The 57,671-nt window shown below is 50.1% G+C and carries 52 protein-coding genes and 2 tRNA genes (2 of these 54 cut by a window edge); 23 read left to right on the forward strand and 31 right to left on the reverse strand.

Annotated features, from left to right (window positions below):
* The 3 genes from M0L20_RS13250 to M0L20_RS13260 form a co-directional block, all read left to right on the forward strand.
* Positions 1–1,185, forward strand: the 3' portion of a protein-coding gene (locus tag M0L20_RS13250) for an alpha-L-fucosidase (RefSeq protein ID WP_248477412.1). The gene continues 192 nt to the left of window position 1, outside the view; the window shows 1,185 of its 1,377 coding nt (coding positions 193–1,377); the start codon falls outside the window, past its left edge; the stop codon is at positions 1,183–1,185.
* A gap of 92 nt (positions 1,186–1,277) precedes the next feature.
* A complete protein-coding gene (locus M0L20_RS13255; RefSeq protein WP_248477414.1) occupies positions 1,278–2,282 on the forward strand; it encodes an NAD(P)H-dependent glycerol-3-phosphate dehydrogenase in 1,005 nt (334 codons plus the stop codon).
* A 21-nt stretch (positions 2,283–2,303) separates the two neighbouring features.
* Complete coding sequence (locus M0L20_RS13260; RefSeq protein WP_232561453.1) at positions 2,304–2,792, forward strand: MOSC domain-containing protein; 489 nt, start codon at positions 2,304–2,306, stop codon at positions 2,790–2,792.
* A 12-nt stretch (positions 2,793–2,804) separates the two neighbouring features.
* Here the strand turns inward: M0L20_RS13260 and M0L20_RS13265 are convergent, their stop codons facing one another.
* From M0L20_RS13265 to msrA, 4 genes are all read right to left on the reverse strand, one after another.
* Positions 2,805–3,581 (reverse strand): hypothetical protein, encoded by a 777-nt coding sequence (locus M0L20_RS13265; RefSeq protein WP_248477417.1) that lies wholly within the window; start codon positions 3,579–3,581, stop codon positions 2,805–2,807.
* Between the two features lie 107 nt (positions 3,582–3,688).
* Entirely contained in the window at positions 3,689–4,351 is a 663-nt protein-coding gene (locus tag M0L20_RS13270; protein WP_232561455.1) for an HAD family hydrolase, read from the reverse strand.
* Positions 4,352–4,427: 76 nt separating this feature from the next.
* Entirely contained in the window at positions 4,428–5,636 is a 1,209-nt protein-coding gene (locus M0L20_RS13275) for an MFS transporter (RefSeq protein WP_248477419.1), read from the reverse strand.
* Between the two features lie 88 nt (positions 5,637–5,724).
* Positions 5,725–6,384 (reverse strand): peptide-methionine (S)-S-oxide reductase MsrA, encoded by a 660-nt coding sequence (gene msrA, locus M0L20_RS13280; protein ID WP_232561457.1) that lies wholly within the window; start codon positions 6,382–6,384, stop codon positions 5,725–5,727.
* A 99-nt stretch (positions 6,385–6,483) separates the two neighbouring features.
* Between msrA and M0L20_RS13285 the strand changes: the two genes are divergently transcribed.
* From M0L20_RS13285 to M0L20_RS13295, 3 genes are all read left to right on the forward strand, one after another.
* Positions 6,484–7,332 (forward strand): helix-turn-helix domain-containing protein, encoded by an 849-nt coding sequence (locus M0L20_RS13285; RefSeq protein ID WP_248477421.1) that lies wholly within the window; start codon positions 6,484–6,486, stop codon positions 7,330–7,332.
* A 52-nt stretch (positions 7,333–7,384) separates the two neighbouring features.
* Positions 7,385–8,536 carry an FG-GAP repeat domain-containing protein gene (locus M0L20_RS13290; RefSeq protein WP_248477423.1) on the forward strand — a complete coding sequence of 384 codons (1,152 nt, stop codon included), beginning with the start codon at positions 7,385–7,387 and terminating at the stop codon, positions 8,534–8,536.
* A gap of 81 nt (positions 8,537–8,617) precedes the next feature.
* On the forward strand, positions 8,618–9,022 hold the full coding sequence (locus tag M0L20_RS13295) for a hypothetical protein (protein ID WP_232561460.1): 405 nt from the start codon (positions 8,618–8,620) through the stop codon (positions 9,020–9,022).
* A 67-nt stretch (positions 9,023–9,089) separates the two neighbouring features.
* On the opposite strand, the gene M0L20_RS13300 is transcribed toward M0L20_RS13295, so the two are convergent.
* The 7 genes from M0L20_RS13300 to M0L20_RS13330 form a co-directional block, all read right to left on the reverse strand.
* On the reverse strand, positions 9,090–10,604 hold the full coding sequence (locus tag M0L20_RS13300; protein WP_248477426.1) for a Gfo/Idh/MocA family protein: 1,515 nt from the start codon (positions 10,602–10,604) through the stop codon (positions 9,090–9,092).
* Positions 10,605–10,835: 231 nt separating this feature from the next.
* Positions 10,836–11,234, reverse strand: coding sequence for a DUF2267 domain-containing protein (locus M0L20_RS13305; RefSeq protein WP_248477427.1), 399 nt, complete (start codon positions 11,232–11,234; stop codon positions 10,836–10,838).
* A gap of 94 nt (positions 11,235–11,328) precedes the next feature.
* Positions 11,329–12,741, reverse strand: coding sequence for a GH1 family beta-glucosidase (locus M0L20_RS13310; RefSeq protein WP_248477428.1), 1,413 nt, complete (start codon positions 12,739–12,741; stop codon positions 11,329–11,331).
* 143 nt (positions 12,742–12,884) lie between these two features.
* Positions 12,885–13,277, reverse strand: a complete 393-nt coding sequence (locus M0L20_RS13315; RefSeq protein WP_232561464.1) for a hypothetical protein — start codon at positions 13,275–13,277, stop codon at positions 12,885–12,887.
* Positions 13,278–13,411: 134 nt separating this feature from the next.
* Positions 13,412–14,422 (reverse strand): bile acid:sodium symporter family protein, encoded by a 1,011-nt coding sequence (locus M0L20_RS13320; protein WP_248477429.1) that lies wholly within the window; start codon positions 14,420–14,422, stop codon positions 13,412–13,414.
* Between the two features lie 142 nt (positions 14,423–14,564).
* Positions 14,565–16,268 (reverse strand): sialate O-acetylesterase, encoded by a 1,704-nt coding sequence (locus M0L20_RS13325; RefSeq protein ID WP_248477430.1) that lies wholly within the window; start codon positions 16,266–16,268, stop codon positions 14,565–14,567.
* A gap of 336 nt (positions 16,269–16,604) precedes the next feature.
* A complete protein-coding gene (locus M0L20_RS13330; RefSeq protein ID WP_232561467.1) occupies positions 16,605–17,831 on the reverse strand; it encodes an ABC transporter permease in 1,227 nt (408 codons plus the stop codon).
* Between the two features lie 367 nt (positions 17,832–18,198).
* Between M0L20_RS13330 and M0L20_RS13335 the strand changes: the two genes are divergently transcribed.
* From M0L20_RS13335 to M0L20_RS13350, 4 genes are all read left to right on the forward strand, one after another.
* Positions 18,199–19,383 (forward strand): exo-beta-N-acetylmuramidase NamZ family protein, encoded by a 1,185-nt coding sequence (locus M0L20_RS13335; protein ID WP_248477431.1) that lies wholly within the window; start codon positions 18,199–18,201, stop codon positions 19,381–19,383.
* Between the two features lie 225 nt (positions 19,384–19,608).
* Positions 19,609–21,141, forward strand: a complete 1,533-nt coding sequence (gene guaA, locus M0L20_RS13340; RefSeq protein ID WP_232561469.1) for a glutamine-hydrolyzing GMP synthase — start codon at positions 19,609–19,611, stop codon at positions 21,139–21,141.
* Between the two features lie 446 nt (positions 21,142–21,587).
* Positions 21,588–22,757: a PepSY-associated TM helix domain-containing protein gene (locus tag M0L20_RS13345; RefSeq protein WP_248477432.1), complete on the forward strand. Its 1,170-nt coding sequence runs from the start codon at positions 21,588–21,590 to the stop codon at positions 22,755–22,757.
* 86 nt (positions 22,758–22,843) lie between these two features.
* Positions 22,844–23,377 (forward strand): DUF2911 domain-containing protein, encoded by a 534-nt coding sequence (locus tag M0L20_RS13350; RefSeq protein ID WP_232561471.1) that lies wholly within the window; start codon positions 22,844–22,846, stop codon positions 23,375–23,377.
* Between the two features lie 78 nt (positions 23,378–23,455).
* On the opposite strand, the gene M0L20_RS13355 is transcribed toward M0L20_RS13350, so the two are convergent.
* The 7 genes from M0L20_RS13355 to M0L20_RS13385 form a co-directional block, all read right to left on the reverse strand.
* On the reverse strand, positions 23,456–25,069 hold the full coding sequence (locus M0L20_RS13355) for an FAD-binding protein (RefSeq protein ID WP_248477433.1): 1,614 nt from the start codon (positions 25,067–25,069) through the stop codon (positions 23,456–23,458).
* A gap of 22 nt (positions 25,070–25,091) precedes the next feature.
* Positions 25,092–25,457 carry a hypothetical protein gene (locus M0L20_RS13360; RefSeq protein WP_248477435.1) on the reverse strand — a complete coding sequence of 122 codons (366 nt, stop codon included), beginning with the start codon at positions 25,455–25,457 and terminating at the stop codon, positions 25,092–25,094.
* A 155-nt stretch (positions 25,458–25,612) separates the two neighbouring features.
* Positions 25,613–25,963, reverse strand: coding sequence for a YtxH domain-containing protein (locus M0L20_RS13365; protein WP_232561474.1), 351 nt, complete (start codon positions 25,961–25,963; stop codon positions 25,613–25,615).
* A 271-nt stretch (positions 25,964–26,234) separates the two neighbouring features.
* A complete protein-coding gene (gene glmM / locus M0L20_RS13370; protein ID WP_248477437.1) occupies positions 26,235–27,629 on the reverse strand; it encodes a phosphoglucosamine mutase in 1,395 nt (464 codons plus the stop codon).
* A 110-nt stretch (positions 27,630–27,739) separates the two neighbouring features.
* The gene (locus M0L20_RS13375; RefSeq protein WP_248477440.1) at positions 27,740–28,570 is read right to left on the reverse strand and encodes a transglutaminase family protein; all 831 of its coding nucleotides are present in this window, start codon (positions 28,568–28,570) and stop codon (positions 27,740–27,742) included.
* A gap of 68 nt (positions 28,571–28,638) precedes the next feature.
* The gene (locus M0L20_RS13380; RefSeq protein WP_232561477.1) at positions 28,639–29,379 is read right to left on the reverse strand and encodes a proteasome-type protease; all 741 of its coding nucleotides are present in this window, start codon (positions 29,377–29,379) and stop codon (positions 28,639–28,641) included.
* Between the two features lie 95 nt (positions 29,380–29,474).
* Positions 29,475–32,078 carry a sialate O-acetylesterase gene (locus M0L20_RS13385; RefSeq protein ID WP_248477442.1) on the reverse strand — a complete coding sequence of 868 codons (2,604 nt, stop codon included), beginning with the start codon at positions 32,076–32,078 and terminating at the stop codon, positions 29,475–29,477.
* Between the two features lie 419 nt (positions 32,079–32,497).
* Between M0L20_RS13385 and M0L20_RS13390 the strand changes: the two genes are divergently transcribed.
* Both M0L20_RS13390 and M0L20_RS13395 read left to right on the forward strand, forming a co-directional pair.
* On the forward strand, positions 32,498–32,992 hold the full coding sequence (locus M0L20_RS13390; protein WP_232561479.1) for a hypothetical protein: 495 nt from the start codon (positions 32,498–32,500) through the stop codon (positions 32,990–32,992).
* Positions 32,993–33,230: 238 nt separating this feature from the next.
* A complete protein-coding gene (locus tag M0L20_RS13395; protein WP_248477443.1) occupies positions 33,231–35,795 on the forward strand; it encodes a T9SS type A sorting domain-containing protein in 2,565 nt (854 codons plus the stop codon).
* 60 nt (positions 35,796–35,855) lie between these two features.
* On the opposite strand, the gene M0L20_RS13400 is transcribed toward M0L20_RS13395, so the two are convergent.
* Positions 35,856–38,291, reverse strand: coding sequence for a prolyl oligopeptidase family serine peptidase (locus M0L20_RS13400; protein ID WP_435531830.1), 2,436 nt, complete (start codon positions 38,289–38,291; stop codon positions 35,856–35,858).
* 220 nt (positions 38,292–38,511) lie between these two features.
* Here M0L20_RS13400 and M0L20_RS13405 point away from each other — a divergent pair, with 220 nt between their 5' ends.
* The 3 genes from M0L20_RS13405 to M0L20_RS13415 all read left to right on the forward strand — a co-directional run bounded on the left by M0L20_RS13405 (position 38,512) and on the right by M0L20_RS13415 (position 40,454).
* Positions 38,512–38,799: a YciI family protein gene (locus tag M0L20_RS13405; RefSeq protein WP_248477444.1), complete on the forward strand. Its 288-nt coding sequence runs from the start codon at positions 38,512–38,514 to the stop codon at positions 38,797–38,799.
* An 84-nt stretch (positions 38,800–38,883) separates the two neighbouring features.
* Positions 38,884–39,573 (forward strand): hexitol phosphatase HxpB, encoded by a 690-nt coding sequence (hxpB, locus tag M0L20_RS13410; protein ID WP_262923906.1) that lies wholly within the window; start codon positions 38,884–38,886, stop codon positions 39,571–39,573.
* Between the two features lie 83 nt (positions 39,574–39,656).
* On the forward strand, positions 39,657–40,454 hold the full coding sequence (locus M0L20_RS13415; protein ID WP_232561482.1) for a PhzF family phenazine biosynthesis protein: 798 nt from the start codon (positions 39,657–39,659) through the stop codon (positions 40,452–40,454).
* Positions 40,455–40,502: 48 nt separating this feature from the next.
* Here the strand turns inward: M0L20_RS13415 and M0L20_RS13420 are convergent, their stop codons facing one another.
* Both M0L20_RS13420 and M0L20_RS13425 read right to left on the reverse strand, forming a co-directional pair.
* On the reverse strand, positions 40,503–41,039 hold the full coding sequence (locus M0L20_RS13420) for an N-acetylmuramoyl-L-alanine amidase family protein (RefSeq protein WP_262923940.1): 537 nt from the start codon (positions 41,037–41,039) through the stop codon (positions 40,503–40,505).
* Positions 41,036–41,740, reverse strand: coding sequence for an AMIN domain-containing protein (locus M0L20_RS13425; RefSeq protein ID WP_248477445.1), 705 nt, complete (start codon positions 41,738–41,740; stop codon positions 41,036–41,038). The genes M0L20_RS13420 and M0L20_RS13425 overlap by 4 nt, the downstream gene beginning before the upstream one ends.
* A gap of 278 nt (positions 41,741–42,018) precedes the next feature.
* On the opposite strand from M0L20_RS13425, the gene M0L20_RS13430 reads away from it, so the two are divergent.
* From M0L20_RS13430 to M0L20_RS13440, 3 genes are all read left to right on the forward strand, one after another.
* Positions 42,019–42,471: a GNAT family N-acetyltransferase gene (locus tag M0L20_RS13430; protein ID WP_248477446.1), complete on the forward strand. Its 453-nt coding sequence runs from the start codon at positions 42,019–42,021 to the stop codon at positions 42,469–42,471.
* 118 nt (positions 42,472–42,589) lie between these two features.
* The gene (hemW, locus tag M0L20_RS13435; RefSeq protein WP_248477447.1) at positions 42,590–43,726 is read left to right on the forward strand and encodes a radical SAM family heme chaperone HemW; all 1,137 of its coding nucleotides are present in this window, start codon (positions 42,590–42,592) and stop codon (positions 43,724–43,726) included.
* Positions 43,727–43,794: 68 nt separating this feature from the next.
* The gene (locus M0L20_RS13440; RefSeq protein WP_248477449.1) at positions 43,795–44,748 is read left to right on the forward strand and encodes a DUF2279 domain-containing protein; all 954 of its coding nucleotides are present in this window, start codon (positions 43,795–43,797) and stop codon (positions 44,746–44,748) included.
* 86 nt (positions 44,749–44,834) lie between these two features.
* Here M0L20_RS13440 and M0L20_RS13445 read toward each other — a convergent pair whose 3' ends face one another.
* Both M0L20_RS13445 and M0L20_RS13450 read right to left on the reverse strand, forming a co-directional pair.
* Positions 44,835–45,428 carry a hypothetical protein gene (locus M0L20_RS13445; protein ID WP_248477450.1) on the reverse strand — a complete coding sequence of 198 codons (594 nt, stop codon included), beginning with the start codon at positions 45,426–45,428 and terminating at the stop codon, positions 44,835–44,837.
* Between the two features lie 189 nt (positions 45,429–45,617).
* The gene (locus M0L20_RS13450) at positions 45,618–46,652 is read right to left on the reverse strand and encodes a S1C family serine protease (RefSeq protein WP_248477451.1); all 1,035 of its coding nucleotides are present in this window, start codon (positions 46,650–46,652) and stop codon (positions 45,618–45,620) included.
* 451 nt (positions 46,653–47,103) lie between these two features.
* On the opposite strand from M0L20_RS13450, the gene M0L20_RS13455 reads away from it, so the two are divergent.
* Entirely contained in the window at positions 47,104–47,511 is a 408-nt protein-coding gene (locus M0L20_RS13455; RefSeq protein WP_232561489.1) for a DUF4332 domain-containing protein, read from the forward strand.
* Positions 47,512–47,609: 98 nt separating this feature from the next.
* Here the strand turns inward: M0L20_RS13455 and cdaA are convergent, their stop codons facing one another.
* From cdaA to M0L20_RS13490, 7 genes are all read right to left on the reverse strand, one after another.
* Positions 47,610–48,428, reverse strand: a complete 819-nt coding sequence (gene cdaA, locus M0L20_RS13460; protein WP_232561490.1) for a diadenylate cyclase CdaA — start codon at positions 48,426–48,428, stop codon at positions 47,610–47,612.
* A 146-nt stretch (positions 48,429–48,574) separates the two neighbouring features.
* Positions 48,575–49,603 carry a ribonuclease Z gene (locus tag M0L20_RS13465; protein WP_248477452.1) on the reverse strand — a complete coding sequence of 343 codons (1,029 nt, stop codon included), beginning with the start codon at positions 49,601–49,603 and terminating at the stop codon, positions 48,575–48,577.
* On the reverse strand, positions 49,560–49,976 hold the full coding sequence (locus tag M0L20_RS13470; RefSeq protein ID WP_248477453.1) for an STAS domain-containing protein: 417 nt from the start codon (positions 49,974–49,976) through the stop codon (positions 49,560–49,562). Before M0L20_RS13470 ends, M0L20_RS13465 begins: the two co-directional genes overlap by 44 nt.
* Positions 49,977–50,115: 139 nt before the next feature.
* Positions 50,116–51,057, reverse strand: coding sequence for a phosphoribosylaminoimidazolesuccinocarboxamide synthase (locus M0L20_RS13475; protein ID WP_248477454.1), 942 nt, complete (start codon positions 51,055–51,057; stop codon positions 50,116–50,118).
* Between the two features lie 65 nt (positions 51,058–51,122).
* Complete coding sequence (locus M0L20_RS13480) at positions 51,123–52,298, reverse strand: acetyl-CoA C-acyltransferase (RefSeq protein ID WP_248477455.1); 1,176 nt, start codon at positions 52,296–52,298, stop codon at positions 51,123–51,125.
* A 63-nt stretch (positions 52,299–52,361) separates the two neighbouring features.
* Complete coding sequence (locus tag M0L20_RS13485) at positions 52,362–53,057, reverse strand: tetratricopeptide repeat protein (RefSeq protein WP_248477456.1); 696 nt, start codon at positions 53,055–53,057, stop codon at positions 52,362–52,364.
* 51 nt (positions 53,058–53,108) lie between these two features.
* On the reverse strand, positions 53,109–54,071 hold the full coding sequence (locus M0L20_RS13490) for a vWA domain-containing protein (RefSeq protein WP_248477458.1): 963 nt from the start codon (positions 54,069–54,071) through the stop codon (positions 53,109–53,111).
* Between the two features lie 168 nt (positions 54,072–54,239).
* Here M0L20_RS13490 and M0L20_RS13495 point away from each other — a divergent pair.
* From M0L20_RS13495 to M0L20_RS13510, 4 genes are all read left to right on the forward strand, one after another.
* Positions 54,240–54,326, forward strand: a tRNA-Ser gene (locus tag M0L20_RS13495).
* A gap of 61 nt (positions 54,327–54,387) precedes the next feature.
* Positions 54,388–54,461, forward strand: a tRNA-Pro gene (locus M0L20_RS13500).
* A gap of 97 nt (positions 54,462–54,558) precedes the next feature.
* Positions 54,559–55,725: a tyrosine-type recombinase/integrase gene (locus tag M0L20_RS13505; RefSeq protein WP_248477460.1), complete on the forward strand. Its 1,167-nt coding sequence runs from the start codon at positions 54,559–54,561 to the stop codon at positions 55,723–55,725.
* Between the two features lie 23 nt (positions 55,726–55,748).
* Entirely contained in the window at positions 55,749–56,633 is an 885-nt protein-coding gene (locus M0L20_RS13510; RefSeq protein ID WP_248477463.1) for a hypothetical protein, read from the forward strand.
* A 166-nt stretch (positions 56,634–56,799) separates the two neighbouring features.
* Here the strand turns inward: M0L20_RS13510 and M0L20_RS13515 are convergent, their stop codons facing one another.
* Positions 56,800–57,671, reverse strand: the 3' portion of a protein-coding gene (locus M0L20_RS13515; protein ID WP_248477464.1) for a hypothetical protein. It continues 550 nt past the right edge of the window; the window shows 872 of its 1,422 coding nt (coding positions 551–1,422); its start codon lies off the right edge, out of view; the stop codon is at positions 56,800–56,802.

The raw sequence follows: 57,671 nt of genomic DNA on the forward strand, positions 1-57,671 counted from the left end.
GTGGGTGTCTACGACCGATACGCCGAATGGTACTGGCAGAAGGTCACAGACCCCAAGCAAAAAACGCATCCTCTCTTTACCAAATTTCAGGATCGGGTGTACGGTAAGGATTTCAAGTATCAGGACTTTGCCGAAGACTTCAAATGCGAGCTGTTCAATCCTGATGAGTGGGCTGATATTATGAAGCAGTCTGGAGCGAAATACGTCGTGTTGACCAGTAAGCACCACGAAGGATTTACGCTCTGGCCTAGCGCCCAGTCGTGGAACTGGAACGCGGTTGATGTTGGCCCACACCGCGATCTGGCGGGCGATCTGACCAAAGCCGTGAAGGACAAAGGCATGCGAATGGGTTTTTACTACTCGCTATACGAATGGTTCAACCCGTTGTATAAAAGTGATGTGAACGCGTACGTGGATAACCACATGATTCCGCAGATGAAGGATCTGGTAACGCGCTATAAACCTGACGTTGTCTGGACCGACGGTGAGTGGGACTATCCAAGCGAAACCTGGAAAAGCACTGAGTTTCTGGCCTGGCTCTATAACGAGTCGCCCGTAAAGAAGGATGTTGTCGTCAATGATCGGTGGGGCAAAGAAACCCGCTCCAAGCACGGTGGCATCTACACAACGGAATATGATCTGGTGCATAACGACAATTCGCTGGATACCAAATTTACGCATCCCTGGGAAGAGTGCCGGGGTATTGGTTCGTCGTTTGGCTACAACCGGGTCGAAAATCTGGAAGACTATTCGTCGTCGAAGCAACTGATTGACATTCTGGTTGATAAAGTGGCGCGGGGCGGCAATTTGCTTCTCAACATTGGACCTACCGCCGATGGGCTGATTCCGGTCATTATGCAACAGCGGCTGCACGACATCGGCGACTGGTTAGCGGTCAACGGCGAAGCGATTTACAACACCCGCGCCTGGGATAAAGCGCCGAAAGTATCGAAAGATACCAGGGTCTTCTACACGAAAAAAGGCAATGACCTTTACGCTATCTGTACCGAATGGCCTTCGCAGCCGGTTGCTGTTACGGGCGCTAAGAAGCTAACGCGCGTGTCGTTGTTAGGATTCAAAGGAACGGTGACAACGAAGGGAAATGCTATTGTGCCGCCGACCGTTACGCCCGCAACGATGCCCTGCCAACACGCTTGGGTGTTTAAGCTGGAAGGCGCGTTGTAAGAGGTTTTATAGCGCTATACGTATCGAAGAAAGCGGATGCAGGCCAAACGGGTAAATTTGGCCTGCATCCGCTTTCTTCCTTTATTTACTCCATGAAAGTAGTACAACCCGTTCGGCTAACGATGATAGGGGGGGGCAGTTGGGCGACTGCGCTCGTCAAAATTCTTTCCGAGAATAACGTCAACATCAAGTGGTGGCTTCGCAAAACAGCGGATGCGGAATACATTAAAAAGTTTGGTCACAACCCAAGCTACCTGAGCGATGTCCAGATCAATACCCGGAAGGTAAAAGTCTGCACAAAAATTCGGGATGCCATACGCGATAGCCAATACATTGTACTAGCGGTTCCGGCGGCTTTCGTTGGGGATGCCCTGCGAGGAATAAAGCCCGAACATTTTGCTGGCAAATGCGTGATTTCGGCCATCAAAGGCATGGTGCCCGGTGCCAATCAACTAGTTACCGATTGGGTGAGCAACCAGTATAACGTTCCTCAGGAACGGATTTCGGTGATTGCGGGACCCTGCCATGCCGAAGAAGTGGCCCTCGAAAAACAGTCGTACCTGACGATTGCGTCGGCTGATCCGGTTTGTGCAGAAAACGTATCAAACCTGCTTCGTTGCCGGTTTGTGCAAACAACGCCCGTCGATGACATTTACGGCATTGAATACAGCGCCGTGATGAAAAACATCATCGCGCTGGCTTGTGGCATTACCCACGGCTTGGGGTATGGCGATAACTTTCAGGCGGTACTGGTTTCTAACGCCATGCAGGAAATCCGGCGCTTTGTTGACGCCATTCATGCCAAACACCGGGACCTGAGCGGGTCGGCTTACCTGGGCGACTTACTCGTCACGGCTTATTCACCGTTCAGTCGTAACCGAACGTTTGGCAACCTGATTGGTCGCGGGTATACGATACAATCAGCGCAGGCCGAGATGAACATGATCGCCGAAGGGTATTACGCCGTAAAAAGTATTCACGAAGTCAACCAGCGCTTCAACGTTCAAATGCCCATTGTCGAAGCGGTTTATAACATTCTCTACGAAAAAGCGGCTCCGACCACGGAAATGAATTCGCTCAAAGAATTGTTGAAATAAGGTAGATTGAAGCCTGCCTTTATGGAGAATATAAAAGATTTATTTAACGTCTTTCCTCGCGCTGGTCGGGTTGAGTGGATTGGTATTCGGCCTGAACGACGGAGTCCGGTATCGGTAGTGGAATCCGTTGACGCGTCGGAAAAGAAAGGGCTTCTTGGTGATCACTACAGCGGGCAAAGTGGCAATCGACACGTTACGCTGATTCAGGCGGAGCATTTACCCGCCGTGGCTGCCTTGACGGGGAGGGATGAGCTTGATCCGGGGCTCGTTCGGCGTAATCTTGTCGTATCGGGGTTAAATCTGCTGGCGCTCAAAGATCAGCGTATTCAGATTGGCGACACCTTGCTGCAAATAACGGGGCAGTGTCATCCGTGCTCGAAGATGGAAACCACGCTGGGACCGGGCGGCTACAATGCCATGCGGGGCCACGGTGGTATGACGGCCAAGATACTCAAAGGCGGTACCATCCGAGTTGGCGATGCCGTGGTAGTCGCTACATCAGCGCAATAGCCGCTGCCGGGATTATCGTTGTTTCGGCGTATTGGTCGGGTCGGGAGAAATACGGCTAGGTCGGTTGAAGCCGTCGCGGTACCGGTTGCGCAGTTGCTGAATGGTGTTGATCAGGTCGTAGTCCGATGCTTTGAGCAAAAACTCATCGTCCAGATCACAGAAGTCGAGGAAGCGATCCACCGCGTCGGCTTTCAGATCCGTTGACTGTTCGACCAAAAGCCGGAACCGTTCGATAGCCAGTGCATGTCGGCGGTCCTGTTGCATGATGTAATACGCTTTCCGGTCTGATTTGGGCCGCTTGGCAAACATTTCGTAAAGCAACGTGACACCAGCCCCGTCGGCTAATCGGTCGAATGCCTGATCGCCGGTTACTTTTTTCGACGCAACGGGTTCGTCCAGCACCTGTTGAATTTCCCGTTTTACTTCTTCGTAGCGTTTCCCCGTAACGGTCACCTCTGCCAGATCTACCACGCGGTAAGGCAAAGGTGGTAAGGCGTTGGCCAAAATAGTTGGATTATCGGAGCCGTCGTAGCGAATACCCGTGCGGTTATAGAGCTGGCTGGTCAGAATAAGCGAATCGCCGGGGGAAACCGTCAGGAAAAACCGACCCGTTGTGTTTGTTCGGGCCCGTTGGCGCGTCCGTTGATTGATAACCGTAACCTTATCGACTGCCTTCTTTGATGTCTGGTCAAGTACTGTTCCAACCACATATTTACCCTGAGCCAATGCGACATCTGAATTGGCCATTGTAATCAACAGAAGCAGTAGTACGACTAGAAAATGACGCATAGGGCTTATAAAACGACCTGTGCCACTGCTTCGCGCAATGGCACAGGTTTTACACAGTCAGTACGTAAAGTTACGTTTTTTTGGTTTAGCAATGACGGGTCAACACGTTAAAAAACGTTAACCAGTTGCTGAACCCGGTCGAGTGTCATTTCCGTAAAATCACGGATAACATCATCGACAAAAGGCCGTAGTTCATCGGGTGTCTGCGTCGTAGCAACGCCAACCACCGACGCACCCGACGCTTTGCCCGCCTGAATACCCGTCATCGAATCTTCGAATACGACGCTATCCGCTGGTTCTACGCCAAGTAGCTCCATCGCTTTCTGGTAGATTTCCGGATCAGGTTTCGGATGGCGAACCATACTTTCGTTCAACAACGTGTCGAAATAAGGTCGTAGGGCCAGCGCATCAACGATAAAATCCAGATTTTCTACCGGGGCTGATGTGGCCACAGCCGTGCGAATACCAGCCGCTTTCAACGCTTTCAAAAACTCGATCAGGCCAGGAACAGGCGTAATCGATGCCTGGTAAAGCTCCCGAAAGAGCGCTTCTTTCTCGTGGGCCAGCCGTATGGATTCTTCTGCACTAAGCGTCTGGCCCGCAAACAGGTGCGCTACAATATCGTTGTTGTGCTTTCCTGAAACGTACTGGACAAAGTCCTCGTCACTCAAGGTTTTGCCATAGCGCTGATAATACTCACGCCAGGCCAGACGGTGATGTGGGTTAGTATCCACAATAACGCCATCCATGTCAAAAATTACTGCTTTCATAGTGTATGGTTAAGCAAAACCGTCGGGACATAAACCCAGAGGTACATCCAGTGCTTCGGGTTGCTATGTAAGACGATTAAAACAAATTGACAATGCGGGAAAGGCCCGCCGAAATAAGGAGCATAACGGCGACAAAACCCAGGCCGTAATATAAGCCAAATCCTTCTGCAACGAAGCCGATGGTAGGCGGACCGGCTAAAAAGCCAATAAAGCTAAACGTTGCAAACGTGGCCAAACCGGCAGCGGGTGGGATTCCCGGTACGCGCATCGAAGCGGCATACAAGATTGGAGCACCGAGCGAACAACCGGCCCCCAAAATGGCAAAACCAAGTAAAGCCGTTGATGGGAAAGGCAACGCAATCGCGACAAACAAGCCCACAGCGGCTAGTACTCCGCCGATCTGCAACCAGCGTTTAGGGCCAATTTTAGGGATGATCGCATCACCCAAAAACCGAAAACTCGTCATCATTAGTGAAAAACAGCCGAAGCCTAGCGCGGCAATCTGACTGGTAGCACCGAGTGTTTCGCGCAGATAAACCGCACTCCAGTCGAAAGCCGCTCCTTCACCCATAGCAAGGGCCAGACCGATCAGGATCATCAACAGCAAATCCAGATTTGGCTTAACGAACGATGAGCCCGCTTTCTCGCCGGTTTCCGTGCGGCTGCTCGACGGAATTTGAGCCAGCAAAGGCTGTAGACCGAATGTTAATAACAAGATCAGGGCCGACATGACCATAACGTGTATCGACGGCGAAATATGCATAGCAATAATCGCTCCGGCAATACCAGAACTAAGCAGACCACCCAGACTCCACATCCCGTGGCACGACGACATGATAACAATGCTCTGCGACCGTTCGAGGTTCGTAGCACTGGTATTCATCGCCACGTTGATCAGCGCTGCATTAAGACCCATCAGAAACAGCCCAATGGCCAGTAGCGTCGGATTGGGTGCGTGAACAGGAATCAGGACGGATAAAGCCAAACCAATGGCCGACCAGAAGCAAGCCTTTGCTTCGCCCAGTTTAGAAATAACCCATCCCGACAACGGATTCATAATGAGCAGACCCAGTGGCATCGCAAACAGCATCAGTCCTAGTTCGGCCTCGGACAGATTCAGTTTTTGCTTGACGTAGGGAATATGAGCCACCCAGCTACCAAACAGGGCGCTATCGGAAGCGAAAACTAACCCGACGGCTAGTGCGTGCCGATTCAGAAAAAACGTCCGCAGATTGCGGACGAACGGATTTCGATGTTGTTTGTCGACCGAAACGATTGTATTCATAATGCAAAAATAGCCAACGCCTGTTGGCTATTTTGTTGATCTATTACCCGCAACTGATAGTCCATTGACTAGTTCAGCTCCGAATAACTTAATTCATTGTTAACCCGGTATTATTTTTAAGATGGCCGACCATCGCCTTACGCAGCTTTTCAACCTTGGGTAACGAAACGCGCTGAATGTAGGGCTGATCGGGGTGAAGCGCAAAATAATTCTGGTGATAGTTTTCGGCGGGGTAGAAAACCTTGAAGGGTTCAACCTCCGTCACCACTTTTCCGCTGTAATGTTTGGATTCGTTAACCCGCTTGATAGCCGCGTCGATCTCTGTTTTTTCGGCGGGAGTGCGGTAAAAAACCATCGAACGATAATCGCGTCCTACGTCAGGGCCTTGCCGATTTAATGTCGTTGGATCGTGTCCCGCAAAGAAAGCATCCAGTAATTGCGGATAGGTGATTACTTTAGGATCGTAATAAACCTGTACAGACTCGGCATGGCCCGTCTGGTCGGTGCCGACTTGTTCGTAGGTCGGATTTTTAACCGTACCGCCTGCGTAGCCTGAAACAACGTCATGAACACCTTTAAGCTGATTCATGCCTTCTTCCAACGCCCAGAAGCAGCCGCCGGCAAACGTGGCAACGGCTTCACCCGCTTTAGGAGCAGGCAGCTTGGCGGGTGCGTAATCTTTGGACTGGCCTTGCGCGCAACCTGCCAGGAGGAGTATATTCAGCGCCAATAAATGAATTCGTTTCATGCTGTTTACTGTTAGCACTCTGTTGTTTTATAAACGTTTAAAACGCTCGTGCGGTTTCTTTTGACCACCTCTTAACCAACAATTTTCGGCGAAAGAGCCATGAAGTTACAGTTCGAAAAAATAGAACCCGAAACCGGCAGTTCGTTCCGGGTGGTACATCATACTGAACCCGAAACGTGCCGGGTGTACTGGCATTATCATCCCGAATATGAGATTGTCTTTATCCCATTCGGCGATGGACAACGACGCGTCGGCACAAATCTGTCGCGCTACGAAGGAGGGGAGTTGGTTTTTATTGGCCCCAATCTACCTCACCTGAATTTCAGCTCGGGGAAAAAAGGGCAATTCGAGGAAATTGTCGTGCAGTTGCGCGACGACTTTCTTGGAGAAGCATTCCTGCAAAAGCCGGAACTGGCGAGTGTTCAGCGGTTGTTCGAGCGGGCCCATCGAGGATTGACATTTGGTGAGGATACCAAAAAAAGGGTTGGGCCGTGGCTGGCTCAATTGCCCGATCTGTTGCCTTTTGAGCGGTTGTTGATGCTGCTTCGAGTATTGCAGCAGTTAGCGGATGCGCCGGACGTGAAACCACTCCATGCCGATGGCGTCCAGTTTGACCTCAACCCCAAAGAGCAGGAGCGGATCAACCGGGTGTGTCGGTACGTTGAACAGCACTATGCGCGTGCCGTGGATGTTCGGGAAGTAGCTGATCTGGCCAGCCTGACCGTGCCTGCCTTTTGCCGTTATTTCAAGCGCATGACCAATCTGACGTTTACCGATTTTTTGAACGAATACCGGGTCAATCAGGCTCAGCGGATGCTGCAATCGTCGCGGACCGTCGCCGACGTAGGGTTTGCCGTTGGCTTCAATAACCTTTCTCATTTTAACAAAACGTTCCGGGCGGTTACGGGACAGACGCCGAGCGCTTACCGAAAAGCGTTGGCCGGATAAGCAGCCGAATCAGGCCGTTATTGCATTCGAAAGAACGCTCAACTCATTATCTATGCAACGAATCATCAGTGGCTTGCTTTTCCTTTCTGTCGTCGGTGCTTTTGTTGCGCCGGAACCTACGCCACAGTTCAAACGCTATTTTGTTGCCGCCGAAAGCTACGAATCCGTTGGGGTGTTCGACGTTGACAAAAACGACACGCTCGACCTCGTTTCGGGCGATTTCTGGTACGAAGGCCCTTCGTTTCGTCGTCGGCATCTGATTGGCAACGAAGCGCGCAAAGAAGAATACTACGACGATTTTTCAACCATTCCGCTCGACGTTAACGGTGATGGAAACCTGGATTTTGTAACGGGCGGCTGGTGGGGCGGCATACTGCGCTGGGTCGAAAACCCCGGTCCGGCTAAAAACAAAAAAAATGAACCCTGGTCCATTCACGAAATTGGTCCGGTTGGCAATGTTGAAACGACGCGCGCCTGGGACATTGACGGTGACGGCGTTGTCGAGATCGTTCCGAACAATCCGGGGCATCCGTTGAAATACATCAAACTAACGAGTCCGGGGGTATTTAAGACGATTACGGTAGCACCGACGCAGGGTCACGGCCTCGGATTCGGCGACGTGAACGGCGACGGTCGGGGCGATTTCATCGTGAGCGACGGCTGGCTGGAAGCCCCAACGAATAGAGAGGCTGGCAACTGGTCGTTACACAAAGAGTTTTCATTCGGTTCGGCCAGCGTACCGATTGTCGTTGCGGACGTGAACGGTGATCGGCTAAACGACCTTATCGTCGGTCAGGCACACGGCTATGGCCTGCACTGGTATGAACAAACCCGTGATAAAAATGGAAAACGAGCCTGGACCAAACACCTGATCGATGACAAAAACTCGCAGTACCATTGTCTGGAATGGATTGACATAACGGGTTATGGCCGACCCGACCTGGTTACGGGCAAGCGTTTCCGGGCGCACAACGACAACGACCCCGGCACAGAAGATCCCGTTGGTCTATATTATTTTACGTGGAATGCTACCCAAAAGCGCTTTGAAAAACACGACATAGCGTACGGACCGGCGGGGGTTGGCAAAGGAACGGGCATTTATTTCGCCGTCGTCGATTTGCACAAAAAAGGCCGTAAAGACATCGTCGTGGCCGGTAAGGACGGATTAGTAGTATTTTTTAATGAGGGAGCACAAAAAAAATAATCACACTTAGTCGATCAATCTAGGAGTTTTATGTATTTTTATCATTCGTAACAGTTACAGGAACCTAGAAATCACTTTTTTATGCAGCGTGCTCAGTTAAAAGAATTCTACGGCTATGGCTTGATTTTGCTGGTGTTAGCAGCCGTTCAGATCTACTCCATTTATGTCGCTAACACGACGGATGTATCGCTTACCTGGAAGCACTACCTTGGTTTTGGCGCAACGGTTCTGGCGGGTATCTTGTGGGCATTTCGTAAGCCTCAATATCTTTTTTACGCCTTGGGCCTGACGTTTGTTTTGGGCTATGAAAATCTGCTGGGCTTCACGCCAACGCTCGATTTTACATCAACGAACTATTATTTCAACAACACAGCTCTGCCTGTATCGTATCAGGACTTCTCTATGTACATGCTGCTGATCTGGGCTTACGTAGCGAACAACCGCCTTCGTACAATGGCTCAATCGCTGTTTGTCAGAAGCAATTAGGTTGTCACTAACAAAAAGATGGGGGCCTGCTACCAGTAGCAGGCCCCCATCTTTTTTATGCTTGATACTAAGCGTTTAACGACCAACCGTTACGGTATTCGCGCTTAACAAACTGGTTCGCTTCGTCGAAGTTCGTGATCTTCATGTTTTTGCCATCCCAGGTTAGCTGTTTGCGACCGGGGTAGTTGAAGCCTTTTCCGTCCGACTTCTGCGTGCGTAGCATGTAGCTGCGGATAGCCAGGTTACCCATCAGAACGGATTCGGTCAGCGGACCGGCAAAATCGAACGACGAGGTAAGCGCTTTGTGCTCCTTACTGCCAAAGCCAGCCTTACATGCTTCAGTCCAGTAGACCTGGTGGCCGTTTTCGGGAAGCGCAACGCCGTTTGGTCCGCTTTTCGGTTTCGGTGCGGCTTCCTGCTTCTGACCATTTTTCGAGTAGAAGACCGGATCGTCGCCGTACATACCGCAGGCAATCATTCCTTTGTCGCCGATCATGAATACACCGTTTTCACCGTTCTCGGGGAAAGGCTCACCGGCGGGCATCATTTCGGGACGGAACGGACGGATACCACCATCAGACCAGGTCATCGTTACCGCCGACTTGTTTTTTGATGATGACGGAAATTTCAATTCTACCCGTGACGACGGTGGGCAACCTTCAGGGTTGTATTCGGGCGTCCAGTCTTTCAGGAACACTGCGCCAACGCTGGTTTCTACCTCGGTCGGATAGCCCAGACCAAGAACACGGAATGGAACATCCATAATGTGGCAACCGATGTCACCCAGCGCGCCGGCACCGAAGTTCCACCAACCACGCCATTTGAAGGGGTGATACGCCGAGGTGTAGCCAACTTTCTGAGCTGGTCCGAGCCAGAGGTCCCAATCCAGATCGACGGGTGTTTCGGACGCGGGTTGCGGTACGGGAATGCCTTGTGGCCAAACCGGGCGGTTTGTCCAGAGATGCACCGTATGCACCGTACCGAGCAGCCCTTTGTCGAACCATTCGACCATTTGTTTTTGCTGTGGGTTCGATGAACCCTGGTTACCCATCTGCGTCACCACTTTGTACTTACGCGCGGCTTCGGTAAGCATCCGTGCTTCGTAAATATTGTGGGTCATTGGTTTCTGAACGTACACGTGTTTGCCACGCTGCATAGCCGCCATAGCGACAACCGCGTGGGTATGGTCGGCCGTCGAAACCGTTACTGCGTCGATATTTTTGCCTTCCTTATCGAGCATTTCGCGGAAATCCTTGTAGCGTTTAGCGTTCGGAAACTTCCCGAAGATTTCTTTAACGCGTGGAAGGCCCCAATCCACGTCGCATAGCGCAGACACGTTGTTGGCTCCGTTATTGAACGAGTTGTTTACATCACCAAACCCCTTGCCGCCGATACCTACCCCGGCAATATTGAGCTTATCGCTGGGAGCAATAAACCCTTTCCCGCCTAATACGTGGCGAGGAACGATCAAGAAGCTAGTTGCAGCCAATGCACCAGCCTGAATGAATTGACGCCGTGACGTTACTCCCTTGTTGGGCGTCGGCGAATTCGAGCTGGGCGTTGAGTTATCTGGTTGATTCATAAAACGAGTGTTGAACTTATCCACTCTAGAAAAGCAGTAAGACTCGCTTATTTACCCCTTCCCTGCACGCTTTTTTGCTATAAGTTTAGGTTAGCATGAATAAACTCTAGTATGTCCAGTATCTTATTAGATATATTCTACTTGTAACTCCTTAGGCTAGTCAAAATAAAAACACGGACGAACGGGGTTTGTACCGTTTCGTCCGTGTTTTTAGTGCTCTATTCTATAAAATTATGCCGCTTGAGCCGAGTCAAACAAGGGAGCGTAATCATCGGAAAGGGTGCCTTTCAACTTATGTAGTTCGCCTTCCGTGACCATCCGTCCGAAAAGTTGCATAAACTGCTGGGTGTAACGCTGACCCGTTTCTTCATCGGTATCAAGCTTATCAGCTACCCGCTGGTAAAACTCCGTTAGTTTGAATCGCTGTCCCTGATCGCGCTCTTCGGGACTCACCTCCCGAATAATGTCCAGCAGAGGACCGGGAAGCTGGGCGCCCAAGTTATCAGCTGCATTACCGGCCAGGTGTTCGGTAAGCGTGTGTAAAAATGCTCGTGTGATGTCGAGAACCTCGGTTTCGGTTTCTACGCCCAGCGTTTGCTTGGCTTCATGAATGAATTCTGGATATTGCATAACGTTGCTAGTTGTTTGACCGTTAACTGTTAGATAAAGGATGGGGTTTGAAAAGAATGGAAACAAACCAACCTGACAACTAGAAATAGTAGGATTAGCTTTGGTTTACGTCGGCCAGCCGGTGTTGGTTCGTCAATAACTGCTGAAACCACCGTCCCGACGCTTTTACAGTGCGCTGTTGCGTGCGGAAATCAACGTAGACCAGCCCAAAACGAGGCCGATAGCCTTCGGCCCACTCAAAATTGTCCAGAAATGTCCAGGCGAAGTAGCCCGTGACAGGTAGCCCGTCGCGCTTGGCGCGTAGGATCTGGTATAAGTAGTTCTGATGGTACTCCAGCCGCGCGGTGTCGTTTACAGCGCCATTCTGCACCGTGTCGTAAAAGGCCGCTCCGCTTTCGGTAATGTGAATTTTTCGAACGCCCTCGTACTGACTGAATTGCTGAATAATGCGGTACATGCTTTCGGGGTAAACTTCCCAACCCATTTCGGTAATGGTTGAAACATTACGTCGGAGGGGCGACACCTGACTGGCCCACAGGTAAGGCATGAAGTACGAATGTTCGACCACCGCCCGGAAATAATGCTGCAAACCGACAAAATCGAAGTCGAAGGCAAGCCGTTCCATGTCGCCGGGTTTCGCTACTTTTTTGGCAATACCCGCCAGAAAGGGTAACTCTTTGGTTGGATAGCCTAGCCCAAGCGCGGGTTCAATAAAGAGTCGATTCATAAGCGCATCGACGCGAGCAGCCGCAGCTCCATCGCGGGTTGACGCCGTAAACGGATCAATCGGGGAGCACGAAAACGTTGTGCCTACCTGAGCGTCAGGGACGTTTTGCCGGACAATGCGACCACCTTCGGCCTGGGCCAGCGCGGTATGGTGAATGACCGGCAACAGATTCCGGAAACTCCGCCGACCAGGTGCGTGCTGACCCGTGAAATAACCAAGTACCGAGAAGGCCAGTGGCTCGTTGAGGATTATCCAATGCTTAACCTTGTGGCCGAATGCTTTTGTACAGATATCCGCAAATTCGGCGAACCAATCGACGATGTTTCGATTGGGCCAGCCGCCTTTGTTCTCCAACGCCTGGGGTAAGTCCCAGTGGTAAAGTGTAATCCACGGTGTCATGCCCAAGGCCAGGCAGTGATCGATCAGTCGGTTATAAAAGGCGAGTCCTGCTTCGTTCAGGCGACCGCCCAGTTTGGGGCCAACACCATCGGGAAGAATGCGCGACCAGGACAAGGAGAACCGGAACGCATCGAAGCCTAGTTCTTTGTGCAGACGCAAGTCGGATTCGTAGCGGTCGTAGAATTCGCAGGCTACGTCGGCGGTTTCGCCTGTTTTTATTTTTCCTTTTTGCCGGCTAAACGTGTCCCAGACGCTGGGCGTGCGGCCGTCGCGATCAACGGCTCCTTCGATCTGGTAGGCGGCTGTGGCGGTTCCCCAAACAAAGTCGGGGCCGAAGGTATGGCGATCAAAATCCGAATACTCGGTCAGTAGGGCAGTCACGTTGCTACGTAAAACAGTGAACAGGCGGCAGAGGCAGTGGACCGTCTGGAATACTCAAAAGTACGGGTCTGGCCGGAAAAGCAATTCGCCAGTCAGGTACATAACCAACCTGACTGGCGAATGTTGTTTTATCAATTTATGACCTAGCCTCTACGACCGAAGGGTGCGTTGCGTGGACCGGGCTGTTGTTGAGCGAATAATCGATCACGCTGAGCGGAGCTAAGCACGGCCAGCATATCCTGACGTTTGCGAAGCTGAAGCTGGCGGTATCCATCAGGCGTCAGTCGGGAAGTGGCGAACATGCGGTCGTAATTATCTTCGATTTTATGCAGTTGCTTTTCCTGACGGCGGGATAAGCCCACGATTGCATCGATCCGATCAATTTTCAGGTCGTCCTGGCGCTGATCTCTGTCGTAGCGGGAGCCACCATATTGCGGACCACGATTATCGAAAGGCTGCGTATACACGCGTTGAGCCAACGTGATACCGGTTGAAAGAGCGAAGAAAGTAAGGGCGGCTGCGATTGTCTTTTTCATGGTCAGTAAGTGTTTATTTGTGCGTTACTGATTCTTAGAAGCTAATCGGTCCCCAGCGTTTAATCAGGGAGTAGGGCATACTGGCCGAATGCCGGTTTGATGTTGCTGAATCGCCTAAACCGGCTTCCGAACGGCTATACTGTTTTTGATTTTTCCTGCTTGCGATGGGCCATTGCCTGGGCGATGATACTGGCGACGATCAGTTGCAAAGCGTGATACATCATGATTGGCAACAGGGCTACACCCGCCACATTGCCCGGAAACAGCACATTGGCCATGACGCTACCCTGAACAAGCGATTTTTTTGATCCGCAAAACAAAGCGGTGATACGGTCTTCGCGGCTAAAGTTCAATAGTTTCCCGACCAACGTGATGAATCCAAAGACCAGAAAAAACAGGCCGAGCAGGAGAGCGGCTAACCAGAGTAGATCGAGTGCCGAATAATTAGCGAACAGATTAAGCGTAAACGATTCGCAGAAGGCGGTGTATACAATCAGGAGAATCGTAAACTGATCGAAATAACGCAGGGCTGTTTTGTGTTGCTCGGCAAACCAGCCCAACCGACGATTGAGCAACAAGCCGAGAATAACCGGCACCATAACCTGTAAGGTCAACTTCCCGATGACACTACCCAGATCATACTGACCATTGGTGCTGGTCAGTAAAAAGCTCATCCACAAGGGTGTTATGAATACACCAATCAGACTGGAAATGCTGGCGTTGAAAATAGCCGCCGGTATGTTGCCCCCCGCGATAGAGACCATCACCACCGACGATGAAACGGTAGACGGAAGCGCGGCTACGTAAAAGATTCCTAACCAAAGCAGCTCCGTATCGGGTGTCATCAGCAAGGACCGAGCGCCAAGGACAATAGCCGGAAAAATAATGAATGTAGTCAGGTGAATAACCAGATGGAGTCGGTAATTGCGAAGTCCAGCCCGTAGCTGGTCGAAATTCAGGCGTAGCCCGTAAAAGAAAAAGATGAGCGATACACCATAATTGGCCAAGGCTGACAAAGAAAGCGGTCCTTCCAGATTACCCGGTTCCGGCCAGATTTTGGCCAGACCAATCATAGCCAGTAAAGCAAGTATAAACCAGTCGAGCCCAACGCGGGCCAGTAACGTTCCCAGTGAAGTTTTAGCCATAGATAGTAGTAACTGGCCAAGGACAGGTTTCGTTTTAGTCGGTTATGTTTCTGGTCGTTTGGTAGAATGACTTATTACCGGATGCTGATAAACAGCGTTCCACGCCGGGCACAACTCGTATCCGGCGTGGAACGGCTACAAATCAATTCGTTCCAATTCGCAACAGGCTGCCGTTTTCGTAGATCAATTTGGAGCCATCGGCATAGCGTAGCTGGCTGGTGTGTGCCTGAAACCCACTTGGTATAGTGACCGTATGCTTCAACTCGGTAGTGTCATTCAACGACGGTATCCAGCCGCACGACCACACCTGTACGTCGTTCCAATTGCCGTTGCGCGTGGTACTTAACACGTTGGGCGGTAGGTTCGACGGTAGACCGTTACCTGAGCCGTTAATCGTTATGGGTTCGCTGACTTCACCCGTTATGGCGGGCGACGTTGACTTTACGCGAAAACGGTAGCGACCATTGGCCCAGCCGGGCAGATTGACGGGTAGAGGATTGGCTGTCCCCGTCGCCAGCGTTGCCAGATAACAGCCTGTTTCGCTTAAGATGTCAACCTGGTATTGGTTGTCTGCTCGCAAGGGTACGCGTGAAAAATAAGGTACCTGAACCTGCTGGCCGGGACTTGTCGTAAACGGAAATACGTAGCCCGTTGTGAGCAAAATGGTGCGGTTCGGCAGTGAGGGCTGCGTGTTCTCAAAATAGGTGGGGGGAAGCGACTGACTCCACACATCGACCAGCGACGGGCAATCATCGGAATCGAAGTGGAGGTGAAAATAATCGCCTTTGCGGTAAACGGGGTAAATCATGCCGTCGGTAGCAGGACCTGTCCAGTTATTCGGCTGGCTTGCCAGCGTATTCTGCGCTGCGATAATATTCGGATCGGTTTCGTGGTTGGTGTATTCGCTGCCGAGCGTAGCCGGAATGTAACTAACCCGCGAGACAACCCAGCTTAACTTGCCGAACCCCATCTGCGCCCGCGATTTGTCGATAACCGTACCAATGTTATTGACATAATCATTGTACGACTGGTAGTAATTATCGCCTTCACCCTGATGCCACAAAACCGCTCTTGCTCCGGTCCGTTTCAGGTAATGCAGAATGGTAGCACCCAAAAGCCGGTAAGGCATATTGTTTGACAAACTTCCCCAGCTTTCTTCGCCGTTGGCCGTGCGGACCCAATGTTTAGAATTCGTGGCAGGGTAAGAAGCGCCGTAAAACATAACCGGTACGTTGTGTTGAGCAACCAGTCGGTCGCCTAGTGCACCCCAGAGATACAGGTAAGCGCCCGGAAACATACCCGTATTGTTGAGGCCAGTCGATAGATCGGCGTGGCTGACCGCAAAAGGCAACGCATTTTCGGAGAACTGCCCGGCCTGACCAGTCCAGTAATTGATGATCGAAACCCGATCGTCATTGGCCTGTCCGCTGTAGCAATTGACACCCCAGGAATTTGACTGGCCAGCCGTGACAAATACCTCGCCAACCCCAACCCGATCCATGTTGGTAGACGCTAGTTCGGTATCGCCCGTATAGGCTTTTACCTCCAGGTTGTACCATCCGCCTGTCACGCCGGTAAACGTACCCTGAAATACGCCATTGCTGGGCGCATTGTCGAGTACAACCCAGCCGGTAGGGTTACCGCCCTGACGAATCGTTAACTGCGCCCGAATTTGTGTGGCATTGGTTGGGCATTGACCCGTCACGGGCACATTGGCCCGGTTGTCATTATCACGTTGAAGAACGAGTCGGCTCGTTGGAAACGTGATTTCCAGTTGTGCATACAGGTTGGGTAAGAAAAGGAAAAAACAAAGACATGTTTTTAGTGGATAGCGAAAAAAGTACATGATTAATGGATAGTGTGGTTACCTAATAGCGAACATAATAAATATAATCAATGCAAAGCAGAATGCATCTTTCTATTCATAGGATCTCTTTACTTGCTGTGACCCAAAAAATGCGAAAACTGTTGCTTAATACGGATCAATTAGTTGCAAAAAACAGGAATGACGGGTGCTATTGAAAGATGAATTGAGCCTATACTGGCTGATTGAGAGAACGTTAGTGGATGCTGTGGAGATCCGTGATGGGCATAACGAAACAGTCTCTCTGCTTCACCGTCTTAACGTAACGGTGGAGCAGAGAGACTGTACGAGAAGTCCTGACAAACTTGTTGTCGATGGCTATTTTTTGAAAGCCAGTGCCTTTACCGGTCTGATGCGGCTGATAATAAACGTCGGCATCCAGAGTACAACGGCAATCAACAGAAGCGTTGCTGCATTCAGGGCTAGAATAGTTGACCAGTCCCAGACAATCGGGACGTAATTCATGAAGTAATTTTTCGGATCGAGCGGGATTAGTTTAAATCGGTCTTGAATAAAGCAAAGACCAAGGCCGACGGCATTGCCAATGAGTAAGCCCCAGCCGACCATATTTAGACCGACGAATAAAAACATTCGTCGGATAATTGAATCGGGACTACCTAGGGCTTTCAGAAGACCAATCATGGGCGTTCGTTCCATCATCAGTACCAGTAATACCGACACCATATTGAAGGACGCCACAAAGGTGATCAGGGCTAGCAGAATGACCATGTTGCGGTCGAGAAGCACCATCCAGTCGAAGAGCGGTCGGTACTGATCGGTTACGCGCGTGAGCCGCATGTCGGGCGTCATTACGTCGAAAATCGTGTTGGCCGTGGCATCCAGCCGGTTAAAATCGTTGACGAAGATCTCGTAACTACCGACCGAGTCGGGACCCCATTTGTTCAGGCGTTGAATAAGCCGGATGTCCCCCAGAGCAATGGTCTTGTCTACCTCTTCCAGCCCCGTTTCATAAATGCCGACCACCGTCATTTTGCGGGCGCGTGGCGGATTGCCCAAAAAATACAGCGGAATGCTTTCGCCCACGTTGACTTTCAACTGATTGGCCATGTACTGACTGATCAGTAATTGGGTAGAACCCGTTCCGGTGTCGGCACCAACGGTTGGTACCGTGCCTGCTACGAGCGAACCATTGAACAGATTCCAGTTGTAATCGCGTCCTACACCTTTCAGAATAACGCCGGTCAGTTCGTCACTGGTCTTTAAAATTCCAGCTTTCAGCGCAACGCCCTGAATATGCTGCACACCAGGAGTCTGGGTACTATCCTGATAAAGTTTTGTGTCGAGGGATAAAGGCGTTTCCTGGTAGGAATTATTGTTCGTGAATTTACTAACCTGTAAATGCGCCCCGAACAGAAAAATTTTCTGCTGAATGGTGTTCTTAAAGCCAAATAGCACCGAAAAGGCGACAATCAGTATGGCTAGGCCAAGGGCGATGCTGATGATGCCAACGCGGGTGACAGTAGCCGAGAAACTACCCTCGGGTGCATGACGGACCTTGCGGGCCAGAAAAATGGGGACGTTCAAAACGGGTTTCTGTTTAGAGTTTGTGCGGTTGCCCGCCGGGGTTTACGGATGCCTGTAAGCAGTTAACAGTGTTAACGGAAGCAGGAAAGCCGTTTCTGACCCGTGCCAACGAGTACGTTACCGATTAATAAGACGCTATTTTAATGAATAGTTTTGGTGCTCAATGTAACTACAAAGCTAACGGACAAGTCGATGAACTGTCACAAAAATTGAGCAGGAATCTTCGCCGGTTGGATTCGAAACGCCTTGCTATCCCAAAGGAAGCCTTGAAACAGCGTACTTGCCTAAGCGTCTTTCCTGCTACTGCCTGTTTTTATTGATGGGCAAAAAGTATGAGTTTTGCATATCTTGCTCTTAACGCACAACTATGATTTCGTTACGTAATCTGTTCTTCTTTGCCTGTTGTCTGGTCGTTTTCGCCTGCCAGGGTCAAACGAATCAAAAAGCGCCCGGCTCATCGGACATTCAAACCGGAGCTGACCAAATGGCGCTTTATCTGCCCGCCTTACAAGGCAAACGCGTAGGTATGGTTGTCAATCATACATCGCGGATTGGTAAAACCCATCTGGTCGATAGCTTGATTGCACGCGGGGTGACTGTGAAAACCATCTTTGCGCCGGAGCATGGATTTCGGGGAGAGGCCACCGATGGCGAAAAAATCAGCAACAGCCGTGACCCGCGTACCGGCGTTTTTATAACGTCTTTATATGGTCGGAACAACAAGCCAACGCCCGCTCAAATGGATTCGCTGGATGTCGTCATCTTCGATATTCAGGACGTAGGAACGCGGTTTTACACGTACATCAGCACCATGCATTACGTTATGGAAGCCTGTGCCGAAAACAATAAACCGCTGGTTATTCTTGATCGCCCTAACCCAAACGGTCACTACATCGACGGTCCGGTGCTTGATCCGAAGTTTAAGTCGTTTGTGGGTATGCATCCGATCCCGGTGGTTCACGGCCTGACCGTTGGTGAGCTGGCGCGGATGATCAACGGGGAAGGCTGGCTGGCCGGTCGGAAAACGTGTCCGCTGACCGTAGTGCCCGTCAAAAACTACACACACCAGACGCCCTATGTACTGCCGGTTCGGCCTTCGCCTAATCTGCCCAATCAACAGGCTGTGTTGTTGTATCCATCGCTTTGTTTTTTCGAAGGAACGGTCGTGAGTGTAGGCCGGGGAACGGATAAGCAGTTTCAAGTGATTGGCTCGCCCTACACCAAGTACGGACCTTACACGTTTACACCGGTTGACAAGCCCGGCGCGATCAATCCGCCGATGGAAGGACAACTTTGTTACGGGATAGACTTATCGACAGTTGCCATCTCGAAGAAGGAAATGATGCTCAATTATTTCTTTGACTTCTTCAAAGGGGCTAGTGATAAAAGTAAGTTTTTTCTGGCCAACAACGGTATCGACCGCCTGGCGGGTACTGACCAGCTACGGTTGCAGATGATCGCAGGCGTGTCCGAAGCCAAGATCCGGGCAAGCTGGCAACCGGCGCTGGGCGCTTACAAGATAACCCGCGCCAAGTATTTGTTATATCCATAAATTTTTTTTGATAGGGTTTACACGATTGACAGGATGATCAGCCGGGCCACCGGGCGGATTTTTGGCTTCAGCTCATCTTGTCAATCCTGTCAGGCAATACACATTAGAGACGTAGTATTTCTGAGCTGTAGAATCCTGTTCATCTTGTTCATCCTGTCCGAAAAGAATACTTTCGGTAAAGGTTGTCTCAAAAAATGCCCTAACTTTGCATTTTGGAGACCCCTCATGGCCACTGAACAGATTCTTATTCTGGATTTTGGTTCACAGTACACCCAACTTATTGCCCGCCGGGTGCGTGAACTGAACGTTTACTGCGAAATCCATCCGTACAATCACATTCCAACGATTACCCCCAATATCAAGGGCATCATTCTTTCGGGAAGTCCATCGTCTGTCCGCGACGCCGATGCGCCCGAAGTTCATCTAGCGGCCTTCCGCCACAAAATGCCGGTCCTTGGCGTATGCTACGGGGCTCAGTTGCTGGCTCATACGAGCGGTGGTGAGGTGCAGGCGTCTGCGATTCGGGAGTATGGTCGGGCTAAACTAGGCACCGTCAACACCGACAACACGCTGATGCAAGGCATCGACCCGCATTCGCAGGTTTGGATGTCGCACGCTGACACGATCACCAACGTTCCTGATAATTTCAATATCATTGCCTCAACCGATACCGTTCGCGTAGCGGCTTTTCAGGTTGAAGGTGAAGAAACGTACGGCATTCAATTTCACCCCGAAGTGACGCATTCGCTCCAGGGTAAAATCTTGCTTCAAAACTTCGTTGTTGACATTTGCGGCTGTTCGCAAGACTGGACAGCGGAGTCATTCGTCGAAACGACGGTCGCTCAGTTGAAAGAAAAAATCGGTAACGATAAGGTCGTGCTGGGACTATCCGGCGGGGTCGATTCGTCCGTAGCGGCTGTACTGATTCATCAGGCGATTGGAGCTAATCTGTATTGCATCTTCGTCGATAATGGCGTATTGCGGAAAGACGAGTTTGCCGGCGTACTGGAATCGTACAAAACGCTCGGCTTGAACGTCAAAGGTGTTGATGCGAAAGATCAGTTTTACACGGCTCTCGCTGGCCTGACCGATCCCGAAGCCAAACGCAAAGCCATCGGCAAAACGTTTATCGACGTATTTGACCACGAAGCGCACTTGATCGAAGGTGTATCGTGGTTAGGGCAGGGTACTATTTATCCCGACGTCATTGAGTCGGTTTCGGTAAAAGGACCTTCGGCAACGATCAAATCGCACCACAACGTAGGCGGTTTACCGGATTTCATGAAGCTGAAAGTGGTAGAGCCGCTCAATACGCTCTTTAAAGACGAAGTTCGGGCCGTAGGGCGGACGATGGGTTTGCCGGAGTACATTCTGGGACGCCATCCATTCCCCGGTCCCGGTCTGGCTATTCGTATTCTGGGTGACATTACTCCCGAGAAAGTTGAGATTCTTCAGCAGGTGGACGCCCTGTTTATCGACGGTCTGAAGCGTGAAGGACTGTACGACAAGGTTTGGCAGGCGGGTGCTATCCTGCTGCCGGTGCAGTCGGTTGGCGTTATGGGTGATGAGCGTACGTACGAACGCGTCGTTGCTCTCCGGGCTGTAACGAGTGTGGATGGGATGACCGCCGATTGGGCGCACCTACCGTATGAGTTCCTCGCCGATATTTCGAACGAAATTATCAACCGGGTTAAAGGCGTTAACCGGGTTGTTTACGATATCTCTTCGAAACCACCCGCTACTATTGAGTGGGAATAATACCGTTTCTTAGACGATCAGATGATAACAGAATGCCCGGTGCGAGAGTACCGGGCGTTTGTGTTTTAAAGGTTTTTCAAAAAGGTATTTCGAGCGCTAATTCGTTTGGTCAATGAACGTATGAGTCGAAGAATCAGTCGCTAATCGGTTTTTTAATCGATAATTAGTCTAAATAATGTAAATTGCAACCGTAATTTGCGGTTGACCTGTTCGGTACTGCCTTCGAAAAGCGACAACTCAGGTAGCGGATTTCGATAAGTACAAAAGAAATAGGCTGGTTATTTACAGGCTGAAAGAGTTTGAGTAGCAGCCGCATCCAAGAATAGGTACTGGTAAGCGCCAACGAAACGGTGTTGTCGCAGGCAGATGATTCGGGGGCGTGTCACGCTGTTTGCGACAACAAACCGATTGGTAAATAAACTTTATAACGGCTGAATGAGTCGACGATGACGGTAAAAAAACTGGTTGGAAAGCTGCACCTCTGGCTCGGCATGGCGTCCGGGCTGATTGTATTTGTCATTAGCCTCACGGGATGTATTCTTGCTTTTGAGCAGGAGATCAAAAATGCTACCGAGCCTTACCGATTTATTCAGACTCCGGCCAATGGAAAGTTGTTACCGCCGTCGGTACTCAAAGCAAAGGCAGAAGCCGCGCTGCCGGGTAAAACCGCCAATGGTGTTTTGTACGAAGCCGCCGGGCGAAGTGCTACCGTTGGCTTCTATAATTTCGACCCGGAGTTTTATTACGTGGTGTACATCAACCCCTACACGGGTGAAATTCTGAAAGTATGGGATGAGGACGAAGACTTTTTCCATTTTATCCTGCACGGACATTACTATTTATGGTTACCCGAGAAGGTGGGTCAGCCTGTAGTGGCATCGGCTACGCTTATTTTCCTGGTGTTACTGATTAGTGGCCTGGTGCTTTGGTGGCCCAAGAACAAAAGTGCGGCTAAACAGCGATTCAGCGTCAAGTGGAACGCTGCTTGGCGTCGGAAGAATTACGATCTGCACAACGTATTGGGTTTTTACGTGATGGTTGTCGGGCTGGTTTTTGCGGTAACTGGTTTGGTGTGGGGGTTTCAGTGGTTTTCGAAAGCGATGTACCGCGCTACGGGCGGGACTGGATCGGCTGAGTATATCATACCACCTTCTGACTCGACCGCTACACCAGTTGTATCGTCGGTGGCTACCGGAGTGGACCGTATCTGGTTGAAACTACGCCGGGAAAATCCAACGCAGCAAGGCATAAATCTGTCTTTCCCTAAACTGCCCAGCGAGTCTATTTATTCGTATGTCAACTATCGACCGGGCACGTATTACAAAGTAGACTACCATTACTTCGATCAGCGCACCCTGAAAGAACTATCGGTTGACAGTCCCTACAGCGGTAACTACGCCGATGCTACGTTTGCTAACAAGTTCCGGCGCATGAATTATGATCTTCACATTGGCGCAATTTGGGGGTTGCCGGGTAAAATTCTGGCGTTTTGTGCAAGCCTGATCTGCGCTAGTCTGCCCGTAACAGGCTTCCTGGTATGGTGGGGACGGCGAACCAAAAAACGCCCCGTCAAACGGGTTGTTGCCAGGCCGGTAGCCGTTGGTAGTCAGCTGTGAGAAAGTGGTTGAAAAATTACGGGCCTGTTCAGAAATTAACCTTAAATTTTCTCAACTTTAGCGCTTACTTCTAACCGTTTTCTACAATGACAACAAAGTACATTAGCCGAGTAATGATGCTGGCCCTGGCAGGCGTCTTACTAACAATGGTTTCGTGGGCACAAGGCGACAAAGCCAATCGTCCCAGTCCACCTGCTACAGCCAGCGGAAAAATAAAAGACGCCACAATTACCATCAACTACGGCAGTCCATCGGTCAAAGGGCGTCAGGTTTGGGACCCTAGCGGTACACTGGCTCCTTATGGCAAAGTATGGCGGGCCGGTGCCAACGAAGCTACTACTTTCGAAACAGACAAAGCCATCAAGGTAGAGGGCAAAGAGCTACCCGCCGGTAAGTATGGCTTTTTCGCGATTCCCGGCGAAAAGGAGTGGACCATTATTTTCAATAAAGTAGCGAACCAGTGGGGCGCTTTCAAATACGATCAGGCTCAGGATCAGTTGCGCGTAACAGCCAAGCCGAAAAAATCGGCCCAAATGAATGAACGGCTGGCATACGACGTAACGAATCAGGCGGTCGTGCTAAAATGGGAGAATGTAGAGGTTCCGATTGCTGTTCAGTAACTCGTTCGTTTTGTTAAAGCCCCCAACGTCATTGGCCTAGCCAATCGTTGGGGGCTTTCGTATGTGAGGAGTTGACTATTAGGCGATGGGCTCGTCAAGGATTAGCTCTTTGTCAAGGCCGCACCGCTCCATAAACTCGTTTGTAAACACCGCTCGTGTAGGCGCATCCAGTAAGTGTTGACGGGCCACTATCCAGTCGTCAACGGCTTTATTGCCGTACTGCCGCCGAACGCGGTCTCCGTCTAGGTTGAAGTTGACTTTGCCCCAATGTTGGGTATAGGGTATGTCCAACGTTTCAAGACGGGTCCAGATTCGTTGGAGAAATTGCCTTGTTAACGAAGATTCAACACCGTCTAACTCCAATACGCAGGTTATCGGAAAGCGCGTGAACCCTAGCGTTGCGGGCGTTCGTTTCACCCAGCGTAGACCCATAACACCCGGAAAAGCCGACTGCGCATTCATGGCAATGATTTCTTCAAGAACGCGTGGACTATCGTTGGAATCAATGCCGATTGCCGCGCTTGACGCCTTGCCGCGAACGTTGGTGTTGCCAAAGAAGTCACGCATTGTGCCAACCCAACCATCGGTGTCTTCCAGCGCCTGTGGGTATAAGGCGTTGACCAGTGCAGGAACCAGTTTGCGGGGTGTAAGCCGATCTAACAGGGTTTGGATTAATCCCATCGTATCGTCGCCGTAAATAAAGCCCGGCTTTGGAGGAGGGGGGGCTGCGGCAATGGGCTTTGTCCGATGTTTATACAGAATTCGAACAAAGGGGCCACGCGTTGCATCGGCTCCGGATGGATCGAACTGGTGCGGGTTAACAATGAGTTGAAAATGATACGGTTTTGCATCGGCTGTTGCGGCAGGCAGGCGAAGTATAGTGGCGATTCCTGAAAAATCGCAATCGGTCATCGCTTTTTTCAGACCGTCAGTATAGGCTACGCTCTTAGCACTGTACGATTTTAGCCAGAACAAATCGTCTGTTTCGAGCATGATGCCGTGCACAAAACCGAATGACCCGAAGCTGACCACTGCCGCATTGAACAGGTCATCGTCACGAATGACTTCCGTTACGGCCAGCAGATCGGTAGATGGCTTTCCAGCTACGGGATAGGACTGACGCTCAAGCCAAACGTGCTTGTTAGGGCCGCAAACAATATGCAAGCCGACAATGGCGTCGTGCACTGCACCGTAGTCAAAAGCTGCCCCGTGCGTACCGGTCGCTGTTGCTCCGGCAATAGTTTGCCCATTGCTGGCACCCGAAGCGCGGATTGACTTGTTCCGGGCTTCCAGCAATTGCTCCAGAATATGAACCGTTGTGCCGCATTCGGTGAAAAAAAGATTATCCGCTGATTGGCCCGCAGCCAGGTAAGCCGGCGCGACGGATGTGTTTCGAATCGCAAAAGTTTGCATAAGCGCATCGGTATCGACCATGCCTCCATTGGTAACACCTACCTTAGCGAACGACCAGTTCTTGCCGATGGCGCGGAGTCGAATCTTATTGTCAATCGCGTGTTTGATCAGCCACTGAAAGTTAGCTGTCGTCTGCCGGTATTCGGACTTGCTGTCGGGCAGTCCACTCGGAATGGTTAGTTTGAAGGAAGCACCCGCTGTAAGTGGCTGCGTAAAATTTTCGTGGCGATTCGTCACCTCAGACACCACAAGTTGTTGAAGACCATTGGGTAATCTCATCGTTCTGAATGGGTTAGTACGGTTAGATCGAGTCAGTCTTAGGAACGTAGGGTGCACAACACCAGGTAACCTGTCGTTTGTTGACAATGCCCAGCGTAACAGTTGAAAGCAGGTAGTGCGCAAACGTAGATTTAACCGTTACCCCGTTGAGGTGATTAGACCGTTGATCGCAGGGTGGTTTGATGTCGGTTGGTTGCTTCAGACCCCAGAAAAAAGCCGTTATGGTTTTCTGCGTGTACGTGACATTCGCTGGTGTATCACAGTCAGACTCCGTAGCTACCCGCGTAGTTATACAACCTGGCAAAACAGGCGCTATCAGCAACAGGACAAGCCCTGTAAACAGACGACGTATTCGATTGTCTGATCGGAATAATAGAGTTGTTTTCATCGAGAGGCAGGGTTGAATAAAGAATTGGTCGGAAAAGAAGAAAATAGCGTAACATATTGGTTAAGTCCTTGAGGGAACGGTAAAAACAAAACGACGAAGCCCTCACCAGTTGGGAGGGCTTCGTCGTTTTACTACCTTATGTACAGCGGATATACCTAGCTAATCTTCAGCGCGTCTTCGGCTTTGTTGATGCCCGATTTTGCTGCGTCTGCGGCATCATCTACTTTATTGTTGTAAGCGTTTTTGTTCTGATTGTAGGATGAGTTTGCTTCTTCCTTGTATTGATCGAACTTTTGATCCGCCTGATTTTTGTATTGATCTACTTTGTCCTGAGCGGTACCAACCAGATTATCGATTTGCGATTTTACCTGAGCAACGCCTTCGTCCCACTGGTTTTGCAGATCGTTAACTTGCTGAGATAGCTTGTCGCGGGTTTCTTTACCACTGCGGGGAGCCGTCAGATAACCGATGGCAAGTCCTGTTAATACTCCTTTTAAAAAACTCATGATCTTGGTTGTTTTAGATTGTTCTGGGATTGCTTATCGTGTATAAAAACTATGCCAAGAAGACTATTTTAGTGATAAGTGTTTGATTTTTAGAATTTTAAAGGCTGCCGTGTTTTGCTCATAGAAAGTTGTTCGTAAAGATCATGAGTAGTTTATTCCACAAGATAGTAGCTATTGATGGGCGCGGACTAGGCACGGTAGTACAAACATAAAAAATGCCGGTTAGCTACTGATGCGTAACTAACCGGCAAGAAAAAAGCTCGGCAGGTAATTAACGGTTTTCGTTGATTACTTCCCGAATGTCATTAATAATCTTACCCGCTAAATGATCGGCAGTTGCGAGGGTATCAGATTCCGAGTAGATGCGAATGATAGGCTCTGTATTTGACTTGCGTAGGTGCACCCATTCTTTGTCAAATTCGATCTTAACCCCGTCGATGGTGTTGATTGGATTCCTGGCGTATTTAGCCTGAATTCGTTCCAATACCGCATCGACGTTAATGTCGGGCGTCAGTTCGATCTTGTTTTTCGAGATGTAATAATTTGGGTAGGTACGGCGCAGCATTGACGCCGACTTGCCAAATTTGGCCAGATGAGTCAGGAACAGCGCAATGCCAACCAACGCGTCGCGACCGTAATGAATGTCAGGATAGATAATTCCACCATTCCCTTCGCCACCGATAACAGCGTCATTTTCCTTCATCATCTCAACCACGTTGACCTCGCCAACTGCCGACGCAAAATGCTGACCGCCATGCTTACGGGTTATGTCGCGTAGGGCTACTGTGCTCGATAGATTCGATACGGTGTTGCCGGGCTTGTTTTTAAGAACATAGTCCGATACGGCAACCAACGTGTATTCTTCGCCAAAAGGTGAGCCGTCTTCGCAGATCAGGGCTAACCGATCTACATCGGGATCGACAACAATCCCAAGATCCGCGTTGCCTTTCTCCATCTCCTTGATGATGTCGCGCAGGTTTTCGGGGAGCGGTTCGGGATTGTGCGCAAAATGACCCGTTGGTTCGCAGTGCAACCGGGTGATTTTCTCAACGCCCAGCGCTTCCAGCAGCATTGGTACCGCAATACCACCGGTCGAATTAACGGCATCGACAACAATCCGGAAGTTACGGGCAGCAATAGCGGCACGGTCGACCAGAGGAAGCGCCAGAATCAGATCAATATGCTTTTGTAGCCAGGTTGTATCAGTGCGATACTGTCCTAGTTTACGTACCTCGGCAAAATCAATGGCCTCAGCTTCGGCAATGGCCAGTACTTCGGCCCCGTCCGTTGCGGAGATGAACTCACCCGCTTCATTCAGCAGCTTAAGCGCATTCCACTGGATCGGGTTATGGCTAGCCGTTAAAATAATGCCGCCCGCAGCGCCTTCGGCCGGTACAGCAAGCTCAACGGTTGGCGTGGTTGACAGGCCCAGATCGATTACGTCAAGTCCTAATCCCTGTAACGTCGCCGTTACCAGCTTCGACACCATTTCGCCCGATAGTCGGCCATCGCGGCCTATCACCACGGTTTTTTTCTCCGTGTTGCGTTGCCGGAGCCACTGCCCGAAAGCAGCCGCAAATTTAACCACATCCAAAGGCGTCAGTCCGTTTCCGCTGCGCCCCCCAATCGTTCCTCGTATCCCGGAAATAGACTTAATTAATGCCACGTGAAGGGTCTGCTAAAATTCTGAAAAGTCCGCAAAGATAGGTTGCTTGGCGCAAGGGAAAATGATCTAAGCCGGAAAAACTTTGTGGTCCCGTTTCTTTCTTCATACGTTCAGGCGAATACCAATTCGGCACGTAAGTGTGAATTAGCCTGGCCAATAAACGTACCACTGATCGGAGCGGCTAGTTCGGGCTTAGCCGTTGAGGTTAAAAAGATATGTCGATTGCTTACCACCGATCCTTCCGTTGGGTCAAAACCACGCCATCCAGCGCCCGGTAAGTACACTTCAGCCCAGGCATGTAACTGGTGCTCTTGCTGGGGGTTGCCGAACAAATAACCGCTCACAAATCGGGCTGCAATGCCCAGGCTTCGGCAGGCTGCCATAAAAAGCGTAGTGTAGTCCCGGCAGGAACCTTTACGGAGCGTCAGCGTTTGTTCGGGCGGAAATGGTGCACCTACTTCCCGGATCTCATACGTAAACTCCCGAATCGCCTGATTGAGCGCTATTAGAAAATTGATCGTCTGCCAGCCCGCCTTAGCCGCTAGCTGTTTGGCCCAGTCTTCAATGCGGTGCGTTACGCCAGTTCGTTCCAGATAAGGCTGCAACAGGTCCTGCTCGTATTTGGGGTAGCGGAACGGTACCCGCTGCGTCTCGAACGGAAACAGCACAAAGTCGAACGAGTTAAACTCGTCGGATTGGAGCGTGATTTCGGCCGTAACCTGTAGGCGGTTGGTCGGGTGGCTAAAGTAAGCCAGTTGCTGCACATTGCCCTCCACATCAACGTTCCGGACCACTCGCGACGGCTTGGGCTCAATGGTCAGGCTGTAGTCGAGCAAACGCTGGTAAGGGTACGTCCGGGGGTAGAGATACAGCGTTTGCGGGCCGAGGGCAACCGGGATGTCATAAGTATACTCAGATTCGTGCCGGACGTGAAGATGCATAGGATAAAAGCAATTGATGGTGTAGCCTGTATACTGTTTTTGACGGCAGACACCCGCCGTCAAAAACATCACACATTTTTGACCGAACGTACTTTATCAAAGATTGGGTTCATCCAATCACTGGGCAATTTTCGGACTGAGTTGCTTAACAAAGCGCTCCACTGGTGAGACACCTCGTCCATATCTTCTTTCTCCAGGCGGTATTCCGTCATGTGAAAGCTGTCCTTTGGGTAAATGACGACATCCAGCGGGTAATCTACATCGTTGGCGCTGACACGGGTGGCATCAAAAGCCAGAAAACCAATCTTCAGCGCTTCCTGTAAGTTGGTTTCGTAGGATAAGTTTCTGAATAGCAATGGTTTGCCGTAACCCGAATTGCCAATTATTTTAAACGGAGAGCCCTGGTCAACTTCAACCCAATTTCCTTCAGGGTACAGCATGAAGAGTTTGTGCTCTTCGTCATCTTCCAGCTGACCGCCGACAATCGCATTCAAGTTGAAGTTTAAGCCGCTGGCTACAATGGATGCCTTGTCTTCCTGAGCCACCCGTTTGACCTGTTCGCCAAATGCGTTGACCGCCTTGTAGAGTTTGTTAAAGGAGCGGTCCTGCTCCGAAATTACTTCTTTAAAGTAAGTAATGGCTTTATCGCGTACGGAACGAAGTCCCGAAGTCATGATGAACAACGAGTGATTTTCAACTTCGTGAACCGAAATCTTTCGATTAGAAGATACCTCCGAACCAGAGGTCAACCGTCTATCGGCGATGGCAACGAGACCTGACGCGACTTTAATTCCTAAACAATAAGTCATTCTGCACAGTGGGAAAAGCAGGTACTAAACCCAACAAATATACGGGTTGACACCAGTTTTGTTTGACGTATAGACTGGTTTTCTCTAAAACTGGCTTATTTATTTGGGGTACGGTTCTCGGAAGAGCGAGTATCGTTGCCGTTTACTTTACGCAGGTCTGGCTTCGACTGTGATTCATCAATTGGACTAGAAATGCTCGCTATCCGGCCTCCTGACGCGCTGGTCGAACGCAAATCGGCCCTGGCGGTGTCATCTTCGCCATTGGTTGTGCCATTGCCGGGGGTGCTGTCCGGATCGGGCTGGTCTGCGGCCAGGATTTGAGCCGCATTGGTGAGCGTACCCTTGCCTGTGACCGTGGCCCTAAAGGATAAACTGGCGGTTTGACCAGCGGCTAACTGACTGATAACACCCGTCACGGCGGTGCCACTGGCTGTCATACCTGTGCTGGATGAGAGAAATTGCAAACCAGCGGGCAGATCGTTTCTGATTCTGATATTGGTAGCATTCAACCCTCCCTGGTTGAAAACTTTAAGGGTAATGGTTACGGGCTGTCCCTGGCTGGCGTAACGCTGACTAAGCTCCATTGTCAAACTCAGGTCCGCCTTGGTGGAGTCGGGTGCGGGTTGATTTCCCTGAACGGCCGGTAAAGCCTTTTGATTTGGGTTGGGTGACGCGAACAACGAAAGCGTATTTGCTGCCGAAAGAGTCCGTAGATCAACCATTGCCGCATCATCTTCGCCATCGGCAGTACCAGAATTAGGTTCGCTGTCGGGATCTAACCGGCCTTGAGCCGTCAGCTGAGCTGCGTTGAGGTAATTACCTGCTGTCGTCAGCCGCGCGACATAGCGACGGGTGATTGATTGGCCGGGAGGAATATTCGACAGGTTGCCGGTAACAATGTTATTGGCCGCTGTCAAGTTAGCCGATGACACAAATACCAGGTTGCTTGGTAAGCGATTCTGCATGGTTACGGCTCCGGCGTCGCAGGCCCCTTCATTGCGGACGGTTAGCGAGAACGTGACGGTGTCGCCTACGGACACGATGCGACGGCTGACGGACAGGGATAGCGCCAGATCAGTCATCGCATTATTGATGTAGACAGTGGCGGCATCGGACTGACACCCGTATACACTGTTGACCGCTCTCAGCGAGTACATTCCTGCTGAGTTGGCCTGAATGGAATGGCTTATTTCGGATGTATTCCAAAGGTTATCACCCTCGTAACTTGATGTTAGTGTGACGCTTCCTGGTTGGCACAATGAGGTTGAACCGCTGGTGGTGATGGATGGAACCGCTGGCTTAACCGTGTTGGGAACTGTAACTGCGGGCGGGAAAACTACTTTTTTCTGGGAGTCACGGAGTCGGGCCGAGTACGTACCAGCGCCAACGGTCAAACTCTGACTGGTCGTGCCTGTATTCCAGGTATATTCGTAGCCGCTTGGCTGGGTCAGTGTCAGTCGATTGTTTGTAGCGCAGGCAATGCTCACGAGCGGCTGACTTTCGGCTGGATAAGGCTGAATGGACTGTAAATAAGCATTCGTTATGGCATCGGCCCAGAGCTTTCCTACTTTCGGTTGTCCCAGGGGAGAATAGTGAATACCATCTGGACGGTCGTCTAGCGAGTTGACATTATCGAGGTCAGGCCCTTGATAAGTCTTATAGTTATCTCGGTTAATAACCTGAAGCTGAGCTTGCCGGACGTTTTCAAAACGGCCACCGACGTAAGAGGATAGGGCGATGATAAACGATAGATTCGGTTTGCCAAACTCCTGTCGCACCTTGTCGATGACGCCGTAATGATGGGTGACAATCAGGTCCGTAGGATTGCCCCGGTCGTTCTCGCCATGCTGAAGAAGAATTGCCCGAATACCCGTTGACGGAACGTACAGATTCATCAGATTCCGCATATTAACGTATGGCATTCGAAGGGAGTACTTGATAAAACCATGCTCAAAAGGGATATCGTAGGCTGCTTTGTACGTCTGTTCCATGTTGCTTCCGCCAAATCCAGCATTGTAGATCAGAACGGGTACGTTAATGCGCTGCACCAGCAGATCGCCCATGCGTCCCCAGAACCACGCCATTTTCGCAAAAGGAGATATACCCGTAAAAGTGGCTAACTGACTAAAATTCAGACCGGGTAAGTAGCGGTTATCGGCAGTGCCCTCGTACTGCTGAAACTCTGGACTAGTCTGGTCAAGCGATACCACCGTTACGCGGTCATCAACGGCTCCTTCCATGGTGGGACAACGGTCTGTACCGTCGACGTAACAACTGGAGCCTTGGGCGTTTGAATGGCCAAGAATAGCAAACACTTCGCCAACGCCAAACCGATCAACCACGTCCGTAGCTACGACCTTCCTGTTGCTAATACCCCGAACTTCAAGTTGATACCACCCGCCCGTGACGGTTAGTTTGCCGCTAAACTGGCCATTGAGTGGATTTGTCTGAAGGGTTGACCAGCCTGTTGTAGTGCCTTGGCCGGCGGTGCGAACAACAGCACGCACTTCTACAGAGTCGAGGTCCTGAGCATAACTACCCACGATCTGCACGGTTGCTTTGTTGTTGTTATCACGCTGGACAATCATCCGACTTACGGGATAAGTAACGTCGATTTGAGCCGAAACTCGCGGTAGACTTACAGCCAATAACACAGCTGTTAGCCCTGTTTTGAGGAGTAACTGTACTAGTAATCTCATGATGGATAAAGCAATGCGTAGCTTAAATAAACAGCGAACGTTTAATCAGTTCTGTACAAGGAGTTACAACTAATAACTTATTGTACAGAAAATAGAGTAAAAAGAAACCTGATTATTTCTACTTGCAAGGCAAATATAGTATTATTGATGAAATTAGGACAATATAAAGTTACTGATAATCGATATTTTAATCCTTATCTATATTCACTATAGAATTATAGGGAAGCAGACCTCAGAGAAATAACGTGCGCTTGTATACTTACTATAGAATGGTACTGGAGCGGTGAGCTAAATTAAACACGGAGATACTGACATTCAGTGCCATTCTGTGATTAGTTTTCGATTAAATCGATTTGTTTTGGCCGAAGGTTTGTGTTACTTTGTCAGTAAGAAGGTATTCACCCCTTCGCCGATTCGCAATGAACTTTGACGACGAGGACGACGACGACAGCTTCATGGACTGGGACGGTTTCGATGAGGACTATGACCCAGAGGAGGCCCGCGCCGAAATGGAGGCCGAGAACCGGCGTATCAAGAACCTACCCATCTTACGCAAGGCTAACGAACTCATGGAGTTAACCCAAGCCATTGTAGAAACAATTAACAAAGAAGATGATGTCCTGATGATGCACGAGCAGATGCTGGCCAATGCGATGATGCTGGCTCCCAAAATCGTTGGTGCGGAAGGGGGCGACCTGTATACATTACGCATGGAAAATGCGGTCATTATTAAAATGCACGCCCGTGAGCTGCTGGCTCAGACATCCTATTGCAAAGCAGAAAAGCTCGCTACGCCTGCCTATCTGAATTTGCTGAGAGACGAAATCGAGCAGTTTCGCTTGTTATTCGTCGAATGGGTAAACGGGTTCGACAAAGACAACGATGCGCCCGACGATTGGGGCCTATTTTATTAGTCAGCAAGCAAACCCGGTTCTACATGACCGGGTTTTGTTTTTATAGCGGACCGGCTCAGCTATACGACCGGGGGAATGAAAAATTCGTACGAGCTGATTAAACAGCATAGCCGTTGTGTAAAAAAATAAGGCTCAAAAGGGCACCAATAGCCTAAAACAAGATATACCTAGTAGAAAATCAGCGGGTTGATGCTTAGAATAGGGTAACTTTACTCTAGTGGCTAAATCTACTTGGTTCATGGCATTCCGTTTACCGTTACTTCGTTGGTCCTCTCGTTGGTTATTCGTTATCATCTGGCTTTTATTGGTAACCAGTGCTGGTCAATCCATAAAAGCAGCTGACCGTTCGCTCGTATTGTTCAGCAACGAAGGCAGTCGGGCGGGTACGGCCAACCACACAGTAGACCCTGTTTTGTCCATTACACCCGCATCGGCTACCATCTGTGCCGGAGGAAGCGTTGCATTGACGCTAGTAGGTTGTCCAGCCGGTGGAACGGTGCGATGGTCGAACAACCAAACAGGCCCAAGTATCAACGTTAATCCAAGTCAGACAACAGACTATACGGCCACTTGTACCGTAACGGGCGCTCAGGGAAGCACCACAACGGCGTCGCGGTCGGTCAATGTACAACAGCCCATAACGATTACGGCTGGCCCTTCGTCCACATCAACCTGTACCGGATCGACCGTTTCGTTTTCCGTGGCCGCAACGGGGTCCGGAATCACCTACACCTGGTTGCGCAATGGGGCTTCATTTGCCACAACATCAACGCCCGAAGTATCCATCGCGAATGTGACCCCGGCACAGGCCGGAGCATACACAGTTGCTTTGAGCAATCGCTGTAATACGGTAACAAGCTCGGCGGCTCAGCTGACTGTATCGGCAAATCCAGGGTTGACCCTCAATACGTCTATTTCACCAGTCAAATGTGCCGGAACGAGCACCGGCGAGATTTTTGCGAGAACGACCGGCGGCACGGGGGCACAACAGTTCCAACTGGACGGAAAGTCAACCCAGACATCGAATATATTCTCCAATCTAAAAGCAGGGACTTATGTACTTTCGGTCAAGGATATCGTTGGTTGCGCAGCGCAAACAACTGTCGAAATCAAAGAGCCTACCTCTTTGTCATTAACGGCGAAAGCGGTCAATGCGAAGTGTTCGGGCGGATCGGATGGAGGAGTAGTTGTCGCTGCGAAAGGGGGAAACATACCGTATCAGTTTCAGATCAATGGTGGTCCTTTGCAGACAGGTGAGACATTTTTCGATCTGAAAGACAAAACAAGTTATGTTGTTACGGCGGTCGATGGAACGGGTTGTACCACCTCACAAACCGCTGTAATTGGTGCTCCTCCCGCCTTTGTCATTCAGGCAGCTATCGGATCAACGAAGTGCGTGGGTTCTACCGACGGTACAATCAACGTGTCGGCTACGGGGGGAACAGGTGCTTATCAGTATCAGATTGGGACCGGTGCTTTTCAGACCGGAACGTTGTTTACGGGGCTTGCGGCCAACACCTACACCGTCACGATAAAAGATGCTATCGGTTGCTTGGGAACGCAGGCGATCACCGTAACGCAACCGCTCGCTTTATCGTTAACGGCTGCCGTTACGCCCGTCAATTGTTTTGGGGATAACAGTGGAGCAATTACGTTGACACCGAGGGGTGGAACGGGTGCGGTAAACTACCAATTGACATCATCCCGAACGCCCCAGACAAGTAACGTATTCAAAAGTCTGGCGCTGGGTAATTACACTGTTTTAGGTACCGACGCAAACGGCTGTACGGCTCTTTTGCCGGTGACGATTGGGAAGGCGGAACCAGTCAAAGCACAAGCTTCTGCTGTTGCGGCTACCTGCTGCGTATGTCCGACGGGTCAAGTGACGCTGACCAGTGGAGGAGGCACAGGTACCGGACGACAATTTCAGTTAGTTGGACGACCGTATCAGGCCAGTAATCAGTTCACTGGATTAGCACCCGGTACGTATCAATTCCTGGTGGCCGATGAAGTAGGCTGTGTTGATTCAGTGTTTGCCGTGGTTAGCGATGCCGCGTCATTATCTCTAACGCCGGGACGTATAAAAGACGTGGCCTGTACGGGTGGACGCGACGGTGAAGCGGCAGTAGACATCAAAGGTGGTAAAAAGCCATTTACCTTCTATTGGCAGACGGATAATCTGGATACGCTTAAGGCCCGGACTCAGGCGCAGACAGGACTAGCTGAAGGAACGTATACGGTCAGTGTGCTGGATAGCAATCGGTGCACCACTACAACTACGTTTGTTACCGTAAAGGCCTCGGCTCCAGTGCCGCCAAAACCCATCATCACCCAAACCAGTACGTTGCTTTCGGTGGTCGAGGTAACAGGTGTTCAGTGGTATGTCCAGACTGATACCAGCGCGGGTAAACCCGTACCCAACGCTACGTCTTCGTCACTAATGCCCCCGCAAACGGGCCGCTACTACGTAATTGTCACGCAGAATGGGTGTACGTCTCCGCCGTCCGATTTTGTTACGTTCGTGCTGACGGCTATAGCCGAACCAGTGGGTGATCTGGCGGTGCGGGTAGTACCTAACCCCGTTACGGACCGACTCCGACTCGAAATCGAACAGACGCAGCGGCAGTCGGTACACGTGCAATTGCTGGACGTATCGGGACGGCCCGTTCGACAGTATCAGATACCGGCCTTTACGGGCAAGAAGCAAGCCGAATGGCCGCTGGCAGATATTTCGCGAGGACATTATTTGCTGAAAGCGCAGGCCGGAGCCCGTCAGTCCGTCATCAGAGTACTCGTTGAATAGTACATAAAAAATGCGCTTCACGGTCAAAGGCCATGAAGCGCATGAAGTTGAGAGAGAAAATTACAACCGTTCTTCGAACAGTTTTAAAATTCGCTTGTATTCATCCATCCAGCTCGTTGGCTCCACAAAGCCGTGATCTTCCATCGGGTAAGCGGCCACTTCCCAATTCTCCTTCCTAAGTTCGATCAGCCGTTGCATGAGCCGGACCGTGTCCTGAAAATGCACGTTTACGTCGACCATGCCGTGGCAGATCAGCAGGTAACCTTTCAAGCCTTCGGCGAAGTAAATGGGCGAAGACTGGTTGTAAGCCAGCGAGTCGGACTGCGGTTCGTTCAGGATGTTGGCGGTGTAAGGGTGGTTATAAGCCGCCCAGTCCGTTACAGGCCGAAGCGCTGCACCCGCTTTGAACACATCGGGTGTCGTGAACATCGCCATCAGCGTAATAAAGCCACCGTAAGAACCGCCGTAAATACCAATCCGGTTCGCATCGACACCCTGCGTCTGAACCAGCCATTTTGCGGCATCGACATGGTCGGTTAAATCTTTGCCGCCCATATGTCGGTAGATACCCGTACGCCAGTCGCGGCCATAACCCGAACTGGCCCGGTAGTCGATGTCAAGTACCGTATAGCCTTTATCGACAAGCAGATTGTGAAACATGTACTCGCGGAAGTATTGACTCCACCATTTGTGCGCATTTTGCAGGTACCCGGCCCCGTGCACGAAAACAACGCTTTTGCCTGACGGCTTCTCGGGTTTATACAAACGGGCGTAAATAGTCTGGCCGTCGCGGGCGGGTATCGTCACGAGGGAGGGTTCCCGCCAGGAATAACTTTTGAAAGTATCGGTTGTCGAACTAGTCAGTTTCAGGGGCGTCTTTTGGGAAGCTTTCAGGTCCACTACGTACAGCTCCCAGGGCTTATTCGTAGCCGAATAGCGGATCGCCATGCGGGTTTCGTCGGGTGATAATGTCACCTCATTCGCGCCCGTCATCGTAGTCAGCCGAACACGTTCCCCGCCATTCACCGACATGCGGTAATAGTGCTGCTCGCCCGGATGCACTTCGTTGGTTTGAATAAAAAAGTGCGTTTTATCTTTCGCCATCAGCACTTGCTGTACTTCAAACTTACCCGAGGTAAGCTGTTTTTTCGGGCCACCGGTTAGTGCGTTGAGGCTGTAAAGGTGCGAATAGCCGTCGGCTTCCGATTGAAACCAGAGCGTTTGGTTATCGGCCAGAAAGCCCATGTTGCCCGGCGTATTAGCCGAACCGATTCCGGGGCCACCGATCCAGGCTTCGTCGTGTTGGCGGTCCAGCAGCGTGAGTTTGAGCGTTTCCGGGTCAAAGCGCATAATCCAGCGGTCCTTGTTATCCTGCGACCGGACGACAACAACGCCTATCTTACCATCGTCTGACCAAACGGGACCGCTGATCGTAACCGGGCGTGGCTTTTTGGCGGTGTCGGCTTTGGCTTTTGACCCCGTTTTTAAGTATTCGGGTTTATCGTTGATACCCAGAATACCGTTGACACTTACCGCCCGAACGGTATCTTTAGCGACATCGTACACAAAAAACTCCTGAGTAAGCAAAGGTGCCCCCACCTTGGTACGCGCCCGGATTTCTTCCGTATAGCCCGACTCTGTAACGTAGTTCGGAACCTGCGCATTCTTGGTGTTCGACGGGGTTTTGGATAGCCGGTAGGTTACAAAGCGATTATCGGGGCTAACCTGCGGATTGGCTAGCTGCTTATCGTCAAGGTAGATTTCTTTGGGGCGCTTGGGTAAGTCCGCTTTGCTGATGCGGTCGGCCTCGTCTTTCTTTTCCTTCCGTTCTTTCAGCACCGTCGAGAGCCGCAGCTGGTCCTGTTTCAGAAATTTCTCTTCGTCCGTTGGCTTGGGGTCTGCTTTTTTGGTGCCTGGCCGGAAATCGGTCAATTGGGTGAGTTCACCCGTTTGTAAGTTGATGCTGAACAGGTTATTCGTTCTTCGGAAAATGACCCGTTGCTCATCGCCCGAAAAGACTGGATTGCTTTCCGCTTCAACGGTATTCGTCAGCTGACGAATTCTACCCGTTTTTACATCAAGCCAAAAAATATCATCCTGCCGTTCGAAAAGCCGTTGCGTACGGGCCCGGTTGAAGGCGGCTATGGGTTCGGTGGGTAACAAACGTCGTTCTGCCGGAGCAACTTTCTGCGGTTGCGAAGCCGCAATCGTTTTCCCGCCTGTAAACGTCACTTTATAGAGCGAATCGCTTTTGTTTTTGTCGGGATTCCAGTTGAAATAAAGTGTTTTAGAATCGTCGGACCAGTACGGATTTGAGGGCGAGGTGCCAATCCAGCTTTTAGGGTCCTGCATGATGGTCTCAACCGTTAATTGAGTCCTAACGGTGGGTGTGTCTGTTTTAGGAGCGGGCTGGGCAAAGACACTCGCTGATGCGAATGCCAGTACCAACGTTCGAAAAACAGACGAACCGCCGGGATGAAGAGTAGTTTTTTTCATATAAATGCATGATTCAAGTTGCAGGGCTCAAATTACCCACAAACCCGTTATCGACGTAATCTATCCAGAAAAGAGATTAGAGAAATGCAACGAGCCGGGCTGGCAAACTTCACCGAGTGGTAGCTGGTTATATGAATAACTTTTTATTATTAGGGCCGGCCTACCAATCTGTACTTTCCTAAAAGATGGTATATTGCCCAACGAAACCCTGCCTGGTTCAATGCAATACGTTGTTCACGCTTACGATTACACAACTGCCGATGCCTTCGATCGGCGCATGGCTGTTCGGCCTGCTCACCTCGCTTATGTCCGCGAATTAAAAGCAAAAGGCCAATTTATTTTTGGTGGCGCTTTACTCGACCCTGCGGGAAAAATGATCGGCTCAATGTTGCTGCTCGATCTAGAAACGGAAGAGCAACTAACGGATTACCTCCTATCGGACCCGTACATTGTCGAGGGCGTTTGGGAAAAAGTCGATGCGAAACCTTTTCGGAAAGCGGACGTCTAAAACCTCCGGTGCCCATTTACAGTTCAATCGTTGGCTACTGCCGGACTGTATGGACAGTTTAGTACAAACTACTGAAGACTTATTTTGATACAAGCAGCAATATTCGATATGGATGGGTTGCTGGTGGATTCTGAACCCCACTGGCGCGCTATGGAACGTGAAGTGTTTGCCACCGTCGGCTTATACCTGACTGACGATGAATGCAAACAAACGACGGGCTTACCGATTCCAGACGTTGTAAATTATTGGTACACAAAAGCTCCGTGGTCGGATGAAGCTACGGCTGGACGAACCAAAGCTGAGCTAGGCAATGCGATCACGAGCGGGGTGCATGAACGAATTGCCCAATTTGCGGAACCCATGCCGGGCGCTATAGAGACCCTGGAGTTGTTTGCTCAACGGGGCATTCCAACAGCTATTGCTTCGGCTTCACCGATGAGCTTGATTGAGGTCGTGGTTGATCGGCTCCGTATCCGCACTTACCTGACGCTTTGGCATTCGGCTACTCTGGAACTGCGCAATAAACCAGCGCCGGACGTATATCTGGGTACGGCTCGCAAACTCGGCGTCGATCCGGCAAATTGCCTTGCTTTTGAAGATTCCGGCAGTGGACTAACGTCGGCGCATACGGCTGGTATGAACACGGTTGCGGTACCCGCAGCGTTTGAGTTTGAGAATCCTAAATTCGCGATTGCTGACTTGATCATACCCTCATTGACCGATTTTTCGCCCGAACTATTGGCTGCGCTGCAAAAGAAAAAATTTCATTCCTGAACGTCCTAAACCTGTAACCTGGTCGGACCCGATCAGTCTGGTAACTGGCTGATTGCCGTCAATGGCCTTTTCCGTTAATACCTATGCGTATTTATCAACTTGATGCGTTTACTGATCAGCTTTTCTCCGGAAACCCGGCTGCGGTTATTCCGCTGACGGAGTGGCTACCTGACGAGCAGATGCAACGGATTGCATCCGAGAATAACTTGGCTGAAACCGCTTTCTACGTCAAAACGGAGGGCGACGCTAACTACCATATTCGTTGGTTTACCCCGACGGTAGAAGTCGATCTGTGCGGTCATGCGACCTTAGCTACGGGTTATGTTGTGTTTTTTCTGGAACAGAAGCCGGAAACGGATCAACTTTATTTTGAATCGCGCAGTGGTTCGTTGAAGGTATGCCGGAGTGAAGGTGGCTGGCTAACCCTTGATTTCCCGGCGGATGTTGTGCAAAAAGCGAATGTACAGCCGCCCGCACTGCTGTCGAGTCTCAACGAAAAGCCATTGGAGGTCTACAAGGGAAAAACCGATTATATGCTTGTCTTTAAAGATCAGGCCCAAATCGAAGCACTGGACCCTGATTTTCGCGAAATGAGCACCGTGCCGGCGCGGGGTATTATTGTAACGGCTCCCGGTGATACCGATTCAGGCGTTGATTTTGTCTCCCGCTTTTTTGGTCCGCAGTCAGGCATTGACGAAGATCCGGTGACGGGTTCTGCACACACGACGCTTGTGCCGTATTGGGCAGAAAAGCTTGGTAAAACGCAATTTGTCGCTCGTCAGTTGTCGAAGCGGGGCGGGGAACTGCGCTGTAAGCTGAACGACGAGCGGGTTGATATTTCCGGAAAAGTGCAACTGTACATGACCGGCGAAATAATGTAACTGCTGGCTACGCAGGGTAGTGGTTTGTATGGATGGTATCGCCGGAAGCTAGCGGCTGTCTTTAACAAACCGCTTCAACCCTCGTCGGATTGCCTTAGCCATTCGCTGGCGAAAACGGTCATCAAGAATGAGGTTTTCGTCGGTTACATTACTCAGAAACGGTCCTTCGACCAAGGCGTTCGGGTAATCGGTTGGGGTGTTGAAGAAAAAATTAAAGTGCCCGACGTTCCCAAATTCAGCCGTTCCCGTTTTTCGTAGTTCAAGCAATATGGCCTGGCTCAATGGCCGAAAACCTACGTGTTTGTAATACGTGCTGACACCGCGTACGGCCGCATTTGCCGACGAATTGAAATGAATGCTGACCAGCAGATTGGGTAACGCCTGACGCATAGCCAGAATACGCGCTGTTGGCCCGATCAGCGTGTCGCCTGAACGCGTCATCACTACCCGTACGCCTTTTCGCCTGAGTAACGATTGTAATCGGTTTGCAACATCGAGGGTCAGTTCTTTCTCCAAACGTCCGGATTGTTTTCCGCTAGCCCCGGTATTCGAACCGCCATGCCCGGCATCGACCGCGATAGTCAGGCGCGAAGTTTACGTTTATCGGGTGGCCTTCGTACCCGGATGATCAATGTGTTCCGCTGGTAATAGATAGAGTAACCCCAGGATTGGGCATGTTTAAGATCAATAAAAATCCGGACGGTTTCATCGGTAACCTGTTCAAACCAGACGTTTCGAATCTCGCGTGCTGATACTAGTTGCGTAATCCAGTTTGTATTAACCGTCAGGCCAAACACATCCACAACAAGCCTTGAAGGGTTGAGTTGCTGCTGGCTGCGATAGGGGAAACGAGCCGGCAAACGGATCGCTATATAATCAAAGATTCCTGAACCCGCTTTTACGGAATCGCCGTAGACTGTCCAGTTGCCGGTAAGTGATCCTTTGGGGTAGGAGCGGAGTGTGTCGATGGCTACCTGCTCCGTCGGCACAAAAGCCGATAGCGTAGGAGAGAGCCCAATGCGCCAGAACTTGTGAGTCGAATCCTGCGCCGACCAGGTTAGACCGTTTACGGCTATTACAACACCCGAATCAAGTGTTTCCATGCGTGCCCCACCCAGCCGGTCAGTGCCCAGACCGTAATACAACGGTGTTAGTTTGCTGCGTGTATAGCCCGTCAACGTGGTGTCCCGGATGATGGTTATCTGCGACTGGCCAACGCTAGTTCGTACGAAAAGAAGGCAGTTGAACAAGAACAGGAGGCTAAATCGACGATATAATCCGCACATTTCAGCAATAATTGAATTTTAATTTGTAATCAATCTAAACAAGCGTATCTTTGTTATGAAAACAATCAGTATCAATGACTGCCGAATTTCCTTTTTCTGAATCGATAGTTGCTCTGAACGATTCAAAACAAATTATTCAGTCGAATCCCTTTGCTGGTCAGGAGTGTATTCTGAAAAAGTGCTGCAAGAAGTACAAAAAGGGAAAGCGATGCAAGAAGTGCCCGGATTGATCGGCTTATTTTCTTGGGCGGGTCAGGTCTTTCTACCATCTTCGCCGGATGGAACTCCAATACCAACTAATCAATGGCTTGCCCCCACAGGGGCAGTTAACTGCGCTGCTGGATTTGCTCGCGGTTGTCTTTGTAAACCAGTCGCAGGCTGAAATACGCGCTGACCTCGATTACCAACTAACTCGAACGGGTGTTCAAATCCTGCTGGCGAGCGACAACGAGCGCTTGGTAGGATGTAAGCTCGGCTACGAGCGTAAACCGGGTCACTACTACAGCTGGTTAGGCTGCGTCCATCCCGATTATCGGGGACGAGGCATTGCCGCTGAACTCATGCGCCGACAACACGATTGGTGCCGGGAACAAGGCTATCATACCGTGCGTACGCAAACCTATAATCAATGGCGCGAGATGTTGATTCTTAATCTACGATTCGGCTTTGCTATCGTCGGAACCGTTCAGGGAAAACGTGGATTAACCATTGTTCTGGAAAAAGCGATTTAAACGGTTAGTAAAGAGTCTTTTCAATTCGCAGCTATTGTCGTTTGCTCGGATTCATCTTTTTTAGTTCTCCCTCGCCATTCAGGAACCGATTGACGTGCTTTCTTGTCATTGAGGTAGCATGCATCTGTATCTTCATATCCCTTTTTGCAAGCAAGCCTGCCACTATTGCGACTTCCATTTCAGCACGAATCTAAGTCAGAAGTCAGCTTTGGTAGAGGCTATCTGTGCAGAAATTAAGCTTCAAAAAGAGTATCTTTCGTCAAAAACGCTCCAGACCGTCTACTTTGGGGGAGGAACGCCGTCTTTGCTGACAGAAGCGGAGTTAGCTCGTATTTTTGAGACCATTCATAACGAATTTAGCGTTTCACCAACGGCTGAAATTACGCTAGAAGCCAATCCTGACGACCTACAGGACCAGAAACTCCAGGTTCTTCGTCGGTACGTCAATCGACTGAGTATTGGCCTTCAAACCTTTGATGAGCCAACGCTTCGGTGGATGAACCGGGCGCATACGGCAGCCGAAGCCGAAACCTGTGTCTGGCGGGCGAGAGAAGCGGGTTTTGAGAACATGAGCGTAGACTTGATCTATGGCATTCCTGATCCGACAACCACTGACCAACCAGCAACGCTCTGGCAAACGGACTTACAAAAAATGCTGACACTTGATGTACCGCATTTGTCGGCTTACGCCCTGACAATTGAACCCGACACAGCGTTTGGGCGCTGGAAGCAAAAAGGAAAACTTCCGGCGGTTGACGAAAATCTAGCTGCTGAGCAGTTTGAGGAACTGACAAAAGTGCTTACGACTGCGGGCTACGAACACTACGAAATCTCGAATTTTGCCAAGCCCGGTCAGTACGCCCGGCATAATACGGCCTACTGGCAACGGAAACCTTATCTGGGGGTTGGGCCGAGCGCTCACTCCTACACTGGTTTCAGCCGACAGTACAACATTGCCAATAATGCGCGCTATGTAACTGCTTTACAGAAAGGGGAGGTGCCTGCAACGGTCGAAACGCTGACGATAGCCGATCAGGTCAATGAGTATTTGTTGACGGGTCTCCGAACGAAATGGGGCTGCTCGCTGACTGAACTCAGTACCTTACTCGGCGGTGATTTTTCGCAAACGCAGTCCAGCGATCTGGCGGCTATGTACGCATCGGGCTGGCTTGTTCGCGACAACGATCAGTTGCGGTTGACCGAGGCCGGAAAATTATTTGCCGACCGGGTAGCCGCTTCCTTATTTGTGGAATAAAGCAGTTCGGTACGTACTAACTGCTGTCGGTTATTCTGCCGAGCCAGCGTTTTTCGGTATTTTTGGGCATGAAACACCGGATGAAGGGAGCCGTTTGTATCTGTTTATTAATAAGTATACTGGCTCAGTCGGTGCAGGCTCAGCCGCTACCACCGGTGGGAGTAGCACCCGTTGCAGGTGATCCGCAGGGCATTCGTCAGGGCCGGTTTATTGGCGTTGTTGTTGGAACAGCTGCGTTTTATACCGTTACCCTGCTGTTGTTACGCAAGCAATGGTACAAGAAAAAAGTCCCCTTCCATTCCTTTAATGACAATCGGGAGTGGCTACAAATGGACAAGATTGGCCACGCTGCTACCGCCTATGGCATGAGTCGTGGGGGCTATGAGCTAATGCGCTGGAGCGGGGTTAATGAACAAGCCAGTATTCTGACGGGCGGGTTGTTGGCACTCTTATTTCAAACAACAATCGAAGTGTTTGATGGTCATTCGGAAGGCTGGGGATTTTCAAAAGGAGATATGGTCGCCAACGTTGCCGGTACAGCGTTGTTTATGGGACAGCAATACAGCGCCGGACAGCAGGTCGTGAGTTTGAAATACGGTTTTCGGAAAACTATTTTCCCCCCTTATCGGCCTAACATATTGGGCAGTACCACCGGTGTGCAAATGCTGAAAGATTATAATGGACAACAATACTGGCTGTCGGTGAACGTAGCGTCGGTATTGCCGGTTGGGCCGTCGTTTCCGCGTTGGTTGAATCTGGACTTCGGTTATAGCGGTAGTGGTATGATTGGTGGGCACGCTAATCCGCCGGTAGTTGATAAAGAAGGGAAGGAAGTCAAGTTTGAACGATACCGGCAGTTCTTTATCTCGCCCGACGCTGATTTGTCAAGGATCGACGCCTTCAGCCCATCGTTGCAGCGCTTCATCGGTACAGCTCAGTTTTTCAAAATTCCGGCTCCGTCGCTGGAGTACAATCGCATAAAAGGGCTACGGTTTCATCCGCTCATTCTCCCCAAAGAATAGCCGCTACGTCCATAAAAAAACGTCAGCCCGAATCCGTAGGAGCTTATTGCTGCGGATTCGGGCTGACGTTTTTTGTGAAGCGTCAATTAACGACGGCCACCGCCGATATCGAATCCTACTTTGATGCCCAGGTAAGAGTTTTCGCTGGTGATTGTCGTAGTCGTGTTGCCCAGTCTGTTCTGGGTCGTTGGAGCCGCATTGTATTCAACAGCCGCTACGAAGTGCCCGGCTTTGATACCACCCCGGACCATGCCACCAAATTTCGTGTCGTTTACGAACGTAACGTTTGAGTTCGTCTGACCGTCGTAGATAACCACCGTTCCTGCCGAACCGATGCTATAAAAACCGACACCAACGCCCAGGAAAGGACGAATACCGCCCGTGCCAAACAGGTAGTTACCCGTCAGCAAATAAGAACTAAAAGCGCCTACATCACCCGTGGCTGTATTTCCATTATACACAACACCACGTGCTACAACCGCTGCTTCAAGCCGCAGGCCAAGATCGAAGTTGTCGCTAAGGCCGTATTTAGGTTCAACGGCAAACAGAACACCACCCGATGCCGCCGAATTGAGCGGCTTTGCGTAACCGACTGACAGGTTGACCTTGAAGGGTTTGAACTCCTGAGCTGATGCGGAGAAACCGGCCAGAACAAACAGAACGAATAAGATGCGTTTCATAGGATTAACTGTTAAAAGAATGAATAGTGAAATTGTAATTATTGTGTGGAAACAGTAACTGCAAAAAATTAAGAGTGTTTAACTGCTGTTATATGATGCGAGTGCATTTGTTAAAAAAAGTGTATAAAGACAAAAAGCCCTGACTTGATTATCAGGGCTTTTTTGATCAATTAATCGATAGATAATTTTTTATTTGAGCTCGCCTGGAATGACCATGATTCCTTTCTGGCGATTGTCGCGGAGAACGGTCAACTGAACACGACGCCCGATGGTATCATCGGTCAGCAGCCGGTGCAGATCATCGACCGTAGCCACCGCCTGACCGTTGAATCCAACGATAATATCGCCCTGGTGCAACTCCTCGTTACCGGCAACGCCATCCGCTTCCACACTCGCGACCATCACACCGGTTCTGGCTGTAAGCTGGTTATACTGTTTGATGCGCTCCGTTAGGTTGATGAGTTGACCGGCAATACCCAGGTAACCGCGTCGAACACGACCGTCTATGATCAGCTTACCGGCAACAAGCGCTGCAACATTGGAGGAAACCGCGAAACAAATACCCTGAGCGGGTAAGATCACGGCGGTATTGACCCCGATAACATCGCCGTTCGAATTAACCAACGGACCGCCCGAATTGCCAGGGTTTAATGCGGCATCGGTTTGAATAACATCATCGATCAGTCGCCCCGATTCCGAGCGGAGCGTCCGGCCTAACGCACTGACGACACCCGCCGTCAGCGAATACTGAAAACCGTAAGGGTTACCAATCGCAATGGCAATCTGCCCCACCTGGACCTGTTTGGAATCGGCAAAGCGGATTGCTTTCAGCCCATCGGCGTACAGCTTGATAACGGCAATATCGGTCGAAGGATCGCGACCAATAAGCGTAGCGTCAAACTCCCGTCCGTCAGACAGGGCGACCTCTATTTTGGTCGCTCCGGCAACAACGTGATTGTTTGTGATGATGTAGCCATCGGTCGAAATAATAAAGCCAGAGCCCGTGCCACCATCCTTGTTGTCGGGTCGGCGCGTCGGCGGAGCGCTTTGACTATTGCCTGATGGGCGGCCACTGACTTTGATCTGTACAACCGATGCGCTCACCTTCCTGGCTACGTTGACGACCGTATTCGAGTAAGCGTCCAGTAAAGGCGCATCCTGACCCCCTGCTTCTCCGCCAGCTTGAGAAATCGCATCAGAAAAAGTCACAAATTGTGTATGCATACGATTTACGATGTAGGTGAAGCCAGAAGCGCAGCACGATCTGTTCCAGGATACTTCCTTAGCCCATTCTCTACGATTAGTCCGACAATCTGGCACTAGAATGGCTTCTGTACGTTACTTTTGCTCATATAGGTTAATCCTATAGTTTTATTAGATCTAGGGTTTGGTATTAAATCAGACAATTTGGCACATGAACTTTGATGACTATTTAGCTCAGAAAAAAATTGATGCAGAGCGCTTTAGGGGAACGGAACCCAATCGGTATGACGAATGGCAAAAGGAATTTTGCCAGATGCATCCTGACAGTTTTACCGTTCAGAAGAAATTCTTATTGAACGATACTCGCCGAAAGTATCTTGTTCGTTAATGATGTATCTTGTTTTGCCTAAAACGTATAGACAGATTGAAGGTCAGTCTGAAATCCAACTGTTAATTTTTTCAATTTTTTGTTATGAGCATCACATTAGGAGAGCTTCGCGGTACTACTGACGCTATGGTATATGCCTTGAAGGGACAAGGGCTAGGCGATAGCGATGCTTTTCTGGAAGCGACCAAAACCCCACACGACCGTAAAGCGTTAGCTTCTGTCACGGGTATTGATCAAAAATTATTGTTACACCTGGCTAACCGGGCCGATTTGGCACGTGTTAAAGGAATCGGTCGCGTTTACAGCGATCTGATGGAGGAAGCGGGCGTGGATACCATTGTGGAGCTAGCCCAGCGTTCGGCCATCAACTTACACGCTAAGCTAATTGAAATCAACAGCAAACGGCAGTTTACGCAACGTCCACCGTCGGTAGAGCAGGTAACACATTTTGTGGAGCAGGCAAAGAGTTTGCCTAGAGTGCTGGAATACTAGGAATCGCGCTTAATAAGGGGTTAAGCGAATTATCCTTCACGATAACGTATAGTGTGGCGGGTGCAGGAGTCAGATAGGACGTACAGCACCCGCCATTGTTATAATTGATAGGCTTTCCGGCCCGGTTCGCGTAGGTACCGGCTCAACCGTTCTTCCAGTTCTGACAGGGTCAGGTTAGTAAATAATTCACCGTTTAAGGCGAGCGTAAGCCGTCCACTTTCTTCCGAAACGGCGATAATAGCCGCGTCAGTAGCTTCACTCATGCCCAATGCCGCCCGGTGACGAAAGCCCAGGGTAGAGGGTAACTCGTCATCGTCCGAAACCGGCAGAATACAACGAGCGGACTGTATGCGTCCATCACTGATAATTACAGCTCCGTCGTGGAGTGGACTGTATTGGCTGAAAATTGCCAGCAGTAGCGGCTTCGACACTTCCGCATCGATGGATTCGCCGGATTGAACGAATTTTTCCAGGTCATCATTTTTGCGGATAACAATCAATCCACCCGAAAACTCGGCACTTAGCGTTTTGCAGGCATCCAGAACAGGCCGAAGCGCGGTAATGAACTCGGGAGCGGGTGGCTGGCGAAGTACCCATCGGCGAAGCCATCGGCTGTTGGCAACGTTAGTCGACTTACCAATAAGCAGTAAAAAACGCCGGATTTCCTGCTGGAAGATAATGATCAGGGCCAACGCGCCGACGCTAATAAAGTATTCCAGGATGGTCGTCAGCAGGTTTAAGCCAAGGGCTTTAACGAGCAGGTAAGCAAAATAAACCAGTAGGTATCCAACGAACACCCGACTCGCTACGCTGCCACGAACCAGGTTATAGATTTGATAAATAAGTAGGGCAACTAGTGAGATATCGAGCAGGTCGAGCCAGCCGACATCTAAAAAGCCTAAGCGAAAGGCCAGCATGTACGAAACAGGTAATGGTTTGGCCTTAAAGATACTCAGATTATGATGCGTTGTCTACTCAATCAGCACAAAACGATTCTTCGGATCTTTCTTGACCTACTGGCCCCGATTGGCTAAGAAAAATACAATGTAGGCGTTGGTAAATCTTACAAAGTCGGATTAGCCCAGTTTTCAATTTCCATCGTTTCGCCTTCAGTAGCGATATACGTCTCCGCAAATACGGGTCTGGCTTCCCCCAGAAACAAATCATACTGTTTGTAGCGCGACGAAAAATGCCCGATCAGCAACCGGCCAACCTTCGCCTGGGCGGCAATGGTAGCGGCCTGTTTGGCCGTCGAGTGATAAACTTCCGCGGCTCGCTGGGCATTGTCTTCCATAAACGTTGCTTCGTGGTACAGCAGATCGACGCCTTGCAGCTGCGGAACCAGGTCTTCAATATAGCGCGTATCAGAGCAAAAGGCGTAGGAACGGGCGGGCGACCCCGGCTCAGTCACATCATCGGCTGCGTGAATGACCTGTCCCTCTGCGTTCAGGATGTCGTGACCATCTTTAAGTTGCTTCAGGTAATTTACCGGAATGTCATCGGGGAGTCGTTGCCGGATCAGCTTCCGGGGGTGAGGCTTTTCCCGAAACAAATAACCCGAGCAGTCGATCCGGTGCTGAAGTGGAATCGACTCCACCGTCAACTGCGGGTGGTCGAGCAGTAGGGTTGGCGTCTCGGGGTCAACGGCCTGAAAGTGCAACCGATAGCCGAGCCGCGAATCCGACATCCGAAAGATGGTAGTCAGGATTTCGTCCAGACCGCGCGGACCGAACAAAAACAGATCTTCCGTTCGTCCCCCCAGATTCAGCGTGGACAGGAGTGGAGCTAACCCAAAATAATGATCGCCGTGGAGATGGCTGATAAAGATGTAGCGAAGCCGCCCCGACCGTATCTTTTGCTCGATCAATCGGAGCTGCGTCCCTTCACCGCAGTCAATAAGCATGTATTCGTTCCCTACCGTCAGCAGCTGGGCTGTTGGATGGTACCGTAACGAAGGAGTTGCCGAACCAGCCCCTAGTATGGTAAGGGCAAACAGGGGGCTGGTTGGGCGGTGGTGGTGTTCACTTTCGTGACCAGGAATAGTACTGTTAATCGGCGTCCCGGCTGATGCTTCCCCCTGCGTCATACTCATCGTCTTCCTCACTGCGAAAATCGTTCTCCAATTCGTTCATAAACACCGCATCGACCGCTTCTTCTACCGTAGGCAGAATGTTCAGATCGCTGATGTTAGCCGTGTCCAGAAACTCAATCAATTCATCATTCTTGGTAACTAACACCAGTAAGCCCAGTTCGTTAGAACATTGCCGGTTTATTTTTCGAATGGTACTAACACCTGCCTGGTCAACCGTTTGTAACGAAGCCATGTCGACAATTATATTGCTGTAGCCAGACCGGAACAAGGAGCGGCTAAGCGTCTCGAAGTCAGTAGGAACGTCACCACCGAACTCACTTTCGGCTAACCGGATCAGGGCGTACTGCTCGTTTTTTTCAATCGTGTAATTCATGAACGTTAATGCTTTCAGGCGTTTGGATTTATGAGGATGTTTAGAAAAGCGGCTGCTTGCCGCACCTGAATGAAGCGAAGCAGCGCCGAAAAAAAGCCGAAATGGCTGAGCGGGCAACTTAGTCTAGTAAATCGACAAATCAAACGGAAAGTGATTTACGAACGTTCGTTTCGATACGGGTCAATGGGTCAACAGTAGCATCGGCAGGCTGGAAACGTTGTCCCGTCACGGTTTCGAACAACTCGATATAACGAGCGGAGATCTGCTCAACCCACTCGTCTGACATCACCGGTACGGTTTGCCCTGTCTTGCCCTGAAAACCATTGGCAATAAGCCACTCGCGTACAAACTCTTTAGACAGTTGCTTTTGGGGTTGATTAGCTTGCAGATTCGATTCGTACGAGTCGGCGTAGAAATAACGTGACGAATCGGGCGTATGCACTTCGTCAATAAGAATGACCTTTCCGGCGAGGTTGCCGAATTCGTATTTCGTATCGACCAAAATCAATCCGCGCTTGGCGGCCATCGCCGTACCCCGCTCAAAAAGCGCCAGAGCATAGCGCTCCAGCTGAACGTATTCCGCTTCGTTGACAATACCCTGGCTAAGAATTTCTTCCCGGCTGATGTCTTCGTCATGGCCTTCGTGAGCTTTAGTCGACGGCGTGATGATCGGATTGGGGAGACGGTCGTTTTCGCGTAGGCCGTCGGGCAATGCCACACCACACAATGTGCGGTGACCATCCCGGTATTGCCGCCACGCATGACCCGCCAGATAACCCCGCACCACCATCTCAACGGCGTACGGTTCACATTTCAGACCGACGCTTACGTTTGGGTCGGGCGTGTCTAGCAACCAGTTTGGAACAATATCCGCCGTTGCGCCCAAAAAATAAGCGGCTGTTTGATTCAGAACCTGGCCCTTGTAAGGAATCGGTCGTGGCAGAACTACATCGAAAGCCGAAATCCGGTCGGAGGCAATCATCACTAATTTGTCGGGGAAGGAGTATACATCCCGTACTTTACCCCGGTAAAAACCCGTCTGACCGGGGAACTGAAAGTTTGTTTCCTGAATTGCGTTCATCTATCTAGGTTTGGCGTTTCTACGGTTGTAGCCTGCGTCATCACAGGCTACAACCGTAGAAACGATTACAATTTTTCGAGTACAATTGCCGAAGCGCCCCCACCGCCGTTGCAGATACCCGCAACACCGATCTGACCACTTTTTTGCTGAAGCACGTTCGTAAGCGTGGTTACAATCCGTGCGCCTGACGCGCCCAGTGGGTGACCAATCGATACGGCTCCCCCGAACACGTTTAGCTTCTCCTGGGGTACGTGCAGAATTTCGCTAAAGGCCAGTGGAACAACCGCAAACGCTTCGTTAACCTCAAAATAATCGACATCGCTGGTTTGTAAACCAGCCCGTTGAAGGGCCAGCGGAACCGCTTTGGTCGGGGCCGTTGTAAACCACTGTGGTTCCTGTTCGGCATCGGCATAAGCCAGAATGCGGGCCAGTGGTTTTAGGCCGAGTTCATCCGCTTTCTGACGGCTCATAATCACCAGTGCCGAAGCGCCATCACTGATCGGTGACGAGCTAGCGGCTGTTACCGTTCCCGTCGGACTGAAGGCAGGCTTAAGCGTGGGGATTTTGTCGTACCTAACATTTGTATACTCTTCGTCGGCAGTTACCGTGACCGTTCCTTTACGGTCTGTAACATCGACCGGAATAATTTCAGCGCTGAACTGACCGCCCTGTGTACTGGCTTCGGATCGGCGGTATGACTGTACGGTAAAGGTGTCCTGAGACTCGCGACTGATCGCGTATTTTTGGGCCGTTTGATCGGCAAACACGCCCATCGCGCATTGATCATAAACATCGACCAGACCGTCGCGGGCCAAACCATCCACCAGCTCGGCATTTCCATATTTATAGCCAAATCGAGCTTTAGGGACGTAATACGGCGTGTTGGACATGCTTTCCATCCCACCGGCCACCACGACATCAGCCAGCCCAAGCTGAATCATCTGCGCTGCCAGCATGATTGCTTTCGTTCCCGATGCGCATACCTTATTGATGGTGGTACAGGGAATTGTGGCTGGTAATCCGGCTTTTAAGGCCGCTTGTTTGGCAGGTGCCTGACCGACGTTGGCCGAAACAACATTACCCATGTATACTTCCTGAACCTGGTTGGCCGAAACACCCGCGCGGGTCAAGGCACCCCGGATGGCTGCTGCACCCAGATCAGTTGCCGACAAAGTGGACAGAACTCCGCCGAATGAGCCAATCGGCGTCCGGACAGCAGAAATAATTACGACTTCATTCATGTTGATAGCGCAAACAGAAATAGCTAGTTATACGTTGAATAACACCAAACGGAGCTACTAAATTTACCAACGACTTCCGTTTGCCTTCGTTTTCTTTGTTGCCTGTCGGGCCGAGCTGGTCAGGGCATAAGGAAGATCATCTTCCTGCATCGCATCAAGCAACTGAAGGGCTTGCTCTTCGCTAAGATCCAGCCGCTGGAATCGATGCAACAATTCGTCCTGTCGGGCCGAGCGTTCTACCTGTTGCCCTCCCAACGGGCGGGATCTATTGAGTAACTCCTCTTCGTTGTCCGTTGCTTTCTGCCGTCTGGTTGGATCGGGAGTTTTTCCCGAAAACCGCTTCTTGATTAATTCAAAGTCATACCGGGCGGGTGCATTCTCTGAATCTTCCAGCAGGGCTCGTTCAAAAAAAACAAGCGCAGTAGCACTGTCCTGCTGAAGACAGGCGATCACACCGAGCTGGGTCGCGGCTACCGTTCGTAGATCAGGTCGATCTGAGCGAAGCAGCACCTCATATTGAGAACGAGCTTTCCCGTATCGCTTAAGGTGGAAATAGGTGTGCCCAAGATTGAGTCGAACCCCCGGATCAATGGTTGTTGTGATGCGGCTCAAATTGGCGTAAAGGTGCATGGCACGCGTATAGTCGCCCGCTTTGTAAGCGGCTTCGGCTTCTAACCTAGCTTCATTATTTCGCGAAATCTGGTTTAAGGAGCGGGGAGTATCCCACCAAAGCCAGACAGCTATGAATAAATAAATCATACGTCAATAACGCATCCGTTGCCAAAAATAAGGTGAAACTTTGAGATGCGCTCAAAGTCGGAACGTTCTTACTGTTATAACAAGGTCAAATGCCAGCAGGACAAGCGCAGCTATCAAAAAGTAATAGTACTTATTGGTTGAAGCGGCCACACTGTTTTGATCGAAACGCACACCCTGTTGCGCCAGAAGTGTGCTTGCTAATTCACGGAGGTATTGACCATTCGCATCGGCTTCGATATAGTGTCCATGCCCATCACGAGCTAGTTCCTGAAGAAATCCTCTGTTTAGTTGACTTCGCACAATCTGTTGGCTTTCGTCGCGTATAAAATCGCGTCCTTCACGGATCGAGGAACCCGTCTCTGTACCTACGCCTACGGTGATAAGCGGCAGGCCAGCGGTCTGAAGGCTGGAAAGCTCAGTGCGATTGCAGGAGCCAAAATTCTCTCCGTCACTGAACAGCACGAGCGCTTTGGCGTTGAGCCGGGTCGACGAATCCGTCAGAAATTTCTGGCGGGCCAACTCGATCGCTGTGCATAGGTCGGTGCCCCCGGCATTAGCCTTATTGGTACGGATGTCGCGTACGAAACGCTTGATGGCATCATGGTCAGCGGTAAGCGGTGACAACACGAACGACTCGTTGGAAGCTAGAATCAACCCAAACCGATCAGTGGCTAGTGTATCGCAGAGCTGCTGAATGTCATATTTCACTCGTTCAAGTCGCGACGGTACCGCATCGGTTGCATCCATGGAGCGAGATACATCGATTAATAGGTACACATCTCGTCCGGTCATCGTTGCGCTTTGTTCAACTTCACCAAATGAGGGACCCAGCAAGGCAATGAGCAGTAGAGTCAGGTAGCTGCTGCGCAAAAAAAACTTTGGAATGACACCCCAGGCGGACGTATTTAATTGACGCGCCAGCCGAAATGTACGGAGAATGTACAGCCCGTACAGAGCAATAAACAGGACAATTAAAAAAAAATCAGTGCTTGAAAACGAATAAAGCCAGTTCATGAAAAGCGGTGATGTGCCTGACAATGACGAAGTTCCTCCGCAAGTGTCAATCTAAGGAGCGACGAAATTACGACTTATTGAAAAAATTTTCCTCATGATCGCTTGCAGTGAACAAATAATCCTGCTACCTTTGTGTCCCAATCATTCAGGTAATGAATGAGCGGCTACGGAGAGATGCCTGAGAGGCCGAAAGGAACAGTTTGCTAAACTGTCGTACTGGTAACGGTACCGAGGGTTCGAATCCCTCTCTCTCCGCAGGAGCAATTAACGAAAGAAATTCGCGTTCAGCGAGGATCATCAGCAAAAGCTCGTTCTTCGGGGTGTAGCGTAGCCCGGTATCGCGCCTGCTTTGGGAGCAGGAGGTCGTAGGTTCGAATCCTGCCACCCCGACACAAATAACCGCCCTTTTCACACGAATTGGGCGGTTTTTTTATGCACTCCGTGTTTACTGGCAGTTTTTTGGCAGCAATTGGCAACGAAACATGGCATGAAGCCAGGCACTAAAAACGAGTACCCCTACACACTTGCTCGTCTTGTTGAATCAGGTGCCAACTCTTACGTACTTTTCTACATCTGGGACGTTCAGAAAAAGGCGAAGGTTCGCAAACGCGTATCGCTAAGGGGTAATACACCTGAAGAAAAGAAAGCCGACTCGGTTGATGTTATAAGACTAGTCAACCAGCGACTAAAAGAGGGCTGGCACATCGATCAAAACTTGCCAGAACCAGTCGAGACAGAGGCAGCACCAGTGGTCAAGCCCAAAGGCTTCACGTTCGAAGAAGCTTGTAAGTACTATAAGGCTACCAAGAAAATTGAGTTGAAGAAGAACACTGATAAACTCAATGACAATTACTTCGACCACGTTCGCAATTACCTACTGAGTAAGGGCAAGCCTGATATTGAACTGAAAGATATCACCGTCAAAATGATGTTCGAATTTTTTGACACGTTGAAGGTAGGAGGGCGGTACCGAAACAATATGCTCGGCTTTTATAAGTCGTTTTTCAAATTCTATGTATCGCGTGAACTGATTGCCAAGAACCCATGCTTAACCATTAAGAACGTTCGGGTCGATGCATCAGAAGACCACCGGCCATTCAATGCGGATCAGGCTAAAGAAATACGAGCGGCTATCTTGGCCACTGGTGACAAGCAACTGTGGTTGTTTTGCCAGTTTATCTACTTTTTGTTTTTGCGACCTGGTGAAGAATTGAGACTACTGAAGGTAGGCGACATCTTAAATGAACAGGTTCGCGTCACGTCGGGTAATTCGAAAAATCGCAAAACCGGTTTCGTGGACATTCCTTCGACTCTGGAGCAATTAATACGTAAGTATCGACTGCGCGAATATCCATCAACTGATTACCTGTTTACCATCGCAGGTCACCCAGGCCCGCAGCACGTCGGGGAAAACTACTTCTACAAACGGCACAAAAAGATTATGCAGCACTTAGGGCTGTTCGGTCACGACTACGACCTATATAGCTGGAAGCCGACCGGCGCGGTGGTGCTGTATAAGGCTACGAAAGATATCATGCTTGTGCAACGTCACTGCCGGCACAGCACACCCGACCAGACGTATACGTATTTGAGGAAGCAAGGATTGGTCTTTGAAGGGCAACGAGTAACCGAATTCCCAGAGTTATGGGAGTGACTATTATAAACTCTTAATATATTATGAGCGAGAAAAAGGAACCCGTAAAAAAAGATGAAAAGGAAGAATCAACAGAAGAAAAAACCTGCTTCGTCATTATGCCAATTGCGGATGTTAAGGAATATGCTACCGGTCATTTCCGACGAGTATATGATCATATTATTTCTAAAGCTAGTGTAAGAGCTGGCTTCGCTCCAAAAGTCGCAAGTGATGTTAAAAGTGCAAATCTCATATTCACAGACATTCTTGAGCGGATACTCAATGCCGATATGGTTATTTGTGATCTTAGCACTAGAAACCCTAATGTATTATATGAATTGGCTATTCGACAGTGTTTCGACCTACCCGTTGTTTTAATTAAGGACGACGAGACAAAGGAAACGTTTGATATTCAAGGGATTCGCTATATTGAGTACGATAAAGAATTAAGGATTGATTTAGTAGGAAAAGCTGTAGACGAATTAACTGAAGCTATAAAAGAAACCTATGACAAGAAGGATAAAGATATTTTTTCGCTAGTTCAAATTTTAGGTAGGGACAAAGCAAGTATTAAAAGTTCAGATTTACAGCCTGATACATTAGCAATTCTTGATGCGATAAAGGCTTTAGGAAACAACTCTGGCAGAAAAGGTAACTTTGAAATTGGCCAAGTTCTAGAAGCTGAAAAATATTCTATCAAAATTATTCAGACAAGAGATGAATTTTCAGAAGTAAAATTCAGTCAAGCTGTGAGAAAGCTATTTCCTACAGCTTATAATATTAGCTTCAGCTATTATGAAGACCATTATGGGAATTCATACATAACGATTAGCTTCGCTATTGAAGAAGAACCCGGCTTAGACATGTTTTTGGATAGGATAAGTAAGCTATCTCCTAGTATAGAGTCTTATTATTATCCACAGGGATAAGTAACCTCGTAGGATTTTCCAAAGAAGAGCCGATTTAGCAATTTGCTAAATCGGCTTTGTTTTTTCACTTAACATAAAATTCATTATACAACAATCTCAAAAACGTCCAACGTTTTGGCGTGTCGGCTCCGACCCCTTATTCGTTGCACTTCTCGAAGATTGCCCCTTATTTTTTCCACAACTTTACTTCGGTTGGGATCGTGTTCTGATTATTGCTCAACACAGCCTTCATCGAACCGACCACGTAATTGACCCCTTTGATGTGGACTTGATTTCGGAACGAGAACAAGGCCAGGTCTGCCGCAGTCAAATAGACCAGCTTGGTAACTGAAAACGTATTACCCTTAAAGGCTTCAAATTCTTTATAGCCATCAACCAGGTTGCGGTCGCCATGCAACGTAAGACTTCTATTCCCATGGGCGCTACTGGCGCGGGGCTCGCCATTCACCAGCCCATTATAAAATAGCAGTTTCGGGATTGAGTCATTTTTGCTGTCCTTGTTAGAAGGCGACAGACCCGGTTGCTGAGTCATAGCCCGGCCCGTTTGTGCATCCGTGGCCAGCGTCGATACGCGCGACTGAATGGATACCAGGCTACCGCCTTCGTTCAGGGTGGTCTCGGCAGTGGTGTACTTGTCGAGTGGGGCGGGGATCGGTTTCAATAAGGCATCGTTGCTGTCGAGTGCGTACGATAATTCGAGCCTATTATTTAATTCCGGAGCCTTCACATGCTTTGGATTCGCTTTGTCCGTCCAGTCTACCACAATCGCATTTTTCAAGACATCGTCAGAAAAATCCATCGTGCAGACTTTTCTACGAACGTCACATTCGATGTACAGATTAAACAGCTTTCGCAAATCGATTAGCAGTTGCGGTACCGTCAGAGCCGGTAGGTGGTTGTTGGCGTTGATCTGCGTTTGTCCATCCAGCGAAAACAGGTTGTAAAAAATCAAACGAGTCAGATCAGGATCTTGCCAGAACTGACCGGCGAAGCTCCAACCAGTTAGGGCGCTAAACTGGTTAAAAACCCATCGTAAAA

The organism is Spirosoma liriopis, from assembly GCF_023196085.1.
In the GTDB taxonomy this organism is placed as follows: Bacteria; Bacteroidota; Bacteroidia; order Cytophagales; family Spirosomataceae; genus Spirosoma; species Spirosoma oryzicola.

Coding starts and splice junctions, on each gene's coding strand:
- M0L20_RS13255 (WP_248477414.1), top strand. CDS start 1,278: ATGAAAGTAGTACAACCCGTTCGGCTAACGATGATAGGGGGGGGCAGT.
- M0L20_RS13260 (WP_232561453.1), top strand. CDS start 2,304: ATGGAGAATATAAAAGATTTATTTAACGTCTTTCCTCGCGCTGGTCGG.
- M0L20_RS13265 (WP_248477417.1), bottom strand. CDS start 3,581: ATGCGTCATTTTCTAGTCGTACTACTGCTTCTGTTGATTACAATGGCC.
- M0L20_RS13270 (WP_232561455.1), bottom strand. CDS start 4,351: ATGAAAGCAGTAATTTTTGACATGGATGGCGTTATTGTGGATACTAAC.
- M0L20_RS13275 (WP_248477419.1), bottom strand. CDS start 5,636: ATGAATACAATCGTTTCGGTCGACAAACAACATCGAAATCCGTTCGTC.
- msrA (WP_232561457.1), bottom strand. CDS start 6,384: ATGAAACGAATTCATTTATTGGCGCTGAATATACTCCTCCTGGCAGGT.
- M0L20_RS13285 (WP_248477421.1), top strand. CDS start 6,484: ATGAAGTTACAGTTCGAAAAAATAGAACCCGAAACCGGCAGTTCGTTC.
- M0L20_RS13290 (WP_248477423.1), top strand. CDS start 7,385: ATGCAACGAATCATCAGTGGCTTGCTTTTCCTTTCTGTCGTCGGTGCT.
- M0L20_RS13295 (WP_232561460.1), top strand. CDS start 8,618: ATGCAGCGTGCTCAGTTAAAAGAATTCTACGGCTATGGCTTGATTTTG.
- M0L20_RS13300 (WP_248477426.1), bottom strand. CDS start 10,604: ATGAATCAACCAGATAACTCAACGCCCAGCTCGAATTCGCCGACGCCC.
- M0L20_RS13305 (WP_248477427.1), bottom strand. CDS start 11,234: ATGCAATATCCAGAATTCATTCATGAAGCCAAGCAAACGCTGGGCGTA.
- M0L20_RS13315 (WP_232561464.1), bottom strand. CDS start 13,277: ATGAAAAAGACAATCGCAGCCGCCCTTACTTTCTTCGCTCTTTCAACC.
- M0L20_RS13320 (WP_248477429.1), bottom strand. CDS start 14,422: ATGGCTAAAACTTCACTGGGAACGTTACTGGCCCGCGTTGGGCTCGAC.
- M0L20_RS13325 (WP_248477430.1), bottom strand. CDS start 16,268: ATGTACTTTTTTCGCTATCCACTAAAAACATGTCTTTGTTTTTTCCTT.
- M0L20_RS13335 (WP_248477431.1), top strand. CDS start 18,199: ATGATTTCGTTACGTAATCTGTTCTTCTTTGCCTGTTGTCTGGTCGTT.
- guaA (WP_232561469.1), top strand. CDS start 19,609: ATGGCCACTGAACAGATTCTTATTCTGGATTTTGGTTCACAGTACACC.
- M0L20_RS13345 (WP_248477432.1), top strand. CDS start 21,588: ATGACGGTAAAAAAACTGGTTGGAAAGCTGCACCTCTGGCTCGGCATG.
- M0L20_RS13350 (WP_232561471.1), top strand. CDS start 22,844: ATGACAACAAAGTACATTAGCCGAGTAATGATGCTGGCCCTGGCAGGC.
- M0L20_RS13355 (WP_248477433.1), bottom strand. CDS start 25,069: ATGAGATTACCCAATGGTCTTCAACAACTTGTGGTGTCTGAGGTGACG.
- M0L20_RS13360 (WP_248477435.1), bottom strand. CDS start 25,457: ATGAAAACAACTCTATTATTCCGATCAGACAATCGAATACGTCGTCTG.
- M0L20_RS13365 (WP_232561474.1), bottom strand. CDS start 25,963: ATGAGTTTTTTAAAAGGAGTATTAACAGGACTTGCCATCGGTTATCTG.
- M0L20_RS13375 (WP_248477440.1), bottom strand. CDS start 28,570: ATGCATCTTCACGTCCGGCACGAATCTGAGTATACTTATGACATCCCG.
- M0L20_RS13380 (WP_232561477.1), bottom strand. CDS start 29,379: ATGACTTATTGTTTAGGAATTAAAGTCGCGTCAGGTCTCGTTGCCATC.
- M0L20_RS13385 (WP_248477442.1), bottom strand. CDS start 32,078: ATGAGATTACTAGTACAGTTACTCCTCAAAACAGGGCTAACAGCTGTG.
- M0L20_RS13390 (WP_232561479.1), top strand. CDS start 32,498: ATGAACTTTGACGACGAGGACGACGACGACAGCTTCATGGACTGGGAC.
- M0L20_RS13395 (WP_248477443.1), top strand. CDS start 33,231: ATGGCATTCCGTTTACCGTTACTTCGTTGGTCCTCTCGTTGGTTATTC.
- M0L20_RS13400 (WP_435531830.1), bottom strand. CDS start 38,291: ATGAAAAAAACTACTCTTCATCCCGGCGGTTCGTCTGTTTTTCGAACG.
- M0L20_RS13405 (WP_248477444.1), top strand. CDS start 38,512: ATGCAATACGTTGTTCACGCTTACGATTACACAACTGCCGATGCCTTC.
- M0L20_RS13415 (WP_232561482.1), top strand. CDS start 39,657: ATGCGTATTTATCAACTTGATGCGTTTACTGATCAGCTTTTCTCCGGA.
- M0L20_RS13425 (WP_248477445.1), bottom strand. CDS start 41,740: ATGTGCGGATTATATCGTCGATTTAGCCTCCTGTTCTTGTTCAACTGC.
- M0L20_RS13430 (WP_248477446.1), top strand. CDS start 42,019: ATGGAACTCCAATACCAACTAATCAATGGCTTGCCCCCACAGGGGCAG.
- hemW (WP_248477447.1), top strand. CDS start 42,590: ATGCATCTGTATCTTCATATCCCTTTTTGCAAGCAAGCCTGCCACTAT.
- M0L20_RS13440 (WP_248477449.1), top strand. CDS start 43,795: ATGAAACACCGGATGAAGGGAGCCGTTTGTATCTGTTTATTAATAAGT.
- M0L20_RS13445 (WP_248477450.1), bottom strand. CDS start 45,428: ATGAAACGCATCTTATTCGTTCTGTTTGTTCTGGCCGGTTTCTCCGCA.
- M0L20_RS13450 (WP_248477451.1), bottom strand. CDS start 46,652: ATGCATACACAATTTGTGACTTTTTCTGATGCGATTTCTCAAGCTGGC.
- M0L20_RS13455 (WP_232561489.1), top strand. CDS start 47,104: ATGAGCATCACATTAGGAGAGCTTCGCGGTACTACTGACGCTATGGTA.
- cdaA (WP_232561490.1), bottom strand. CDS start 48,428: ATGCTGGCCTTTCGCTTAGGCTTTTTAGATGTCGGCTGGCTCGACCTG.
- M0L20_RS13465 (WP_248477452.1), bottom strand. CDS start 49,603: ATGAGTATGACGCAGGGGGAAGCATCAGCCGGGACGCCGATTAACAGT.
- M0L20_RS13470 (WP_248477453.1), bottom strand. CDS start 49,976: ATGAATTACACGATTGAAAAAAACGAGCAGTACGCCCTGATCCGGTTA.
- M0L20_RS13475 (WP_248477454.1), bottom strand. CDS start 51,057: ATGAACGCAATTCAGGAAACAAACTTTCAGTTCCCCGGTCAGACGGGT.
- M0L20_RS13480 (WP_248477455.1), bottom strand. CDS start 52,298: ATGAATGAAGTCGTAATTATTTCTGCTGTCCGGACGCCGATTGGCTCA.
- M0L20_RS13485 (WP_248477456.1), bottom strand. CDS start 53,057: ATGATTTATTTATTCATAGCTGTCTGGCTTTGGTGGGATACTCCCCGC.
- M0L20_RS13490 (WP_248477458.1), bottom strand. CDS start 54,071: ATGAACTGGCTTTATTCGTTTTCAAGCACTGATTTTTTTTTAATTGTC.
- M0L20_RS13505 (WP_248477460.1), top strand. CDS start 54,559: ATGAAGCCAGGCACTAAAAACGAGTACCCCTACACACTTGCTCGTCTT.
- M0L20_RS13510 (WP_248477463.1), top strand. CDS start 55,749: ATGAGCGAGAAAAAGGAACCCGTAAAAAAAGATGAAAAGGAAGAATCA.